This is a genomic window from Rhodocista pekingensis, from assembly GCF_042665545.1.
Classification (GTDB): Bacteria; Pseudomonadota; Alphaproteobacteria; order Azospirillales; family Azospirillaceae; genus Rhodocista; species Rhodocista pekingensis.
Genome location: NZ_JBHTCM010000015.1, coordinates 54,400 through 112,070, shown reverse-complemented (window position 1 = coordinate 112,070; position 57,671 = coordinate 54,400). Strand labels below are relative to the sequence as shown.

Here is a 57,671-nt window from a genome sequence, read left to right as displayed (position 1 = left end):
CCCCGGCGATCCTCCCCCGGCGGCAGACCGCCCAGCGGTCGGGCGCGACGCGGGGCCGGTCCGGCCAGGGCCGCCCGGTTGACGGTCCCTCTCCCCCGATCCAGAACAGAGTCCGTGCGCGCCACGTCGCACGCCGCCGGCCCCGTCGCCGGGGCGGCGGACCGAACGGAACGGGGAGGTCTGCCATGGATCTGTCGCTCAGCGACGAACAGCGCCTGCTGCGGGACAGCGTCGAACGCTTCGTCCGCGACGCCTACGGTTTCGAACAGCGCAAGGCGGTGGTGGCGGAGGCCGGCGGCTTCTCCCGCCGGCACTGGGCCACCTTCGCAGAGCTGGGCTGGCTGGCCCTGCCCTTCGCCGAGGCCGACGGTGGCCTGGGCGGCGGCGGGCCCGAGGTGGCGATCCTGATGGAAGCGTTCGGCCGCGGCCTGGTGGTGGAGCCCTATGTCCCGACGGTCATCCTGTGCGGCGGCCTGGTCGCGGCGCTGGCGGAGGGCGGGCGCCGGTCGGCGCTGCTGGAACCCCTGCTGGAGGGCCGGCTCCAGCTCGCCCTTGCCCATGCCGAGCGGCAGGCCCGCTACGACCTGTTCGACATCGCCACGACGGCGCAGCGGCAGGAGGGCGGCGGCTATGTCCTGGACGGACGGAAGTCGGTGGTCCTGAACGCGCCAGCGGCGGACTGGCTGATCGTCGCCGCGCGCACCGCCGGCGACCGGCGCGACCGCAGCGGCATCAGCCTGTTCCTGGTGGATCGCGCGGCACCGGGCCTGGATCTGCGCGACTATCCCACGCTGGACGGGCAGCGCGCGGCGGAGGTGACACTGACCGGCGTCACCGTCCCGACGGACGCCCTGCTGGGGCCGGAGGGCAGCGCCCTGCCGGCCATCGAGGCGGCGACGGACCGCGCCATCGCCGCGCTCTGCGCCGAGGCCGTGGGCTGCATCGACCATCTGGTCGCGGCGACGGTGGAATATACCCGCACCCGGGTGCAGTTCGGCCAGCCCATCGCCCGCTTCCAGGTGCTGAAGCACCGGATGGCCGACATGGCCGTCTGCCTGGAGCAGGCCCGCAGCATGGCGGCCTATGCGGCCCGGCACTGGGACACGGCCGATGCGGCGGTCCGGAGCCGCGCCATGTCCGCCGCCAAGGCCAAGGTCGGGCAGGCCGCCCGCTTCGTGGCACAGCAGGCGGTGCAGCTACACGGCGCCATGGGCGTGACGGAGGAGCTGAATGTCGGCCACTACATGAAGCGCCTGATGGCGATCGAGGTGGCCTTCGGCAGCACAGACCACCATCTGCGCCGCTTCGGCAGCCTGGAGGACGCCGCCTGAACCGGCGGGGAGCCAGGGACGGGCGCCGGGCGGGACCTCCCCGCCCGGCTATTCCCGCTTCAGCACGCGGTCGATCAGGACATTCGCCCACCAGCGCGACATGAAGCGGGCCTTCAGCGCCGGCGGATCGTAGACCTGATCCACCCAGTCGTAGAAGTCGATCGGGCTCTCGGCGTTGCGGGCGGCGTATTCCTCGAAGAACTGGTCGAGGATGCCGGTCTTGGCGGCGCGCAGATGACCGTAGCGCCAGTTCAACTGGCGCACCGCCTCTTCCAGCGGGCGCTTCTCGTGCACCAGCATGTAGAGCGCGCTCATGAAGCCGACCCGGTCGGAGCCGGCCTTGCAGTGCATCAGCACGGGGTATTCAACGCCGGCCCAGAGGTCGCGCGCGGCGTGCAGGATGTGCTTGCGCGGGGCGTCACGGGAATTGACCGGGAAATCCACCAGGGTGATCCCGTGCTCCCGGCAGGCCCGCTCCTCCAGGAAATAGGAACCGCAGTCGTCGCGCCGGCCGCGCAGATTGATGATGGTGCGGATGCCCATCCGCTTGGCGGCGGCGATGTGCGCCGGGGTCGGCTGGCTCGACCGGTACATCCCCGGCGATATTCTGAACATGTTCTTGTAGGCCATGCGCAGGAAGGCATGGTCCTTGAACACCGAATTGATCCAGCGCCCGACAAGATGACGCCGATCCGCCAGCGTCGGATGGCGCTCGACGGTGCAGACGAGGTCGCCCTCGCTGCCGGCCCGGTCATGGAACATGGACGCCTCGCCCCAACTCCCCAGGCCAGCTAACCCGAGCTGCGACCGGCTGTCCACAACATAGATCGTGAATTTCCTCTGAATGTATGCGGACCCGTCAACCGGCCGCCGTGCCCTTGGCAAGGCGCCGCAGGGCGGACACCGGCGGGGGCGCTGCCGGCGTGGCGGGCGCGGACCGGGCAGGCACCGGGCGACGGGTCAGCGCCGCGTGCAGGTGGCCTTCCAGCTCCGCGGCCCGGTGGGCGGCCGTGTGCGCGGCCAGCGCCCGCGTCCGCGCCCGCCGGCCCAGCGCCGCGGCGGCCTCGGGCGTCATGCCGTTCAGCACTTCCAGCACCTCCGCCGCCGTGCGGGCGACGATGATCTCCCGCCCCGGCCGGAACAGGCTGTCCAGCCCCGGCCAGGGATCGCTGATGATCGGGGTGCCGCAGCAGGCCGCCTCGAACAGCCGCACGCTGGGCGACCAGCCGGCCTGCACCATGTCGGCGCGGGTCACGTTCAGGGTGAATCGCTGGGCACTGTAGAAGCCGGGATGGCGGGCCGGCTCCAGATGCGCGATCCGCGCCACGTTGTCCGGCCAGGCGATACCGTCCGGATACTGCGCCCCGGCCACGACGAAGCGCTCGCCCGGCAGGGCCCGGGCCGGCTCCAGCAGCAGCCGCTCCAGCACCGGCTGGCGGTCGGGACTGTAGGTGCCGAGATAGCCCAGCGCCCAGTCCGCCGCGACCTCCTGCGGCCGGTGCAGGGCCGGATCGGCCGAGCAGTAGAGCGCCCGCGCCATGGGGGCGCCGAACTCCCGCTCCAGCCGGCGCAGGGTCGGCCCGCCGGTGAAGGAGAGATAGAGGCGGTAGGCGGCGATCTGCCGGGCCGTCAGGTACTCCGTCCCGCCTTGCCCCGCCAGGGCCGCCAGCGTCACCGGCGTGTCGATGTCGTAGAAGGCGGTCAGGCCGCCGGCCGTCGCCAGCACCCAGTCCCCCACCGCCACCCCGTCCGGCACGTAGGAACCGACGATCACCGCGTCCGCGTCCCGCACCGCCGCGCCGAAGCGGTCGCGCAGCTCCTCCAGGGAGCCGTACAGCGCCGTCCGCACCCCGACAGGGTCCGGGCAGTCCCGCGCCGCGGCGTACCAGGGCACGTCGCGCTCCAGGAAGGTGACCCGGTGGCCGCGGGCGGCCAGCTCGCGCAGCAGGCCGCGGTAGGTGGTGGCATGCCCGTTGCCCCAGGATGAGGTGATGGACAGCCCCAGCACGACGATGTCCAGCGCCCCCGTCATGCCGGCATCCCCGCCGGGACCGGCTGCGCCCGCTCCTGCGCCAGCCGCCCGGTCAGCAGCCGTTCCACCAGCACCGCCCGGTGGGCGTAGGTGTGCTCCGCCAGCACCCGGTTCCGGGCCGCGGCGCCGATGGCGCGGGCGCGCTCCGGCGTCAGCCCGGCGACCAGCGCCGCCACCTCGGCGCCGTCGCGTGCGACCAGCACCTCCCGGCCCGGCTCCAGGAACAGGCCGATCCCCTCCCAGGCGTCGGTGATCAGGCAGGCCGCCGCCCCCGCCGCCTCGAACACCCGCGTGGCGGGGGAGAAGCCGGTGGCGGCCATGCTCTCGCGGCTGACGTTCAGCACGGCCAGCGGGGTGCAGTTGAAGGCGTTGTGGTCGGCGGTGAAGACATGGCCCAGATGTCGCACATTGCCCGGCAGCGGCTTGTCGTCCCAACCCGCCCCGCCCAGCAGGCAGGGCCGCCCCGGCAGCAGGGCGGCGGCGCGCAGGAAGAACTCCTCCACCCGCGCCTCGCGGTCGGGCAGCCGGTTGCCCAGGAAGGCCAGCGCCGCCGCGAAGCGCGGGTCGGGCGGCACCGGATGGTGGGTGGCGGGATCGACCGCGTTGTAGACCGGCACGCACTCCCGGGCGCCCAGCGCGCCATAGGCATCCACCACCGGCTGGCCGCCGCCGTAGGTCAGCACCGCATCATAGCGGCGCAGCGCGGCGTGGAAGGGATCGGCCGGATCGGCGTGCAGGCGCGCGAGCGTCGCCGGGGCGTCCACGTCCCAGAACACGGCCAGCCCGTCCGGGCGCCGGATCTCCGGCACCGCGGCCTCCAGCAGCGCATCGAAGACACCGACGCCGCTGGCCTTCACCACCACGTCGGCGCCGCGCCCCTGCTCCAGCGCCTGTGCCACGCCCGCTTCCGTCGCCTCGTAGACGACGACGCGGGCCCAGTCCGGATCGGGGATGTCGCGGTGCTTCTGCCGCTCATAGGCGTCGGGTTCGAAGAAGGTGACGCGGTGGCCGCGGGCCGCCAGTTCCTTGACGATGCCCCGGTAGTAGGTCGCGGCCCCGTTCCAGTAGGCGGAGACAAGGCTCGATCCGTAGAAGGCGATGCTCAGGCCGGTCATGGTTCAGGACACCTCCGCAAGCGCGGGAGAGGACCCGCGCACCCCCAGCTCGGCGCAGCAGGCCAGCAGCTCGTCCACCCGATGGGCGCAGGTATGACGGCTGCGGATCGTCTCGACGCCGTTGCGGGCCTGCGCCGCGGCGGCATCGGGATCGGACAGCAGCTCGCGCAGCGCCTTCGCCATCTCCGCGCCGGTGCGGACCATCCGGAAGTCGCGCCCGGCCCGGAACAGCCCCTCGCTGTCCGTCCAGGGGGCGGAAACCAGGGGGATGCCGCAGGCCAGCGCCTCGAACACCCGGATGGTCGGGATGCCGGGCAGCGCCTTCACATAGGGCCGGCGGGGCACATGCACGGTCACCCGGTGCGCCGCCAGCGCCGCCGGGGCGCGGTGGTTCGGCAGCCAGCCGCGGTAGGCGATGCCGGCCTCGGCCAGCGCCCGCCGCCCCTCCTCCGGATAGCGCACGCCGTGGACACGGGCGCGCAGGCCCAGCGTGCGCACCGGCTCCAGCAGGAACTCGTGCAGCTCCGCGGTGCGCTCGCCGTCGCCCCAGTTGCCGATCCAGATCAGGTCGCGCCGCGCCTCCGGCGTCGGCTGCGGCCGGAACAGGCGGGTGTCGGCGGCCTCGTGCCAGACCCGCGCCTGCCGGCCCCAGCCCCGGGCGCGGTAGCGCTCCGCCACCGCCTGGCCGAAGGCCAGCACCCCGTCATAGGCGGAGAGGTCGTAGCGCGCCATCTCCTCCGGGGCGGTGACGCTGCGGTGGTGGGTGTCGTGGAACAGCAGCCGGAAGCGCCCGCCCCGCGCCCGCCGCCGGCCCAGGGCGGCGACCAGGGCGGGGTCGTTCCATTCATGGACCAGCACCACGTCCGCCCCGTCCAGGGCCCCGTCCAGCGCCCGCTCCAGCACCGCCTCGCCGCCGGGGCCGGACAGGTCATGGTCGTGGGAGCGGAGATGCGGGAACGCGGCCCGGATCTCGGCCAGCGCCCCCTCCCCGTGCTGTGCCAGCAGGTTGGCGCGGCTCCAGCCGTCCGCCGGCTCCCAGACGGAGACCTCGTGCCGCCGCGCCAGCAGCTCCGTCACGACGCCGCGCAGGAAGTGCGCATTGCCATGGTTCCAGTCGGAGAAGAGGGAATGCACGAAGAAGACGAAGCGCATGACCGTCACCCCACGCCGTAGCGGCGCCGCGGCGCCCCGGTGAGCGCCGCATAGGCGCCGAGATAGGAGCGGGCCATGGTGTCGGCCCGGAAGCGGCGGGCGCGGATGCGCGCCCGTTCCGCCAGATCGCAGCGCCGCGCATGGTCGGAGACCAGCCGGTTCAGCGCCCGCGCCAGTCCGGCCGTGTCGTCGGGATCGACGAAGACCGCCGCGCCGTCCCAGTTCTCGCGCAGGCCGGGGCTGTTCCCCAGCACCAGGGCGCAGCCCGACAGCGCCGCTTCCAGCACGGCCAGCCCGAACGGCTCGTAGCGGGCGGGCAGGCAGAAGACGGCGGCGCGGGCGTACCAGTCGCGCAGCTCCGCCGATGGCAGACGGCCCAGCAGGGCGACGTTGCTCGGCGCCCGCTGCGAGCCGTCCGGGTGCCGCGCCTCCCCGGCCACGGCGACCGGGCTGCCCAGCAGGGGCGCGACGGCATCCAGGGCGGCGATGTTCTTGCCCTCGTCCCAGATGCGGCCGACGGACAGGATCAGGTCGTCCTTCGCCGCGGGGGCGAAGTCCTCCACCACGACGCCGTTGGGGATCACCACCGGCTCGACCGGCACGCCGTAGTGGAAGGCCAGTGCCGCCGCCATGGTCCGGCTGGGCGTCACCACCGTGCCGGCAGCGGCGAGGCCGGCCCGCACGCCCTCGGCATAGCGGTCGAAGTCGGACGGCGGCGGCGTCCCGCGCACGGCGGCGAACCAGGAGCGGACGCAGGAATGCCCCGCGCAGAGGACGGGCGCCCGGAACGGCAGGGCGGCATGGGCGTAGCCGTTGACATGCACCACGTCCGGCCGCAGCCGCTCCTCCAGGTCCAGCAGCCAGTCGCCGGAACGGGTCACGTCGGCGCCGGCGTCCGGCATCCATTCCAGGCGCCAGTCGCTTTCCTCCAGGTGCAGGCCGGGAACGGCGGCCGCGGCGTCCCGCTGGTCGGGCGCCAGCGGTCCGCCCAGCATGGCCAGCGTCGTGCGGGTGCCGGACCGGCCGAGCTGTCCCGCCAGGGTCAGCGCATGGTCCCAGATGCCGCCCAGGCAGTCGGCCGTCATCAGGACATGCAGGGGCTCTCCTGACCCGGAGATCCGCTCAGCCATGGGCCGCTTCCAGGTCGGCGAGCGGGCGCGGGCGCTCGTCCTGGAGGTCGCTGAAGCGGCCATGGACGGCAAGGTAATGGTCCAGCGCGCGCTCCCAGGCACGGTCGTCGGGCAGGCCCCAGAGCCTGCGGTAGTCGGGGGAGCCCGGATAGGGGAACAGCGGCACCGGGTCGTTGGCCCAGACGCCGTGCGCCCGCAGCCGGTCGCGCCAGGCCCGGACGGTGGCGGGATCGTCGTCGCCGGCGTCGATCAGGTTGGCCTGGACGAAGGCGACATGCCGCCGGGCCAGGATCAGCCGCTCCGTCAGCTCCTCCGTGGACAGGCGGCAGTCCTTGTCGAGCGCCTGCCGCCCCTCCGCCGTCAGGCTTTCCACCCCCGCCTCGATGGAGACGCAGCCGGCGCGGCCCAGCAGCGCGATCATCTCCGGCTTCCAGAGGTCGATCCGGGTCTGCACCCCGAAGCGCACCGGCCGCCCGGCCAGCGCCTCCAGCAGCGGCCGGTTGGGCAGGAAGATCTCGTCGATGAAGTAGACATACTCCACGCCCTGGGCGATCAGCCCGTCGATCTCCCGCATCACCACCTCCACCGGGCGGCGGCGGTAGCGGTCGCGGAAGTTCTCCTTGGCGCAGAAGGTGCAGGCGTAGGGGCAGCCGCGGCTGGCCTCCACCTCCGCCCCCGGACCCTCGGGCGGCGCATCGAAACGGTGATGGTGATGCCGGTGGCGGGCGATCCAGTCGTCCGGCCAGGACAGCGCCGGCAGGTCCGTGAAGGTCCCGGCATAGGGGCCGCCCTGCACCCGCACCTCCCCGTCGCGGCCATGGCAGAGGGAGGGGATGGAGCGCCAGTCCCGGCCCGACGCGAGCAGCGCGATCGGCTCCTCGCACTCGCCCTGCACCACCACGTCCACGCCCAGCTTCGCCAGCGCCGCCCGCGGCGTGGTGGAGGCGTGCGGGCCGACGCCGACCAGCGTACCCGCGACCGGCCGCAGCAGCCGCACCACGGCCTGCGGCACCCGCAGCTCCGGCGGGCAGCAGCGCCAGAACAGGTAGCTCGGCGCGGTGGTCACCACCGTCATGTCCGGCCGGAACTCCTGAACCCGCGCCAGCAGCGCCGCGTCGGACAGCTCCAGAAGCTGGGCGTCCAGGATCTCCGCCACATGGCCGTCGCGCTCCAGCAGGGCCTTGGCGTAGCCGAACTCCAGCGGCAGGTGCGGCTCGCGGCAGCCGAAATAGATCGAGCCCTCGAAGCTCCAGTTCGGGTTCACCAGCGCCACGCGCATGCTCTGTCCTCCGGTCGGCCCGGGCTTCGGGCGGTCGGGCATCAGGCGGTGCCCCGGTGGGCACCGGGCGGGGTCTACTGGGCGGCGGGCAGCGACCGCGCCACCACCTCGACCAGCGGCAGCCCGGGCCGCTCCCCGTGCAGCCAGCGGTGCAGCCGGGCGATCCCGTCGGCGGCCGCGATGCCGGGCGTCCAGCCGGTGGCCTGCCGGAAGCGGGAGGTATCGGCGACGTACCAGGGCTGGTCGCCGGTCCGCCACGGGCCGTACTCCACCGCCGGCAGCCGCCCGTCCAGCCCGGCGATCTGCTCCAGCACCTCGCGCAGGCTGACGGCGTTGGCTGGCCCCCCGCCGATGTTGAAGACGCGGCCGGCGACGGCATCGCGGTGGCCGAGCGCCAGCAGGAAGGCGTCCACCAGGTCCTCCGCATGCAGGATGTCGCGCACCTGCCGGCCGCTGCCGAACAGGGTGATGGTCCGGCCTTCCGCCGCGGCGATCAGGAAGTGCGCGACCCAGCCCTGGTCCTCCGTCCCGAACTGGTGGGGGCCGTAGATGCAGCTCATGCGGAAGACCGTGGCCGGCAGCCCGTAGCTGCGGGCGTAGTCCAGCACGTACTGGTCCGCCGCCCCCTTGGAGCAGCCATAGGGGCTGTGGAAGTCCAGCGGCCGGTCCTCGCGCACGCCGCCGGCCTGGCCGGGGTCCGCCGGGCGGCAGCGGTCCGCCTCCTCCACCAGTTCCAGGTCCGGCAGGGCGCCGTAGACCTTGTTGGTGGAGCTGAAGACGAGCGGCGGCGGCTCCGGCTGTGCCCGCACCGCCTCCAGCACGCGCAGGGTGCCGCCGGCATTGACCTCGAAATCGTGGACGGGGTCGCGCAGGCTGGTCGTCACCGCCACCTGGGCGGCGAGGTGGAAGACGGCGGCGCTGCGGGCGACGGCGCGGCCCAGCCGGTCGCCGTCGCGGATGTCGGTCAGCTCGGGGAGGATGCGGTCGCCATGCATGGCGCGCAGCCAGGCGAGGTTGCGCTCCACGCCCGGGCGGCTCAGATCGTCCAGCACGATAACGCGCCGTCCCTCCCGCGCCAGCCGGTCCGCCAGGTTGGTGCCGACGAAGCCGGCGCCGCCGGTGATGAGCACCGGCCGGTCGGGCGGACCGGGCAGCCGCGCCAGCGCCTCTCCCGCCGACAGGTCGGTTCCGGAGAGTCCGGCAGCCGTGCGGCAGCTCATACCGTCAGCCCCCGGGCGGCCAGCTCGCGGGCCGCCTGCTCCACCCGGTCCACGGCGATCTGGCCGGACAGCCAGTCCGCCAGTTCCGTCAGCCCCTCCTCCAGCCCGACCTGCGGTGCATAGCCCAGCACCGCACGGGCCTTGCCGATGTCGGCGAAGCAATGGCGGATGTCGCCGACGCGGCAGCGCCCGGTGATCTCCGGCACGAGGTCGGGCCGCCCGACGATCCCCGCCAGCCGGCCGGCCAGGTCGTCGATGGCGATGGCCCGGCCGGAGCCGATGTTCACCGCCTCCCCGGCCGCGGCCGGCCGCTCCAGCGCCAGCCGGCAGGCGCGGGCCACGTCGCGCACATGCACGAAGTCGCGCTTCTGCCGCCCGTCCTCGAAGATCATCGGCCGGTTGCCGTTCAGCAGGCGCGAGGCGAAGATCGCCAGCACCCCCGTATAGGGATTCGAGAGCGCCTGCCGGGTGCCGTAGACGTTGAAGAAGCGCAGCGCCACCGTGGCGATGCCGTAGGCCGCGCCGACCAGCAGGCACTGCCGCTCCTGCACATACTTGCCCAGCGCATAGACCGAGGCGAGCGAGGGGCGCTTGCCCTCCGGCGTCGGCACCGGCTGCAACGGCGCGCCGTCGGCGGCGCGCAGCTCCCACTCCCCGCGGGAGAGCTGGGCGCGCCCGCGCTCCTCCCCCTCCACCGTGCGGCCGTCGGGCGTGCGGTACAGCCCCTCGCCGTAGACGCTCATGGAGGAGGCGACGACCAGCCGCTCGACCGGCCGCTCGATCAGGGCCTGGAGCAGCACGGCGGTGCCGAGATCGTTCACGGAGGTGTAGTCCGCGACCTGGTACATGCTCTGGCCGACGCCGACCATGGCGGCGAAATGGTAGACGACATCGACCCCGGTCAGGGCGCGCGACACCGCGCCGGGGTCACGCACGTCGCCGCGCAGCAGGTCCACCCCGGGATCGAGATAGGCGGGCCGCTCGCCGTCGGCATGGACCTGCGGCGAGAGGGAATCCAGGACCCGCACCCGGTGGCCGGCGGCCAGCAGCTCGTCGGCCAGGTGCGAGCCGATGAAGCCGGCGCCGCCCGTGATCAGGATGGATTTCGCCATGGGGTCCTCGTCTTGGCGGACCCGCCCCGCCCGGCGCCGACCGGCCTCCGCCGGATGGCCGCTCCCGTTTCCGGCGGCAGAAGCGCCGCAGGTCGAAGGGGGCCTGGATGCCGGGACCGGCTGTCGGGACGGGGTATCGCCGCCGGAAACCTGTTCGCGGCCTTAACGAGAGATGGCCGCCGAGGTTCCGGAGGCTCTTCTTCTTCAATCCCGTCCGACCGGGCTGGGTAGCCCGGACGGACGGGCCGTCGCCGCGGGGCCGCGTCGCCGGTTCCGGCCCCCCTGCCATCCGCCCGACCGCGGGACCTACTCCGTTCGGCCGGGGTCGCGGACAGGGCGAGAAGGGCGTATGGTGCCACCCCCGCGCTTCCGCGCGGCCCCCTTCCGCGCACGATCCCCGGCTCCGCCTTGTCCGATTCAGTCTCCGATACGATGATCCTGGGAAATGCCCGCCTCGTGCTGGCCGATGCCGTCGTCCCCGGCAGCGTGGCCGTGGCCGGCGGCCGCATCGCCGCGATCGACGGGGACCGCCGCATACCGCCCGGCGCGCTCGACCTTGAGGGCGACCTGCTGCTGCCGGGGCTGGTGGAGATCCACACCGACAATCTGGAAAAGCACCTGACGCCGCGGCCCGGCGTCGTCTGGCCCGCCTTCTCCGCCGTGCTGGCGCATGACGCGCAGGTGGCCGCGGCGGGCATCACGACGGTGCTGGACGCGCTCTGCATCGGGGCGGGGCCCGGCCGCGACTGGGCCGGCATCGCCGCGGCCGCCATCCCCGGTCTTGCCGCCGCGCGGGAGGCCGGGCACCTGCGCGCGGACCACCTGCTGCATCTGCGCTGCGAGGTGACGGACCCCGACCTGCCGTCCCTGTTCGAGGCGCATGCCGGCGAGCCCGCGGTGCGGCTGGTTTCCGTCATGGACCACACGCCGGGCCAGCGCCAGTTCGCGGACCTGACGAAGTTCCGCCGCTACCAGGAAGCGTTCGGCGCCTCGGAGGCGGAGGTGGACGCGGCCATCGACCAGAGCCGCGAGCGGCAGGCGCGCCACGCCGCGCGCCACCGCGCCCTGCTGGCGGACGCCTGCCGCGCCCGCGGCATCCCCGTCGCCAGCCATGACGACGAGACGCCGGAGCATGTGGCGGAGGCGAAGGCCCTGGGCTTCGTCATCTCCGAATTCCCGACGACGGCCGCGGCAGCGACCGCGGCGCGGGAGCACGGGCTGCTGACCGTGCTGGGGGCGCCGAACGTCGTGCGCGGCCAGTCGCACTCGGGCAACGTCTCGGCCCTGGAGCTGGCGCGGTCCGGGCTGCTGGACATGCTGTCGTCCGACTACATGCCGGCCAGCCTGATGCAGGCCGTCTTCCGGCTGGCCGGGGACGCGGGCATCACCCTGCCGGCGGCCGTCGCCACGGTCAGCCGCACCCCGGCGCGGGTGCTGGGCCTGGACGACCGGGGCGAGATCGCGCCCGGCCTGCGCGCCGATCTGGTGCAGGTGCGGGAGACGGCGCACGGCCCCGTGGTGCGGCGCGTCTGGAGCCGTGGGCGGCGCGTGCTGTGACCGCCGGCAGCGCGGAGGATACCGGCCGCTGGGCGGTCTACTACGCGCCGCCGCGCGACACGCCGCACTGGCGCCTGGGCACGGCCTGGCTGGGCCGCGACCCGGAGACGGGGGAGACACCGCCCCGGCCCGATACCGGGATTTCGGCCGCGGACCTGGCCCGACTGACCGCCACCGCGGCCGGCTACGGCTTCCACGCCACCCTCAAGCCCCCCTTCGCCCTGGCCGCCGGCCGAACGGAAGCGGAGCTGCGCGCCGCCGTGGCGGAGCTTGCGGCCGGGCTGGCGCCGTTCGACGCGCCGCCACTGCGCCCGGCCCGGCTGGGGGACTTCCGCGCCCTGGTCCCGGCCGCGGACTGCCTGGACCTGGACCGGCTCGCCGCCGCCTGCGTGCGCGGACTGGACGGGTTCCGCGCCCCGCCGACGCCGGCGGAGCTGGCGCGCCGGCTGGCCGCGGGGCTGACGCCGGGGCAGCAGGCGATGCTGGACCGCTGGGGCTATCCCTACGTGCTGGGGGAGTTCCGCTTCCACATGACCCTGACCGACCCGGTGCCGCCCGATGCGACCGCGGCCGTGGACGCGGCGCTGGAGGCGGTCTTCGCGCCGCTGCGCCGGCTGCCGTTGCCGGTGCGCGAGCTCGCCCTCTTCCGGCAGACGCGGCGGGGGGAGCCGTTCCGGCTGGTGGAGCGCTTCCCGCTGGCGGCAGGGCCGGCGGCGCGCTAAACCGGACACCGTCCTTCCGGCATCCGCGAGACCGCCATGCGCCCCGACCCGATCCACCCCGACACGCTGCTGGCCCGGGCGCTGGGGGCGCACGACCCGGCGACGCACGGCGTCGTCCCGGCGGTGCATCCCGCCACCACCTTCCTGCGCGCGGGCGATCTCTCCTACCCCGGCGGGCACAGCTACGCCCGGCCCTTCAACCCGACCTTCGACGGGGCGGAAACGCTGCTGGCGACTCTGGAGGGCGCAGCGCAGGCGCTGCTGTTCTCCTCCGGCATGTCGGCGGCCACGGCCGTGTTCCAGGCGCTGGAGCCGGGCGATCATGTGATCGCGCCGCAGGTGATGTACTGGGGCCTGCGCAACTGGCTGAAGGGCTTCGCCGCGCAGTGGGGCCTCGGGCTCGACCTCGTGGACATGCGCGATCCGGCCGCCGTGGCGGCGGCGGTGCGGCCGGGCCGGACGAAGCTGATCTGGGCCGAAACCCCGGCCAACCCGACCTGGGAGGTGACGGACCTCGCCGCCTGCGCCGAGATCGCCCGCCGGGCCGGCGCCTGGCTGGCCGTGGACAACACGGTGCCGACGCCCTTGCTGACCCGGCCGGTCGAACACGGCGCCGACATCGTCATGCACTCGGCCACCAAGTACCTGAACGGCCACAGCGACGTGCTGGGCGGTGCCCTGGCGACGGCGCACGCCGACGGCTTCTGGGAGCGCATCGCCGCCATCCGCGCCACCCAGGGCGCCGTCCCCGGCCCGTTCGAGGCGTGGCTGCTGCTGCGCGGGATGCGGACCCTGGGTCTGCGGGTGGAGCGCGCCTGCGCCACGGCGCAGCGGTTGGCGGAGCATTTCGACGGCCACCCGAGGCTGGAGGCCGTGCTCTATCCCGGCCTGCCGTCGCATCCCGGCCACGCGGTGGCCGCGCGGCAGATGAACGGCGGCTTCGGCGGCATGCTGTCGGTGCGGGTGAAGGGCGGGTCGGCGGGGGCGGTGGCCGCGTCGGCGGCGCTGCGGGTCTGGACCCGGGCCACCTCGCTGGGCGGGGTGGAGAGCCTGGTGGAGCACCGCGGCTCCATCGAGGGGCCGGACAGCCCCTGCCCGCAGGACCTGCTGCGCCTGTCCTGCGGCATCGAACATGCCGACGACCTGATCGCGGACCTGGAACAGGCGCTGGACACGCTCCGGGCATAGCCCGCAGGGGGCATGGCCCGCAGGAGAACGGTGCCTGGATCGGCAGAGCGGCCGGAGAAGACGGGCTGGGGGGCTGTCCCGCCAGCCCGCCGCCGGGCTGGGATATCAGCGCGCGATCAACGCGGGATCAGGGCATCCAGCCGGTCGCGGAACGGGGCGATGGCCTTGCGGTCCTCTTCCGTGTCGCGGGCGAAGGCCGCCAGATCGTTGCGCATCTCCCGCGCCACGCTGCGCAGGGCGACCTGATCCGCGGCGGTGGCCGAGGCCTGCATGAAGGTCCCGTCGGTCCGGGCATCGGGGCGCTTGCGCACCGGCGCTGCGGCCGCGACCGCCATCGGACGCAGGATCAGCTCCGCCCGGTGCGCGGCCAGAACGCGGTTGCCCACCGAGCGCCAGCGCCGTTCGCTGAAGCCGTGCCGGGCGATGACCGGCTGGATCACCGCGGTGTCCGTCAGAAGCTGGGCGATCGGATGCTGGTTTGTCCCGTCGGAACCGACGGGAACAGCGGCGGCGATCTGTTCCGCCGCGGCGATGAACCGCCCGACCTCCTCCGGCGCCAGCGTCTCATCCGCCAGCATGGGCGCCGAGAGAAACAGCGTGAAAGCCAGAACAGCGACCAGACGCATCCGCCCCCTCCGAATGCTATGCGAACATTGTACCCCGGAATAAAGATGCTTTCCAGCCGTAATTATTCCGGTTCGATGGAAATCAGGACGCGAATTGCGCGCAATTTTCATCAATTGCGCTCCGGCCGCCCCCTGCCCGCCGGTACGACTAACGCCGGCTCCGACCGGTCCGGCCGGCCACTTATGCGCCGGCTCCGGAGAAGGCAGGGAGGGCAGGATGGCAATGGAGCCCTGTCCGCAATCAGTATTGACGGCGGTCTGTTAAGACCCTGTGAAGGCAGGACCGCCATAGCGGCCGGATCCGGCGGAAGACAACGTTCGGTCCGCATCGGTAACGAATGGTCTTGCCGGGCAGACTCGGCCAGAACGCCGACAGTCGGGGAACGGGCGGGGCAAGGCGGCCGAGTCCGCCCCGGCGCGGCGGAAACCGTCAGGAAGCGGCGGGAAAGAAGGCCCGCAACGGGGGGCGACCTGTCTGCCCGGAGCGGGCAGAAGCGGAAATGCGGCGACGGTGTGGCGCCGGAACGACGGCGTCGTGGCATTCGCCGGCAGACCCCCGCCAGCATGCCGGTTCCGCGCGGAGGCCCCTTGCGTGCAGGTTGGGCCTGCCCTAGGGTCCCTCGCGCCAGTGTCGAGAAGGGTCCTTCTTCCGTGGTTCCTCATGTTTCGCTGAAGCTCGCGCGCCTGCTCCTGGCCGGCGCCGCGCTCACCGTGGCCGGCAGCGCCGCCGCCCAGTCCACCCCGCAGACCGAGCAGCCGGGCTCCGGCGGCGGGTTGATCCTGCCGGGCACGGTGCAGTCGACGCCCTCGGGCTCGACCGCCGCGGGGACGATCACGCAACGTCCGCAGCAGGCTCCCGCGGCCCAGCAGCCGCGTCCGGCCGCACAGCCGCAGCAGCCGCGCCCGGCGCCGCAGGCCCAGGCCCCGCAGGGTCAGGCTCCCCAGGCCCAGGCGCAGCGCGCCCCGTCCAAGCCGCCGGAGAAGACCGGCGTGCCGCAGGGCACCTGGGACATCGCGCCGGACGTCTATTCCGACGGCAGCTTCAAGCTGTGCGCCGCGGAGAACCGGTTCGACAACAATCTGATCCTGATCATGCTTCAGGGTCCGAACAAGAAGACCAACCTGATGATCGGCGCGCCCGGGGCCCAGATGCCTCCCGGCGCCCGCTTCAAGGCACAGATCAAGATCGACTCCAAGCTGGACAAGGAGATCAACGGCGCCGTCGTCGCGCCCGAGCTGGTCGCCCTGAACACCGGCCAGGAAGAAGAGATCGCGCGCGGGATCGGCACCGGCAACGTGCTGACCGTGATGCTGCCCGGCCAGGGCGTGGCGTTCCAGCTCAAGGGCACCTCGAAGGCGCTCAGCGACCTGTCCGCCTGCGTGGACCAGGCCGCCGCCGGCACGCTCAAGCTCCCGCCGCCGCCGCCGGCGATGCCGCCGCAGCTCGCCAAGCTGCTGCTGGATGCCGGCCTGAAGGACGCGCGCGCCCTGCCGGTCGACAAGATGCCGCCGGAACAGCGCCCGGGCGACTTCGCCTGGCAGATCGGTCAGAAGGTGCTGGGCTCCATCCGCAACTTCCCGATCCGGGAAGAGGCGGGCGACCTCGCCAAGATCAGCCAGACCTACGTGGACAGCGTCTCCAAGACCTGCCAGGGCACCTTCACGCCGACCCTGGGGGCGGTGGAGACGGTGAAGCAGGTCACCTTCCGCACCGGCTCGGCCCTGTGCGAGATGAAGGAGGGCAAGGTCTTCGTCTCCCTGGTCATGTACCTGTCGGCCCAGCGCACCCTGGGGGTCTTCTCACATGAGGCCATGGAGAGCGAGAAGGCCACGGCCGAAGCCGCCTCCGCCGGCATCCTGAAGGCGCTCAAGGAAGCCGCCGCGAAGGAGCCGCCGGCCCAGCAGGGTCAGGCCGCCCCGCAGCAGCCGGCCCCGCAGCAGAAGAAGTGATCCGGGGGGCCGCCGCCCCCCCCCCGACCGCGACCGTTGATCGGAAACCGCCGCCCGGACAGTCCCGTCCGGGCGGCGGTTTGCTGTCGGGGGTCCGGGACCGCCCCCGGCCGGCGGGCCGTCAGCCCTTTCCGCCCAGCGCCTCCTGGGCCAGCCTGGCGAAGCCGGGGTCCAGCGGCGGCGGGTCGATCGGAACCCCCTCGGCCAGCGCGTCCGCCACGGTGCGCAGGATATCGACGCGGGCGCACCATTTGGAGTTCGCCGGGATCAGGGTCCAGGGCGCTGCCGGGGTGGAGGTGCGGACGAACATCTCCTGCGCCGCCTCCACATATTCGTCCCAGCGGGCGCGGGCGCGCAGGTCGTCCGGCGTCAGCTTCCAGCGCTTCCAGGGCTTCTCCAGCCGCTCGCGCAGACGCTTGGCCTGCTCCTCCGGGCTGATGCTGAGGAACAGCTTGATCACGCGGATGCCGTCGTCCGTCAGCATCTTCTCGAAGGCGTTGATCTCGTCATAGGCGCGGGTCCAGTCGGGTCGCTTCGCCAGCCCCTCGACCCGCTCCACCAGCACCCGGCCGTACCAGGAGCGGTCGAAGATGGCGACGCTGCCCGGCGTGGGCAGGCGTTGCCAGAAGCGCCAGAGATAGTGCCGGCCCTGCTCGTCGGCCGTCGGGGCGGCGATGGGCCAGACATGGAACCCACGCGGGTCCAGTTCCGCCGTCATGCGGCGGATCGCACCCCCCTTGCCCGCCGCGTCCCAGCCCTCGAAGACGATGACGGCACGCAGTTCCTGCCAGAAATAGGAGAACTGAATCCGGGCCATGCGCTGTTGCAGGGCCCTCTGCTTGTCCTCATAATCGGCCTTGTCGGCAAAGCGGGGCTGCCGTTCGGGCAGCCGGTCGAGACGGAACCGGTCGGGTATCTCCAAAGCCATCCGCATCTCCTTCCTGTCGTTCCCGACATTCCTCCGCCCCCGGTCAGTCTGACGCCGCCGCCGCCGGCAATCCAGCGGTTCCGCCCGGACGGGTCCGCTCAGACGGGCCCACCCGGCCGGGCTCGCCATGCGGCCAGCGGCCGCGGGAACCGCCCCGCCTCCTGGCGGGTTCTCTCGGTGGGGCGGTCCCCGCGCGGACCGCGGCGCCTGCCCGGCGCCAGCCACCACCGCCGCCGACGTCTTGCCTGCGACGTCCCCCTACGCCCGCCAGCCGGAGCAGAGGTCGCCGCCATGTCCCTGACCGCCCAGACCCGCCGGGGAACCCCCGGCACCACCCACCCGACTCCGGCGACGGCGCGGCGCCCCGCCGGTGCCGGTCCCCGCATCTACAACCTGTTCCCGCTGCTGGCGGGCACGGTGGAGGACTGGAAGCGCCACCTTCCCCGCATCGCCGCCATGGGGTTCGACTGGGTCTTCCTGAACCCGGTCCACTATCCCGGCTTCTCCGGCAGCCTCTATGCCGTGAAGGACCCCTACCGGCTGAACGACCTGTTCCGCGGCGATGCGGACGCCGACACGGACACGCTGCTGCGGGACTTCTTCACCGAGGCCCGCCGGCACGGGCTGAGGGTCATGCTGGATCTGGTGGTGAACCACACGGCCAAGGACGCCCTGCTGGCGGAGCAGCACCCCGACTGGTACGTGCGCAACCGGGACGGTTCCCTGCGCAGCCCCCGCGCGGCCAACCCGCAGGACCCGACGGATGTCACGGTCTGGGGCGATCTGGCGGAACTGGACTACGGCCGACAGGAATCCCGTGAAGGGCTGATCCGCTACTGGGCCGACTGGGTGCGCCACCAGGTCGGGCTGGGCGCCGCCGGCTTCCGCTGCGACGCCGCCTACCAGGTGCCGGCGGGCGTCTGGCGCGCCCTGATCGAAGCGGCGCGCAGCGTCGATGCGGAGGTGCCGTTCTTCGCCGAAACGCTGGGCTGCACGCCGGAGCAGGTGGCCTCGCTGGCGGATGCCGGCTTCGATTACCTGTTCAACAGCGCCAAATGGTGGGACTTCCGCTCCGACTGGTTCCTGGAGCAGTACGAACTGTATCGCTCCATCGCCCCCACGATCGCCTTCCCCGAGAGCCACGACACCGAGCGGCTGGCGGCTGAGACCGGCACCGGGGATGCCCGCCACCTCGCGGCGCTGACGAAGATGCGCTACCTGTTCTCGGCCGCGGTGTCCTCGGGCGTGATGCTGCCGGCCGGCTTCGAGTACGGCTTCACCCGCCGGCTCAACGTGGTGGAGACGCGACCGCAGGACTGGCAGGCCGAGGCGGCGGAGCCGCGGCTGGACCTGTCCGGCTTCATCGCCGACGTGAACGCCATGAAGGCGTCTGTCCCTGCCCTGAACAGGGAGGGACCGCTGCGCCGGATCACCGGCGCGCACGATCCGGTGGTGGCGCTGCTGCGCAGCGACCCGGCCAGCGGGGAGAGCGCGCTGCTGCTGCTGAACCCGGACACGGACGGCCCCCGCTCCCTGGACCCGGCGATCCTGCTGGCGGCGGGAGACGGCGGCAGCTTCGAGGACGTCACGCCGTCGAAGGCCCCGGCCGTGCTGCGGCCGGGCGCTCCCCTGGCGCTGGAACCGCTGGAACTGCGCATCTTCCGCGGCCGCCCGGCGAAGCCCGCGGTCGCGCCCGACCCCGGCGCCACCCTCGCGCGGCTGGCCGCCCTGGCGGAGGACCGGGTGGCCGTGGAAGACATCTACCCCTGCGTGGACGGCGGCCGCTTCGCGGTCAAGCGGGTGGTCGGCGATGTCATGGAGGTGTGGGCCGACATCTTCGCCGACGGGCACGACAGGATCGCGGCCGTCGTGCAGTACCGCGTGACCGGGGAGGCGGCGTGGGCGGAGGCGCCCATGGTCTTCGTCGACAACGACCGCTGGGCGGGCCGCATCCCGCTGACCCGCAACGCCCGCTACGAGTACCGCATCGAGGCGTGGCGCGACCTGTTCACCACCTGGCGCGCCGACTTCGTGAAAAAGCGCGATGCCGGCCGCGACGTGTCGCTGGAACTGGTGGAGGGGCGCGGGATTCTGGAAAAAGCGGTGGAGGCTGCCGAGGGCCGCGGCAAGGCCACGCTGGCGGCGCACCTGGAGCATCTGCGCGGCGTGCCCGACCAGGACAGGCCGCGGCTGGCCGAGCTGCTGCTGGGCGACAGTCTGGCCGCGGACATGGCGCGGTTCGGCGCCCGCATCAACCGCTCCCACTCGCAGACGCTGGAGGTGGTGGCGGACCGGCTCGCGGCCCGCTTCTCCTCCTGGTACGAGCTGTTCCCCCGCTCCATGTCGGACGATCCGACGCGGCACGGCACCTTCGACGACGTGATCGCCAAGCTGCCCTATGTCCGGGACATGGGGTTCGACGTGCTGTACTTCCCGCCGATCCACCCGATCGGCCGGAGCAACCGCAAGGGCCGCAACAACTCTCTGACCGCCGGGCCGGACGATCCCGGCAGCCCCTACGCCATCGGCTCGGAGGCCGGCGGGCATGACGCCATCCATCCCGAGCTGGGCACGCTGGACGATTTCCGCCGGCTGGTGCGGGCGGCCAAGGAGCACGGGCTGGAGATCGCGCTGGACTTCGCCATCCAATGCAGCCCGGACCATCCCTGGATCAAGGAGCATCCGGACTGGTTCGACTGGCGCCCCGACGGCAGCATCCGATACGCGGAGAACCCGCCCAAGAAGTACGAGGACATCGTCAACGTCCACTTCTACCGGCAGGCCCTGCCGGACCTCTGGTTCGCCCTGCGCGACGTGGTGCTGTTCTGGGTGGAGCAGGGGGTGAAGATCTTCCGGGTGGACAATCCCCACACCAAGCCCCTGCCCTTCTGGGAATGGATGATCCGCGAGGTGCAGGACCGCCACCCGGACACGATATTCCTGGCCGAGGCCTTCACCCGGCCGAAGATGATGAAGCGGCTGGCGAAGCTGGGCTTCACCCAGAGCTACACCTACTTCACCTGGCGGCGGCACAAGCAGGAGCTGACCGACTATCTGGTGGAGCTGACCCAAGGGCCGGCGAAGGAGTACTACCGGCCGAACTTCTTCGTGAACACGCCGGACATCAATCCGCCCTACCTGCATTCCGGCAACCCGGCGATGTTCAGGATCAGGGCCGTGCTGGCCACCATGCTGTCCAGCGTCTGGGGCATGTACAGCGGCTTCGAGCTGTGCGAGGGCACGCCGCTGCCGGGCAAGGAGGAGTATCTCGACAGCGAGAAGTACGAGATCCGCGCCTGGAACTGGGACGATCCCCGCAACATCCGGGAGTACATCCGGCACCTGAACCAGCTCCGCCGCGACGAGCCGGCCTTGCAGCACCTGACGAACCTGCGCTTCTACACGGCGCACCACGACGGGGTGCTGTATTTCGGCAAGGCGGACCCACGCGACAGCAGCTCGATGATCCTCTGCGCCGTCAGCCTGGACCCCGACCAGGGCGCCTATCAGGTCCCGTTCGAGGTGCCGTTGTGGGAGCTGGGACTGCCCGACGACGCCGCGGTGCAGGTGGAGGACCTGTTCAGCGGCGGGCGCTGGTTCTGGTACGGCAAATGGCAGAACCTGACCCTGGAGCCCTGGACCAACCCGGCCGCCCTCTGGCGCATCACCCGGCCGTCCTGACCCGTCGCGCGCCCGCGGCCGGAGCGACCTGGAGGCCGGACAAAAAAACCCCCCGCGGGCGACAGCCGGCGGGGGTGCAGTCTGGCTACGTCGGACCTGGCGGCGCGCGCCCTGCCCGACAGGACCAGCGTACCACCGACGGCGGTCCGCGTCGCCCCCCGATAAGTCGGGTCGGTGCAGTCCTTCCGGGTGTCTTCCGTTCGGACGCGGGAAACCCTATATCGTCTGGTGAAGGAACCGTAGCCGTATGATCGGCCAGACCGACCATGGGAAACGGGTCCGGACGGGCGGGCGCCCCGTTTCTCCAGCGGGAAACTGCATCCCTGGACAGGAAGCGCCATTCGGAGTCCGCGTCATGCGTGCCTGGGTCATGCGTGCCTGGATCGTCGCCGGTTCCCTTCTCGCCCTCCTGGCCGCGCAGCCGGCCCGGGCAGAGGGCGCGTCGGCCGCGAAACCGCAGGATGACGGCTTCTACCTGAAATCGACGACCGGCTGGGACCGCGGCCTGGGCACCGCGTCCGGCCTGCCGGCCAGCAGCGACCTCAATCTGGGCAGCGCCCTGACCCTGGGCACACCCCTGTCCGGCGGGATCGCTGCCGGCTGGCGTCCGATGGAGATGCTGCGGCTTGAGGTCGAGTACATGCACGGCCGGACCGACCGCGGCGCGGTGTCCGACCTGCCGGCCGGTGCCGACCGGCTGGACCGGCAGAGCGTCATGGCGAACGCCCTCGTCGATATCGACTTCAGCGGCTGGGTCACGCCCTATGTCGGCGTCGGCCTGGGCGTGACACGGCTGGAACTGGACACCGGGCGACTGGGCGGGGCGACCCTGGTCGGGCGCGACGACATCCTCTCCTATCAGGGCATCGTCGGTTTCTCGATGCCGTTCAGCGAACAGCTCTCCTTCTTCGCGGACGGCCGCTACACCGGCTTCAACGACATCGCCCTGGACCCCGGCCGCACCGATGCCGGCAACGATCTTCAGAGCTGGTCCGCCCTGGCCGGCCTGCGCTACCGCTTCGGCGGCCCCTGAACCCCCGTCAGGCGATTGCGGCCCGTCTCAGACAGGTTCCGGTTCGGCCGGAGCGCGGGCGGCGACCGCTGCGGCGACGGTCCCGGACGCGATGACAGAAGCGACCTCGGCCTGCCGCCGTTCCCACTCCGGATAGCGCAGCGTCAGTTCATGCGGCCGGTCCTCCAGGTCGAGGACGGGCAGCGTGCAGGCGGGATCGCGGCGCATCCGGTCGAGCCCGGCCAGATGCACGATGCCCAGCGGCCGGTGCGGCAGGAAGAACTCCACCAGCCTGTCCGCCGCCGGATCGAAGCGCCACGGTCCCATGTAGTTGCACCAGTCCGGCAGCAGCTCCAGCGGCAGCCCGTCGACATAGACGGCCAGCGCCATGGCGAGCTGGTCGGAGGTGAAGATGTGGCCCTTGTGGATCACCCGCTCCTGCCATTTCCGGAACGCCGCCCAGTGCGGCGCATCCGCCCGCAGCGCATAGGCCCCGGCGTTCAAGGTGGCCCTGACCGCGAGCGGCCGCAGGATGTCGGCGGGCAGCCCGGCGCGGCGGCCGTTCTTGTAGAGGATGGAGCGCACCCGGGCGATGCCGCCCAGCAGCCACTTCACCGTCAGCTCGCCCTGCCGGTAGCGGCCCGTCTGGGCGACGATGCCGAAGCGCCCCCGCCGGGCGGCGCGGATGTAGAGGTCCACCGCCTCCCAGTCCTGGACCCAGGCATCGCCGTCGATCCAGACCAGCACCTCGTGGCCGGGGAAATAGTCGGGCAGGAACAGCTTGGCGATGTTGGCGCGCAGATAGCCGCGGTCCCGGATGCGGCCGGCCGGGAAATCATAGTGCCATTCCGCCGTGACGACGGTGCAGCCGATGGCTTCGAGATGGGCGCGCTGCGCCGTCGTCAGGCCGGCATCCACGATGCCGAAGGGACAGTCGCGCCCCTGCGGGAAGCGCCGGACCGAGGCGACCAGTTCCAGCAGCATCGGATAGTAGGTGGCGTCACCGCCGCTGATCAGGATATGGGACCTGGACGGGGACATCGCGCACCTGACGGGCTTGCGGATCGTTGGGGGTAACCAGGAAGCGTATAGGCCGGCGGCACGGCGCCCGCAAGCCGCGGCCCGTCTGGCCTGTTCTACGCCGACGGCGGCCCCGCTCCCATCCACGCCCGCCGCGGCGAAGCGCAGCGGCTGCCCGCGAAAGGGTTACGATCCGGCCCGTCCGCCCCCACATGCCGTTGGATATCCGACGAACCCCGCGCCGCGACGGGGGTGGCGGGCAACCTATCACCCGCCGCTTCTGTTCAGTGGCAGTGTCCCGCCCGCAGACCACGGCTCCCGGCATGATCGATCGCAGCGACCGCTTCTGGTACAAGGACGCGGTCATCTACCAGACCCACGTCAAGGCCTTCCACGACGCCAACAACGACGGCATCGGCGACTTCGCCGGGCTGGCGCAGAAGCTGGACTATATCCAGGAACTCGGCGTCAATGCCCTCTGGCTGCTGCCGTTCTATCCGTCGCCGCTGAAGGATGACGGCTACGACATCGCGGACTACCGCGACGTCAATCCGCGCTACGGCACGCTGCGGGACTTCCGCAACTTCGTGCGCGAGTGCCATGCCCGCGGCATCCGGGTCATCACCGAGCTGGTGGTCAATCACACCTCGGACCAGCATCCCTGGTTCCAGCGCGCCCGCCGGGCGCCCAAGGGGCACCCGCATCGGAACTTCTACGTCTGGTCCGACACCGATCAGAAGTACCAGGGCACCCGCATCATCTTCCTGGACACCGAGAAGTCGAACTGGACCTGGGACGAGCAGGCCAAGGCCTATTTCTGGCACCGCTTCTACAGCCACCAGCCGGACCTGAACTTCGACAACCCCCGCGTCCTGCGGGAGGTGACCAATGTCATGCGCTACTGGCTGGACATGGGGGTGGACGGGCTGCGCCTGGACGCCGTGCCCTACCTGATCGAGCGCGAGGGCACCAACTGCGAGAACCTGCCCGAGACTCACGAGATCCTGCGCCGCATCCGGGCCGAGGTGGACAGCCACTACGGCGACCGCATGCTGCTGGCCGAGGCGAACCAGTGGCCGGAGGACGTGCTGCCCTATTTCGGCAATCCCGAGGTGGGCGGCGACGAATGCCACATGGCCTTCCACTTCCCGCTGATGCCGCGCATCTACATGGCGCTGGCGATGGAGGACCGGCACCCGGTCACCGACATCATGCGCCAGACGCCGGAGATCCCGGCCAACGCCCAGTGGGCCGTGTTCCTGCGCAACCATGACGAGCTGACGCTCGAAATGGTGACCGACAAGGAACGCGACTACATGTGGAACTTCTACGCCACCGACCGGCGCGCCCGCATCAATCTGGGCATCCGGCGGCGACTGGCGCCGCTGATGGACAATGACCGGCGCAAGATCGAACTGCTGAACAGCCTGCTGTTCTCCATGCCCGGAACGCCGGTGATCTATTACGGCGACGAGATCGGGATGGGCGACAACGTCTATCTGGGCGACCGCGACGGCGTGCGCACGCCGATGCAATGGTCGCCCGACCGCAACGGCGGCTTCTCCCGCGCCGATCCGGCGGGGCTGTACCTGCCGGCGATCCAGGACCCGGTCTACGGCTTCCAGGCCGTGAACGTGGAGGCGCAGGCCCGCTCCTCCACCTCTCTGCTGAACTGGATGCGCCGGCTCGTGGCCGTGCGCCAGCAGTACCGGGCCTTCGGTCGCGGCACCCTGCGCTTCCTCTATCCCGGCAACCGCAAGGTCCTGGCCTATCTGCGCGAGTACGAGGGCGAGGTGGTGCTCTGCGTCGCCAACCTGTCGCGCGCACCGCAGGCGGTGGAGCTGGACCTGCGCCAGCACCGCACCTGTGTGCCGGTGGAGATGATCGGCCGCAGCGCCTTTCCGCCGATCGGGGACCTGCCCTATCTGCTGACCCTGCCCGGCTACGGCTTCTACTGGTTCGTCCTGTCCAGCCAGGCCGCTCTGCCGACCTGGCACGAGCCCGTGCCGGAGCCGCTGCCCGACTTCGTGACCCTGGTCCTGCGCGACGGCTGGCGCGAGGTCGTCACCGGCCGCGGCATCCGCGACCTGGAGACGGAGGCGCTGCCCGCCTTCGTGCCGAAACAGCGCTGGTTCGGCGCCAAGGATGCCCGGGTCACCGGGGTGCGCGTCACCGGCACGGCGGAGCTGCCCGACCCGACCGGCGGCGGCGAAAGCTATCTGCTGACCCGCATCGACGTCTCCCACACCGCCTCCTCGGAGCCCGTGCCCTATTTCCTGCCGCTCGCCATGTCGTGGGAGGAGCAGGCGGGCACGCCGGGCTGGCCGCTGTTCCCGTTCACCGTGGCGCGCACCCGCCGGGGTGCCCGCCTGGGGGCGGCCTTCGACGCCATGCAGTCGTCGCGCTTCGCGCTGGCCCTGGTGGAGGCGGTGCGGAAGGGGCTGGAACGGCCGGCCACCCGCGGCAGCCTGCTGTTCCTGCCGACCGACCGGCTGACCGAGGTGCGCTTCTCCGTGACGGAGCCGCCGGAAGTGCGGACCCTGGGGGTGGAACAGTCCAACACCTCGGTCCTGCTGGGCGACCAGATCGTGCTGAAGATCTACCGCAGGCTGGAGCCCGGCACCCATCCGGAGCTGGAGATGGCCCGCTTCCTGACCGAGCGGGTGCCCTATGCCAACACCCCGCCGCTGCTGGGCACCATCGAGCACAGGCTGGACGGCGACGGCACGGCGCTGGCCGTGCTGACCGGCTTCGTGCGCAACCAGGGCAACGGCTGGACCTTCACGCTGGACTATCTGACCCGCGAGATGGAGGACGCCCGCCTGCGGCTGACCTCCGGCAGCGAGTCCGGCGCCCTGCCGCCCGTCCTGGCCGAGGTGGAGGGAGAGGATTTCGGCATCTACCTGACCCTCGCCCGCACGCTGGGCGAGCGCACGGCGCAGCTTCACTGCGCGCTGGCGACGGCGACCGGCGACCCCGCCTTCGATCCCGAGCCGGCCGCGGCGGAGGACATGGAGGAGTGGCGCGAAGCCGCGACGCGCCAGGTCGAGGTGGGACTCTACGCCCTGCGCAGCGCCCGCGACGGTCTGCCGGAGGAGGCGCGGGCCGCGGCCGACCTGCTGCTGGGCCGGGAGGAGGAAGTCTTCGAGCGGGTCCGCGCCCTCGCCCGCCCCGTCGAGGGGCTGACCAAGACCCGCATCCACGGCGATTACCATCTGGGTCAGGTGCTGCGTTCGGCCACCGACTGGTTCATCATCGACTTCGAGGGCGAACCGACCAAGACCCTGGCCGAGCGGCGGCGCAAGCACTCCCCCTTACGCGACGTGGCGGGGATGCTGCGCTCCTTCGACTATGCGGCCTGGGGCGCCATGTTCCGGCTGGCGGAGGTGCATGCCGACGCCATCGACCGGCTGGGCCCCCTGGCGCGGGAATGGAACCAGGCCGCCCGCACCGCCTTTCTGGAGGGCTATGACGGCGCCATCGGCGCCTGCACCGCCTATCCGCAGGACGGCAGTGCCGACCGGCTGCGTGCCCTGTTCGAGCTTGAGAAGGCCTTCTACGAGATCGCCTACGAGGCGGGCAACCGCCCGACCTGGCTGCCCATCCCGATCCGCGGCGCCCTGGCCGTGCTCGACCGCCCACTGGAGATGCCGCAATGAGCCCGGACCGCCATGACCGCCCGTCCCGGGACACGGCCGATCTGGTCGATGCCCCGTTCGAAGCCGCCATCCACGCCCTGGTCCATGCCGACCATGGCGACCCCTTCAGCGTGCTGGGCCCGCATGACGGGCCGGACGGCACCTGGCAGGTGCGCGGGCTGTTCCCCGACGCCCGCACGGTCGAGGTGGTGGACGCCGGAACCGGCGAAACGCTGGCCGAGGCGCGGCGGGTCCACCCGCATGGCTTCTGGCTGGCCGCGATCGACGGGGAGCAGCGGCCCTACCGGCTGCGCATCGATTTCGGCACCGGGCCGATGGAGTTCGAGGACGCCTACCGCTTCGGCCCCTGGCTGGGCGACCTGGACCGCCACCTCTTCGCCGAGGGCACGCATCTGCGTCTGTGGGAGCGGCTGGGCGCGCACCCGACGGAGATCGACGGCGTGGCCGGCACGGCCTTCGCCGTCTGGGCGCCGAACGCCCGTCGCGTCTCCGTCGTGGGCGATTTCTGCAACTGGGACGGCCGCCGGCTGCCGATGCGGCTGCACCATGGCATCGGCATCTGGGAGATCTTCGTGCCCCGTGCCGGGCGCGGTGACCTCTACAAGTTCGAGATCAAGGGTCCGGACGGCACGATGCAGCCGCTGAAGGCCGACCCGATGGCCTTCAGCGCGGAGCCGCCGCCGCGCACCGCCTCGGTCGTCCATGGCACGCCGCCCTGGACCTGGGCGGACGGAGACTGGCTGGAACGGCGTCCCGGCACCTCCGACCTGCGCGCTCCGATGGCCATCTACGAGGTGCATCTGGGCTCCTGGAAGCGCGGACCGGACAACCGCTATCTGACCTACCGCGAGCTGGCGGACGAGCTGATCCCCTATGTGGCCGGGATGGGCTTCACCCATATCGAGATGCTGCCCGTCACCGAGTATCCCTTCGACGGGTCCTGGGGCTACCAGCCGGTCGGACTGTTCGCGCCCACCAGCCGCTTCGGCACGCCGGAGGATTTCCGGCATTTCGTCGAGGCGGCGCACCGGGCCGGCATCGGGGTCCTGCTGGACTGGGTGCCCGGACACTTCCCCGCCGACCCGCACGGGCTGGGGCTGTTCGACGGCACCCACCTCTACGAGCACGCCGACCCGCGCCAGGGCTTCCACCAGGACTGGAACACCCTGATCTACAATTACGGGCGGCGCGAGGTGCAGAACTTCCTGCTGGCCAACGCCCTGTTCTGGCTGGATCGCTACCATCTGGACGGGCTGCGGGTGGATGCCGTCGCCTCCATGCTGTACCTGGACTACAGCCGCAAGGCGGGAGAATGGGTGCCCAACCGCTTCGGCGGGCGGGAGAACCTGGACGCCATCGAACTGCTGCGCCGGACCAACGAGCTGGCCTATGGCGAGCATCCGGGGGCGATCACGGTGGCCGAGGAATCCACCGCCTGGCCGGCGGTATCGCGGCCGACCTACCTGGGCGGGCTGGGCTTCGGCTACAAGTGGAACATGGGCTGGATGCACGACACGCTCAATTACATGAGCAAGGACCCCGTCCACCGGCGCTGGCACCACCACAACCTGACCTTCGGGCTGATCTACGCCTTTTCGGAGAATTTCGTCCTGCCGCTGAGCCATGACGAGGTGGTCCATGGCAAGGGCAGCCTGCTGAACAAGATGCCGGGCGACCGCTGGCGGAAATTCGCCAACCTGCGCGCCTACTTCGCCTTCATGTGGACCCATCCGGGCAAGAAGCTGCTGTTCATGGGCGGCGAGTTCGCGCAGGAGCGGGAGTGGAGCCACGACCGCGGCCTGGACTGGTTCCTCTTGAGCCTGCCCGACCATGAGGGCGTGCAACGCCTGATCCGCGACCTGAACCACCTGTACCGCGAGCTGCCGGCCCTGCACCGGCTGGACTGCGATCCGGCCGGTTTCGAATGGCTGGAGGCGAACGACAGCGAGACCTCGGTGCTGGCCTTCCTGCGCAAGGACGACGAAGGCCGGATGACGGCGACCGTCTGCAACTTCACGCCGCTGCCGCGCCATGGCTACCGCCTGGGCGTTCCGGCCGAAGGCTGGTGGGCGGAGCGGCTGAACACCGACGCGGAGCGCTATGGCGGCTCCAACGTCGGCAACGGCGGCGGCGTGCGGACGGAAGAGGTGCCGGCGCACGGACGGCCCTACAGTCTGTCGCTCACGCTTCCCCCGTTGGGGACGGTGGTGCTGGAGTTCCAGGCGGGGACGGCGTGATCCGTGCAGAATGCAGTGCGCGCAGCAGGTCCGGCCGATGCGCAATGCAGTAACCTATGCAGATTGCAACGGCTCCGCCACAATCCTAACGGGGAATTAACCTTGGCGCCGGGAAGACGCCGCGCCGGCGGGGCGGCGGCTGGCATCCGTGTTGCAAGAGATGCGGCAAGACCGGCGGGACATCCGCCGGTGCGACCGACCGGGCAAACCGGCGGTCGCCTGCCGCGAACCTGCGGCACGAACCGAGGATTGTCACGATGTCACCGCTCCACGCCCACCCTCCGCCTGCCCGCGCCCGGGCCGTCTCCGGCCTCCTGTCCGGGGCGCTGCTCGGCCTTGTCCTGGGCGCCTCCCCGTCGGCCGCGGCCGTCTCCCAGCGGGGCACCGTGCCCCTGCACGGCACCGTGGCCACAAGCTGCTATCTGGTGGTCACCGACCATGGCAGCGCGATCGACATGGAGAATGGCGCCTTCTTCCAGGCGGTGGGGTCCGTCGGCGAGTCCTGCAACAACGGCCAGGGCTATACCGTCACCATCGCGTCCGAGAACAACGGCCGCATGGTGAACGAGACGGGACAGGGCGTCGGCTATGCCATTTCCTACGGCGACCTGCTGCTGGACACGCTGCGGGCGCCGGTCGAGCTGACCCGCCGCTACGCCCAGCCGGAACTACGGACCCGGCAGTTCCGGGTGCTGGTGCCGATAGCCTTCCGCTCGCTGACCGCCGGCACCTACAGCGACACCATCACCCTGACCATCGCCGCCCGCTGAACCCGGCGGGGCGCGGGTCCCGCTTCAGGCGAACAGCGCCACCCCGGCGATGATCCCCACCAGCAGGCCCAGCACGGCCGCAAGGCCGCGACGGTCTTCGTTGATCGTTCCGTGGCTGCGCATGACGTCCTCCCTTCCCCTCGGGAACAGGCTGGCAGGGACTTCGTCCGGTTCCGCCCCTGGAAAAGACGGGCAGAAGAAAAGGCCGCGGCGGTAAGGCCGCCGCGGCCGAGTGGATTTCACGGGCAGGGAAACGACACGCGGCCGGGCGGAAACCGCCCGGCCGCGTGTCAGAACGGCGGGGCAGCAGGGCTGCCCGCCGGTGCGGCGGAGGGCGTCGCGCTCGGGGCGGACTCCTCCGCAACCTCGGTGCTCTTCAGGCTCTCGCCCAGGCGGCGCAGATGCTGGCGCAGCTCCGCCTTCATCTGGGCGGCGATTTCCGCGCGCGCCTCGTGCAGGCTGACCGTCACGGCCGGCCGCGTCGCAGGCACGGCGGCAGGTGCCGGGCCCGGCGGCAGCATGGCGGTCTGGGTCTCCATCGCCAGCGACGGGCCGGCGAGAACGGCGGCGCAGAGAGCCGCGGCAGCAGCGCAGATCAACGTGCGCATGGCGCACCTCCTCTTGCGATGACGGGCCGATCCTCTTTCCAGCCCGCCGACGACAAGGCGAAAGATAGTTACCAATCCTTTCCAATCAATTACTTGCGCAATGCTACCGGCGCAGTCGAGCCATGCCGGCACCCGCGCGGACGCAAAATTATCCCCGGCCCGTCCTTTATCGTTCCGGAAATTTCCCGGAACGACACCGTGACGTCAAAGAATTCGCAAGGGATGCCCATGACCAGAAAAAATGCCCGACAGGATGATTACACGGGCGCAATTGACGCACTTGAAGCAGCGCCGGCCACCGGCGGAGCCTCAGGCGATCTCCGCCATCAGTTTGGAGAGGAAGGCGGCGGCGAAGTCGTCCGCGCCGCCGGCCGTGCGGACGAAGGCCCCCTCCCCCGCGATGACATTCTCGGCGTAGTAGGCTTCCAGCCAGTCGAACTCGTCCAGGATCGCCAGCGCGTTCACCGTGATCCCGGCCGCCGCGGCATGGGCACGGGCGCTCAGCGGGTCGATCCCGGCATTGTTGAAACCGTTGGAAACCAGGTCGATCTTGCGCCGCGCGGCCGTCCAGGGCGCGCGCTCGATCAGGGCGACGGCGGCGACGATGGCGCTGCCCAGCGCGGTGCTGCCACCCATGGCGATGCCGGGGACCGCGTCGATCGCGTCGGCCATGGCGGCGCAGTCGGCCGCACCGGCCACCAGCCGCCAGGGGACCAGGGCCGTCAGGGTATCGGGGCCGGCGAACTGCACCAGGGTCACGGCGATGCGCCCATGGCCGCCGCGGGCGACGGCGGCGGCGACCCTGGGGTCGCGGAAGGCGGCGGCATGGCCGCGCAACTGGAAGTCCAGGGCATCGCGGCTGATGCTGGCGGAGGCGTCCACCGCCAGCACCAGCGCCAGATCCACCGGTGGACGCGCGGAACCCTCTGAGGCGTTCTCTGGAGCGCTCTCTGGGGCGCTCTCTGCCACCCCGGCCGCCGCCGCTGCCAGCGGGGACAGCAGCGGCAGCCCGGCCAGCCCCGCCAGCAGCGCCCTGCGCCCGACCCGGTCGCTTCCGTTCACCCGTCTGCTCCTTCGTCTCCGTCAGGTCCGGCCGCGGCCCCCGCCAGTGCGTGGCGCAGCACCTTGCGCATCACCGTCGGCAGCGCCTCCGCCTCCAGCCCGGCACGCGGCACCCAGACCGCACCCGGAACGGGCGGGGCCGGCTGTGGCACCCGGCCCGCCAGCACCTCCAGTTCCAGGTGGAAGTGGGTGAAAGTATGACGGACCGTTCCCGGCACCGGGCGCCAGTCGATCCCCGGCAGCGGTGCCACCGCCCGCACGGCGGCCGGACCCGGAACCGTTCCGGTCCAGTCGGTGGACGGCACCTCCATCATGCCGCCGAGCAGGCCCGTCTCCGGCCGCCGGCGCAGCAGCACCGCCCCGTCGCGGTCGCACAGCAGGAAGGCGGTGCCCCGCCGCGTCGGCTTCTCCGCCTTGGCCACCTTGCGCGGCAGGTCCTCCTGCACGCCGGCGGCGAAGGCGGCGCAGTCCGGCTGCCAGGGACAGAGGATGCAGCGCGGCCGGCGTGGGGTGCAGATCGTGGCGCCCAGATCGAACAGGGCCTGGGTGTGGTCGCCCGCCCGCGTCTCCGGCACCAGCGCCGCGGCCAGGGCGCGCAGCCGTGGCTTGGCCGCGGGCAGCGGTTCCTCCACCCGGAAGACGCGGGCCAGCACGCGCTCGACATTGCCGTCCACGGCCGCCGCCGGGCGGTCGAAGGCGATGGCGGCGACGGCCGCGGCCGTGTAGTCCCCGATGCCCGGAAGGTGCCGCAATTCCGCTTCACTGTCCGGAAAGCGCCCGCCATGGTCCCGCGCCACGGCGACGGCGCAGCGGTGCAGGTTGCGGGCACGGGCGTAATAGCCGAGGCCGGCCCAGGCCCGCAGCACATCGTCGAGGTCCGCCGCGGCAAGCGCCAGAACGGTCGGCCAGCGACGCAGGAACTCCTGGAAATAGGGGCCCACGGTGGCGACGGTCGTCTGTTGCAGCATGATCTCCGACAGCCAGACCCGGTACGGATCGGCCCGCTCCCCCGGGGCGGCGCGCCAGGGCAGGACCCGGCGGTGTCGGTCGTACCAGGAGAGCAGCCGCGCGCTGCGGTCGCGGCGACTTCCGGCATCGGGAAGCCCGCCTGGGCGCTGGTCAGGCCCGGCGGCTTCTGCTTTCTTACCGGCGCGGGACGAGGTGGAGGCAGGTGGCATGAGCGGACCCCAGAGGATCGGACGACAGGTCGCCACCATCGCAGGCAAGGCCCTGGGAAAGAACGGGCTGGCGTTCGGCGGCCTGCTGACCGAATGGGCCACCATCGTGGGTCCCAGACTGGCCGACCAGACCACGCCGCTCAAGCTGACCTTTCCCAAGGGACGCCGCGACGAGGCGGTGCTGCACCTCCGGGTCTCCAGCCCGGTGGCGCTGCTGCTCCAGCATGAGGAACCCCAGGTGCTGGAGCGGATCAACGCCTTCTTCGGCTGGCGCGCGGTGGTGCGCCTGAAACTGGTGCATGGCGGGCCGGCCCTCAAGCCGGCCGCGCCTGCGCGCCCGCTGCGCCGACTGTCGGCGGAGGAGGAGAAGGACATCGCCGGCCGCACGGCGGAGGTGCCCGACCCCGACCTGCGCGACGCCCTGGAACGGCTGGGCCGGGCCGTCCACGGCTCCGCCCCGCGCTGACCCTGCCGCTTGCGGCTCCGGAGAACCGGAGTCTATATTCCAACATCTTGTGTTCAGGAGGCGATAGTGCGCCAAAATCTTCGAAGCACTTGGACCCGCCGCGGGGTCCTCGGGGCGCTCGCCCTGGCCGCGGGCATCGTGGCCCTGCCGCTGCTGGCGGGTCCGTCGGCCCTGGCCCAGCAGGCGGCCCCCCTGCCCGGCTTCGATCTCGCCCGGGCGACCGAGGACAAGGTGATCGGCGATCCGAAGGCACCCATCACGATCATCGAGTACGCCTCGCTGACCTGCTCGCACTGCGCGCACATGCACACCGACATCCTGCCGCGCATCAAGGCGGAGTTCATCGACACCGGGCAGGCGAAGCTGATCTTCCGCGACTTCCCCATGGACCAGGTGGCGCTGACGGCTTCGATGTTCTCCCGCTGCGTCGCACCGGAGCGCTACTTCTCCATGCTGTCGGCCCTGTTCAAGTCGCAGAAGGCCTGGTTCGCGGCAAAGGACCCGCTGGCGGAGGTCGGCAAGACCGCGCGGATGGCCGGCCTGACCCCCGAGCAGCAGGAAGCCTGCCTGAGCAACAAGCAGCTTGAGACCCACATCCTCCAGACCCGGCTGGACGGCATCAAGAAGTACAACATCAGCGGCACCCCGACCCTGATCCTGAACGACGGCGCCGTCGTGATCGACGGCGCGCGGGAGGAGGAGCTGATCAACGCGCTGGTCAAGCTGGGCGCCAAGCGCAAGGCGGAGTGAGCGGACGGCGGGCGGCGGTGCCCTGCACCGCCCGCCCTGCCGGGCAAGGACGCGCGGCGTGCGGGTCGCAATGCGCGCCGCGTTAACCGGGCCGCGCTAGAAGGAACCGGACCCCGCGCGGGACCAGAGAGGCAGGGCAGAGACCACGGTGCAGTTCACCCGACTCCGCATCTCCGGCTTCAAGTCCTTCGTGGACGCGACCGAGCTTCAGATCGAGCCCGGCATGACGGGCATCGTCGGTCCGAACGGGTGCGGCAAGTCCAATCTGGTGGAGGCGCTGCGCTGGGTCATGGGCGAGACCTCGGCCAAGAAGATGCGCGGCGCCGACATGGACGACGTCATCTTCGGCGGCACGGCGACCCGGCCCGCGCGCAACATCTGCGAGGTCACCCTCTCGCTCGACAATGCCGGCCGCACCGCCCCGGCCCAGTTCAACGACTGGCCGGAGCTGGAGGTGACGCGCAAGCTGGAGCGTGCCTCGGGCTCCGACTACCGGATCAACGGCAAGGGCGTGCGCGCCCGCGACGTCCACATCCTGTTCGCGGACAACGCCTCCGGCGCCAACAGCCCGGCCCTGGTCAGCCAGGGCCGCGTCGGCGCCCTGATCAACGCCCGGCCCACCGACCGGCGCCAGTTGCTGGAGGATGCGGCCGGCATCTCCGGCCTGCACGCCCGCAAGCACGAGGCGGAGCTGCGCCTGCGCGCGGCGGAGACGAACCTGACCCGGCTGGACGACGTCCTGACCACCATGGACGGCCAGCTCCAGGGCCTGCGCCGGCAGGCCCGGCAGGCGGCCCGCTACCGCAATCTCCAGGACCATATCCGCCGGGCCGAAGCGGTGCTGCTGCACCTCAGATGGACCCGGGCGCAGGGCCAGCTCGACCGCGCGCTGGCCGGCTTCACCGAAGCGGAGAACGCCGTCCGCGCGCTGATGCTGGCAGCGACCCAGGCCACCACGCGCCGCACCGAGATGACCGCCGGGCTGCAACCGAAGCGGCAGGCCGAGGCCGCCGCGGCCGCGGCGTTGCAACGCCTGCTGCTGGCCCGGGAGCAGTTGGATGCGGAGGAGCGCCGGGCGCAGGAGGCGTTCGCCGCCCTGCAACGCCGGCTGGCCCAGATCGACGGCGACCTGACCCGCGAGCGGGCGCTCGCCGCCGACGCCCGGCAGGCCATCGACCGGCTGGCGGAGGAGCGCCACGCCCTGGCCGAGGCGCAGGCCGAGGAGGCCCTGCTGAACGAGGAGGCGCAGGCGGCGCTGATCGAGGCGAAGGACGGGGTCGAGGGGCTGGACCGGGACCTGTCGCGCGCCATGGAGGGGCTGGCGGCGGAGGAGGCGAAGCGGGCCGCCCTGGACCGGCAGGTGCGGGAGCTGGACGGCCGCGCCGAGACCCTGCGCCGCCGGCTGGAGGAACAGCAGGCCACCCGCGAGGCGCTGGCCCGCGACGATACCGCGGGCGGCGATGCGGCGGAGGCCGAGGCGGAGGTCGCCGAGGCCGAGACGCGGCTGGAGCTGGTGCGGGAGGAGGCGGAAACGGCGGAAGCGGCCAAGGCCGCGGCCGAGGCCCGCGCCGAGGCGCTGCGGACCGAGGCGCAGGCGGTGCAGTCCCGCGCGCGTGAGGCGGTGCAGCAGGCCGAATCCGTCCGCGCCAAGCTGAAGGCGGAGGCCGACGGGCTGGCCGCACTGCTGAAGGTCCGGTCGGGCGACCTGTTCCCGCCCGTGATCGACACGGTGACCGTCGCCCCCGGCTACGAGCAGGCGCTGGCCGCCGCACTGGGGGAGGATCTGACGGCGCCGCTGGACGAGGCCGCCCCGGTCCACTGGCGCACCCTGCCCGCCCTGCCCGACGCCGCCCCCCTGCCGCCCGGCGCCGAGCCGCTGGCCCGCCATGTCAAGGCGCCGCCCGCGCTCGCCCGCTGCCTCGCTCATGTCGGTGTCGTGGCCGATGCCGCCACCGGAGCCGCGGCGGCGGCCCGGCTGCGGCCCGGCCAGGTGCTGGTGACGCGGCAGGGCCATGCTTGGCGCTGGGACGGGCTGACCGTCACCGCCGGGGCGGAGACGGCGGCGGCACAGCGGCTGCGCCAGCGCAACCGGCTGGCCGAGCTGGAACTGGAACTGGAGAGCGCCGACGAGCGGCTGGAGGCCGCCCGGGAGGCGATGGCCGAGGCGGCGGAGACGGCCGAGCGCGCCCTGGCCGACGGACGCGCCGCGGTGGAGGCCGCCGCCGGCCGCGACCGGCAGGCGCGCGACGCGGTGCGCGCGGCCTTCGCCGCCCTGGGGCAGGCCCAGGCCCGCCACGCGAAGCTGGCGCAGGCCGCCGCCGCCCTGGCCTCCCGGCTACAGGCCCTGGCCGAGGCGGTCGAGCGGCTGGAGGCCGACCGGGCCGAGGTCGAGGAGGCCCGCGCGGAGGCCCGCGCCGCCCTGGCGGAACTGCCCGACCCGGCGGAGGCGCGCCACCGGCTGGCCGAACTGCGCGCCCGGCTGGCCGAGCGCCGGGCCATCCAGGCCGAGCGCCAGAACGCCCTGGACCGGCTGCTGCGCGAGGCGGAGGCGCGGCAGCGCCGCCTTGCCGCCATCGCCCAGGAGGAACGGTCCTGGCGGACCCGGCTGGACGGCACCGGTGGCCGGCTGGAGGAGCTTCAGGAGCGGGCCGAAGAGACCCGGGCCGAGCTGGAACGGCTGGCCGAGCGGCCGGCAACCATCGAGACGGAGCGCGGCGACCTGCTGGACCGCATCGCCGAGGCGGAACGGCTGCGCCGCCGCGCCGCCGACGAGTTGGTCGCGCTGGAGGTTCAGGTCGCCGACGTGGAGCGCGAGCTGAAGGCGGCGGAGACGCAGCTTGCCGACGCGCGCGAGGCCCGCGCCCATGCCGAAGCCGCCGTGGCCGCCGCGCGGCAGGCGATGCAGACCCTGCGCGAGCGGGTGCAGGAGCGGTTGGACTGCGAACCGGAGAAGGTGCTGGACGTCGCCGGCATCGACCCCGCGCAGGAGCAGCCCGACGCCGCCGCGGTCGAGGCGCGGCTGGACCGGCTGGTCGCCGAGCGGGAGAACATGGGCCCCGTCAATCTGCGCGCCGAGCAGGAGGTGGCGGAGCTGGAGGGCCAGATCGACGTGATGAAGGGCGAGCGGGAGGACCTGATCGCCGCCATCGCCCGGCTGCGCCAGGGCATCTCCAGCCTGAACCGGGAGGCGCGCGAGCGCCTGCTGGCCGCCTTCGAGCTGGTGGACGGCCACTTCCAGGACCTGTTCACCCGCCTGTTCGGCGGCGGCAAGGCGCACCTGAAGCTGACCGAGGCGGAGGACCCGCTGGATGCGGGGCTGGAGATCTACGCCAGCCCGCCGGGCAAGAAGCTTCAGGTGCTGTCGCTGCTGTCCGGCGGCGAGCAGGCGCTGACGGCGCTGGCCCTGCTGTTCGCCGTGTTCCTCTGCAACCCGGCGCCGATCTGCGTGCTGGACGAGGTGGACGCGCCCCTGGACGAAGCCAATGTCGGCCGCTTCTGCGACATGGTGGAGGAGATGGCGCGCGGCGGGCACACCCGCTTCCTCATCATCACCCACCACCGCCTCACCATGGCCCGCATGGACCGGCTGTTCGGCGTCACCATGGCCGAGCGCGGGGTCAGCCAGCTCGTCTCCGTCGATCTCAGCAGCGCCGAGGAGTTGACGGAAGCCGCCTGATCCCCCGGACGGGAAGGGGCGCCGCCGCGGGCTCGCGGCCTGCCCCGCTCTTCCGGATGATCTGGATCATGGCCCTTGTCATGCCGATATTCCATGAAACGTGTTGTGTGGTAGGGGGGCTCGGGCCTGGACCGGAACGGTGCCGGGCAGCGGTTCACAGGAGCGGTCACCATGCAGTCTGGTCATGCACACCCGATGAAGCCCGTGCGGCGCGCCCTGGCGACGGTGGCGCTGTGCGGGCTGGCCGCGGTCGGTCTCGCGGGCTGCGCCAACCCCCAGGCGGATCAGGCTCTCTATGCCCAGCAGGCCTTCGTCGGCATGCCGGTGCAGACCCTTCTCGCCTGCGCCGGCGTGCCGGAGGGCAGGGCCACGGTCGACAATGTCGACTACTTCACCTATTCCAGCGAGCGCATCACCACCCGGCCGGGGACGATGCACGGCTACAGCGCCTGGAATCCCTGGTACGGCTGGGGGCCCTACTGGGGCTATGGACCGGGCTGGGGCTGGAACGACTATCCCGAGATCGAGAGCCGGAGCTGCAAGGCCACCTTCACCCTGAAGAACGGCGTCGTGACCCAGGTGGTCTATGGCGGCGCCTCCTCCGGGTCGATGCGGCTGGGCCAGTGCTACCAGATCGTCGAGAACTGCCTGTCGCTGATCCCGCGCCAGACCGCACAGCAGAGCCTGCGCTGATCCGTTCCCCTTCCTGTGCAGGGCGCGCCCCGGTGGCGCGCCCTTTTTCTTCGTGCCGAGGGCGTTCACGGCACGACAGGGTTCCTGGAATTCCAGAGAAAAAGCTACGGGGATACGGTTCCACCGGGACCGCTGGCCTGTAACAGGTAAGTCCGCATCCCGCCCGCCCCAGGAAAAATCCCGTCCCCACCCCCTACCACCATCGCTTCCTTTCCGGCAGGACTGACGCGGCAGCGTCACAAAGCGCTTGCGCGTGCGCCGCAGCATAGCGTTCCCTGATTGCAACAGAGCACACCCGCCGCCGGAACAGGCCGGGAAACCCCCAGACCAGGGGACGACCAACGCGGTCCCAGGAGGCCGCGACCCAGAAGCGGGGCGAGACGCCCCCGGAAAAGGACGACGATCCGGAAGACAGGGACCGTCCCGAACGGCGGCGGTCCGGAACAGGGAAGGAAGGGGACGGCCCATGCATGTGTCCGCGATCCTGAGGACCAAGGGTTCCGCCATCATCACGACGCGCCCGACCGAAACGGTCGGCAGCGTCGTCCGCCTGCTGACGGTCAACCGCATCGGCGCCGTGCTGGCCATCGACGATGACGGGGCCATCGCCGGCATCATCTCCGAACGCGACATCGTGCGCGGCCTGGGCGAGCACGGGACTGCCGTCCTGGACCGGAAGGTATCGGACCTGATGACCCGGAAGGTCGTCGGCTGCGCCCCGTCCGACACGGTCGCCAGCGTCATGACCAAGATGACCGCCGGCCGCTTCCGCCATCTGCCGGTGATGGAAGGCGGCCGCCTGGTCGGCTTCATCAGCATCGGCGACGTGGTCAAGCACCGGCTGGAGGAGACCACCCAGGAGGTCGAGAGCCTGCGCCAGTACGTGGCCGGCAACATCTGACCCAGGGAGGACGCATGCTGATGATGCGCCCCGCGCCCGGCGCGCCGCAGGGACCGCCGCCGGCGTTTCCGCCCCTCTCCGCGGAGCTGGCCGGCAGGCTGCCGGCAACGCTGCCCGCGCCCCTGACCAGCGCCCTGCCGGCGGAAGCCGCCGGCGTGTCGGAGCGCTTCAAGTTCATGGTCTGCGTGGACGACAGCCCGCAGTCCCGCGCCGCCTTGCGCTTCGCCGCCCTGCGCGCCGCCAATGTCGGCGGGCTGCTGGCCCTGCTGCACGTCACGGAACCGGCGGAATTCCGCGAGTGGATGAGCATCGCCCAGGCGATGGAACAGGAGCGCCGGGACGAAGCCGAACGGCTGCTGCACCGGATGGCGGCGGAGGTGCATGGTCTGACGGGGCTGCTGCCGGAAGTGCAGATCCGCAGCGGTACCCTGGGGGCCGAGATCCTGGCCGCGATCCGGGAGGACGGCGATATCCATGCCCTGGTCGTCGGGGCCGCTCCGCCGTCCGTGCGCAAGGGGCAACTGATCTCCTGGCTGGCCGGGCAGTTGGCGGGAACGCTGGAGATTCCGCTGGTGGTCGTGCCGGGCAACCTGACGGACACGCAGATCGACCGGCTGGCCTGATCCCGCCGGCGCGGATGCCGGTCCGGGGGCCGGCAGCAGGGAATGGGAGCAGGGGACGGGAGCGGGAATGGGGCCGGAGCAAGGCGGACGATCCGTCCCGTCCCCTCTGAAATCTCACGCCTCCCTGGCGCAGGCGTCGCTTGCCGGGTCGGTCGCGTCTCCTATAGTGCGGGCATCGCTCCGTCGTCCGCGGACCCGCCCCCGCCATGGGTACTCTCGTCCCGATCCTGCTCGCCGTTTCCGGCCTGCTGGCCCTGGTCAGCCTGTTGCCGCCGCTCGCGCGGCGGCTGCGCCTGCCTTACACGGTGCTGCTGGCGGCGGTCGGCGTGGCGCTGGGGCTGAGCCGGCTGTGGATCACCGGCAGCACGGCCGACGAGCTGGGGCCGGCGGGAGACTTCCTGACCGCGCTGTCGGACCTGGAGCTCTCCTCCTCGGCCTTCCTCTACATCTTCCTGCCGGTGCTGCTGTTCGAGACGGCGCTGTCGGTGGATGTGCGGCGCCTGCTGGACGATCTCTGGCCGGTGATGATCCTGGCCGTGGTGGCGGTGGTGCTCTGCACCGTCATCGCCGGGCTGGGCATGGCCGGAGCCTGGTGGGTCTGGAAAGGCACCCTGGGCACCCATGCCATCATCGTCTGCCTGACCCTGGCCGCCATCGTCGCCACGACGGACCCGGCGGCGGTGGTCGGGATCTTCCGCGACCTGGGCGCGCCGCGGCGGCTGTCGATCCTGGTCGAGGGCGAGAGCCTGTTCAACGACGCCGCGGCGATCGCCCTGTTCACCCTGCTGCTGGGAATGCTGACGGCGCGCGGACCGGCCGGCAGCATGGCCGAAGCCGACTGGGCGGGAGCCGCGCTCAGCTTTCTCGTGAAGTTCTTCGGCGGCATCGCCGTCGGTGTGCTGATGGGCTGGCTGGTCGGGATCATCGTGACGCCGCTGCGCAACCTGCCGCAGAGCGAGATCAGCCTGACCGTCAGCCTTGCCTATCTGGCCTTCATCGTCGCGGAACGCTACCTGGAGGTTTCCGGCGTCGTGGCCGTGGTGACGGCCGGACTGGTCATCGCCTCGGAGGGGCGCACCCGGATCAGCCCGGAGAGCTGGGAGGGGCTGCGCAATGTCTGGGGCCAGTTGGGATTCTGGGCCAACTCCCTGATCTTCCTGCTGGCCTCCATGCTGATCCCGCCGACGCTGATGGAGGCGCAGTGGGGTCACATGCTGCTGCTGGCGGCCCTGGTCGTCTGCGCGCTGCTGGCCCGCGCCCTGGTGATCTACGGCATGCTGCCGGGCCTGACCGCCATCGGCGCCGCCGACCGGATCAGCGGCCCCTACAAGGCGGTGATGCTGTGGGGCGGGCTGCGCGGGGCCGTGTCGCTGGCCCTGGCGCTGGCGGTGACGGAGAACCGCCGGGTGCCCGAGCCGACGCAGGAGATGGTGGCCGTCGTCGCCACCGGCTTCGTGCTGTTCACCCTGTTCGTGCAGGGCACCACCCTGCGCCCGCTGATCCGGCTGGTCGGGCTGAACCGGCTGTCGCCGGTGGAGGAGGCCCTGCGCAACCGCGCGCTGGGCCTGTCGCTGGGCCGGGTCCGCCAGGACGTGGAGACGATCGCCCGCGACTTCCACATGAACCCGGCCCCGGCCGTGGCCCCGCTGCTGGAGCGCGGGGCGGAGCTGGCGCAGGAGCAGATCGACCTGGACGAGCGGCACGGCGGCCTGTCGCTGGACGACCGAGTCTATATCGGTCTCAGCACGCTGGCCCGGCGCGAGGAGGAGCTGTACCTGACCCTGTTCCGTGACGGCGTGATCTCACGCCGGACGGTGCAGTCGCTGGTCGCCAACGCCGGCCGGCTCCAGGACGGGGTCAAGGCCGCCCGGCGCGAGGGGTACGAGGGGGCGGCCCGCAAGGAGGTGAAGCTCTCCCGCGGGCTGCGCCGGGCGCTCTGGGTGCAGCGGCGGCTGGGGGCCGACCGCTATCTGGCGCTGAAGCTGTCGGAACGCTTCGCGCAGCTCGTCGTCGTCCGCATCGTGGTGGAGGGGCTCAAGCGCTTCACCGACGAGTTGCTGGCCCCCATGCTGGGCCGCGATGCCGCCACGACCCTGACGGAGGTGCTGAAGACCCGGCAGGCCGCCATACAGGAGGCGCTGGACGCCCTGCGCCTGCAATACCCGGCCTATGTCGAGGAGGTCCAGGTCCGCTACCTGACCCGCGCCGCCCTGCGCGTGGAGGAACGGACCATGCGCCGGCTGTTCGACGAGGCGATCATCAGCCGGGAGATCCTGGCCGACCTGGAGCGCGACCTGCGCCGACGGCGGGCCCAGGTGGAGGAACCGCCGCGGCTGGACCTGGGCCTGTCCACGACCGAGCTGATCGGCCGCGTCCCGCTGTTCGCCGGGCTGGCGCCCGACCGGCTGGGCCGGATCGAGCGGCTGCTGCGACCCAGCCTCGCCATGCCCGGCGAGGTGCTGGTGCGCCGCGGGGAGCGCGGCGACAGCATGTACTTCATCTCCTCCGGCGCCGTGGCGGTGACGCTGCCGGGGCTGGCCCAGCCGGTGCGGCTGGGGTCGGGCGACTTCTTCGGCGAACTGGCGCTGCTGGACGACCGGCCGCGCAACGCCGACGTGGTGGCGCTGGCCTACTGCCGGCTGCTGGTGCTGGACCGGCGCGACTTCCACAGCCTGCTGGACGAGGACGCCGACCTGCGCGGCCATGTCGAGGAGATCGCTGCCGCCCGCCGGATGCCGGCGGCGGGTTGAGCCTCAGGCGGCGGGCAGCCGGATGCGGATGCCGAAGCCGCCCTCCGGCCGGTTCTCCGCGTCCACCCGGCCGCCCACCGCCTCCACGTTGCGGCGGACGATCCAGAGGCCGATGCCGTAGTGGGGCATGCCGTCCGGCCGTGCGCCGGCCGGCTCCGCCAGAGCCGTGCCGGAAGCGCCGGGGCGCTGGCTGAAGTAGCGCTCGAAGATCCTCTCCATGTTGGCCGGATCGACGCCCGGCCCCTCATCGTCCACGGACAGCAGGATGCGCGCCCCCTCCCGCTTGCAGACGACGCGGATGCTCCCGCCGGCGGGCGAGAAGCTGAGGGCGTTGTCCACCACGTTCTCGATCACCGTCTCCAGCAGCTCCTCCCCCGCCCGCACGACGAGGCCGCCCTCGATCCGCGGCAGCAGCGTCACGCCCCGTTCCTCCAGCAGGTTGCGGTAGCCGAGCAGGACCCGCTCCAGCAGCGCGGACAGGTCCACGCGCTGACGCGGCGGTTCCAGCAGGTCGGCCGCCGTCTCGTCCATACGGCGGGCGAAGGAGACCAGCCCGTCCAGCCGCTCGACCGATCCCTCGATCATGTCGATGGCCCGGCGGCCGCGGACATCCTCGGGCGGGATGAGGCGCTTGAGCGGCTCCACGGCCTGACGGATCACGGCGATCGGCGTCTTGAAGGCATGGGCGTTGTCCTCCGCCGCGCGGCGCAGATTGACCGCGGAGCTGTGCAGGGTCGCCACCAGCCGGTCGAAATCCTCGGCCACCGGCTCCAGTTCGGGCACGGTGTTCTGGTCGGAGAAGCTGCTGGCCGGCCCGCGGTGCATGACGATGTCGCGCGCCAGCTCGCCGAAGCGGCGCAGGTTGCGCCAGACCTCCAGCAGCAGCACCAGCACCAGCGCCGCCATGGCGATGTAGACCAGGGCCGCGGCCTGTACCTCCGGCGTCCGCCAGTAGGGCTGGCCCATGCCGAGCCCGAGATAGGCGGCGGCGGCGTGGGAGGTGACCACGGCCCAGCAACCCATCTCCGTCTTGATCGGGGTGATGGAGGTCAGCAGTTCCACCCCGCCCTTCTCCGTCGGCACCGGGATGGCGAGCGCCTGGTCGCCGGCACAGGAGGCGGCCAGCCGGACCAGCACGCCCTGCTCGATCAGCCGCTCGCGCTCCAGGTCCAGCATGGCCGTCGGCACCGCCGGGGCCGAGGCGACATAGTAGAACCCGCGGCCGGTGCCGCCGCCCGGCGCATTGGGCCGCAGCAGCACGCGCACGCGGGTGTTCTCGTCGGCGAAGCGGGTCAGGGTCTGGCCCAGCCCGGCCAGCGACGGACCGTCCAGCCCGGCCAGCAGCGGTTCGACCGCGCGGGCGATGAGCTGGCCCTGCTGCTGTGCGCTGCGCAGCAGCAGGAGCTGTTTCTCCGCATCGGCGTTGCGGAACTGCTCGTAGATCAGCAGCGGCACCGCCAGGAAGACGACCGAAACCAGCACCAGCCGGCCGGCGAGCGAGCGCAGCAGCCAGCGGCCGACGCCGCGCCAGCCCCTGCCGGATCGGCTCATGCGCGGTCCCGGCCACCGGTGCCGCCGACATACTCGGCCGGGTGCCGGTCGGACCAGCGGTAACCGAAGCCGGGATAGTTCTCGATCTCGTCGAACCCGGCATCGACGGCGCGGAACTTGTGCCGGATACGCTTGATGAAGGCGCGGACATTGGCCCGGTAGCCGGCCGGGCCGTAGCCGGCGACGAAGTCCTTGCCATGCACCAGGTCGTAGAGGTCGCGGTAGGACACGTCCTCGCCGGCGCGGGTGGACATCAGCTTGACGATGTTGAACTCGGTCAGCGTCAGATCGATGCGGCTGCCCGCCCAGAAGGCGCGGGCCACCTCCAGCTTCAGCTCCAGCGGCCCGCGCCGGAACATCTGGCCGGCGGCGCTGGCGTCCGCGGCGGCGGACAGGGCCCCCGGCCCCTCCTCCCCCATCGGCTTGCGGCCCTGGATGATGAGCTGCATCCGCTTCAGCAGGATCGGCAGCGAGCGCGACTTCTCCACGAAGTCCACCGCACCGCCGGTCAGCGCCGTCTCCTCATAGATCTGATCGGACAGCACCGTGAGGAAGATCACCGGGATGTCGATGCTGCGGGCGCGGAGCTGGCGCAGGGTCTCGATCCCGTCCATCCGGGGCATGCGCCAGTCCAGCAGGATCAGGTCGGCGGTGCCGCCCCCCGCGAAATAGTCGAGCGCGGTGTGGCCGCGGTCGAACGGCACGACCTCGAACCCCTCGTCCGTGAGGTTCATGCCCAGGGATTCCCGGAACAGGTCGTCGTCGTCCACCAGGGCGACGCGGGCGATGGGGGCCGGCATGCGGTCAGGGGTGCCAGGCCTGGGCGACGAGTTCGGCAAAGCATTGCTGAGCGACATTGGGCTGGTCGTCCGTACTGGTCAGTTCATAGGAAAGGGTTCGGAAGTCGCGCGTCGTCATCTCCATGAAGAAGAACACGCGCAGGACGCACCGGTCGTTGGCGTAACGCCAGGTCTTGGCCGGCGGGATCTCCTCGGTCCAGGAGGGCTGCCCCAGAAGGCGCATCGTCTCCTGTTCGGTCAGGCCCACCAGGGTCTTCGGATCGAAGGACGCCTCCTGGAGGTGCGGCGGGGCTGCCGGCGGGCCCGGCAGGGCCGTCACGCCGGCAAGCTGCGCCACCGGCACCGGCGGTTTCGGCCGGGGCACGGGCGAGGTTGGAACCCGGGCGGGCGGTGCCGGGGGCGGCTCCGGAACCGTCAGCGCCACCGGGGGCGGCGCCGGGGGGCGGGCGCCGGGGTCGGCACAGCTCACCAGCAGCACCGCCGCTGCGAGCAGGCAGACGGCCCCGGTCAGCAGCCCGTCCGCGCCCCGGCCCGGAGCCAGGCGGGACGGACCGGGGCCGGCGGCAACGCCGGAACCGGCCCCGAGGACCCGCCCGATCGCCACCGTTCCGCTGAGGCCAGCCGCATGCGTCACTGGAGGGACTCCCCCGCTGAAGGATACCGGTCCGCCGTCCCGTCCTGACACCGGAGACCCGGCACAGGCCGGTCACCCGCCTGACCGACGGGGATCATACCCCATCAGGTAAGAGGAGCGTGACAGGAAGGCGCCCGCTTTGCAGTCTTTCTAGGGCCAAAATTGGCCTGGATGATGAACCGAGGATTAAGAAAACCGGCCACTACCCCTTCTTAGCCCCCGAACAGTTGGGTTGCCGCGCAACCGGAGTATGAAATCCGGTCACCGCCCCTGTATTTCGGAGTATGGGCAGAGCCGCATAGATAGAAAGATTTTGTATCTTCTTTGCGGGTTGTTTGCCGGGCGTCATTTGCCGGGCGTCAGGGGATGGCCGTATCCAGCGCGGGTTGCGGGATCTGCCGGCATGCCGGTGAAACGGCGAGGGCGGGAAGTGGAGCCACTTCCCGCCCTCACGCCGTTCAGGCTTCAGCCGGATGGGCTGGGATCGCTTTCAACCGCACATGGGCGGGGACCCTGCCGCTCTAAATCCAGCCGCGTTTCCGACGGTCTTGCGACCCGCCGGGTGGTGGCCTCAGGAAACCTCCGCTCCCCTCGGCACAGGCACAGCGTGCGCCCCGGAACCCCGGGGGTCAACCCGCACCGGCGCCGTGATGCACCGCAGCGGTCATCCGCCCGGGGCATGCCTCCCGAGCCGGGTCCCCGGCTCCGGAACGAAACCCCGGACATCCTGTTGTCGGGGCGATCCGTCGGCCGTCGGGGACCGTGCGGCGCCATCCGGCGCCTGTCCGGCGCGAGCCCGGCGGCCGACCACCGGAACGAGGAGGCCTGAAGATGGCGATGGGCGAAAGGACCGGCTCGACGCCCCAGGGCGGGTCGCAGGAGACGACCGACCGGACCCGCAGCGGGCAGACGGCCGCGGGCAAGGGGTCCGCTGGCAACGGGTCCGACATGAAGGGCGGAGCGACGGCGGGGGGCATGGCCCACGAGCTGTCGGAACGGGCCCGGGAGACGGGCGAACGGCTGACAGAGACAGCCCGAGCCAAGGTGCGCGGCCAGTACGAACGGCAGCAGACCTTCGCCGCCGATCAGATCAAGGGTATTGCCTCCGCCCTGCGGCAGACGGAGCAGCAGCTCCACGAGCAGGATCAGGGGTTCCCGGCCCGTTATGTCGGCATGGCCGCCGAGCGGATCGAGGATCTGGCCGAGCAGGTGAACCGGTACGGCTTCGAGGATCTGCTGTCGCGGACGGAGACCTTCGCCCGCCGCCAGCCGGAGATGTTCATCGGCGGTGCCATGCTGGCCGGGGTGGCGCTGGGCCGGTTCCTGCGCGCCTCGGGCGAGCGGCGCCGGGCGCGGATGTCCGGCCAGGGCTCGTCCCATGCCGGGGTGTCCTACGGCGCCGGCTCGGGTGGCTCGGGTGGATGGTCCGGTTCCAGCGGCCAGGGCGGCCTGCGGGGCCGCGCCTACAATCCCACCGCCGGCGATGACGTGGGCAACTACGGCGCCGGCGGCGGCATGGACGAGAGGACGCGCACCCTGCGCACCCGGTCGTCGCGCGCCGACGAGTATGCACACTATCCGGCCGCCGACGGCCTGCGCGGACGTAATGTCGAAAGCCCGGTCGGAGCGACCGCGCCCATGGACGCGGGCGCCGGCGGCCAGGGCACGGCTCCGGGCGGCACGGGTGCGGGCGGGCTGGGCGATACCGGCAGCAGCCGCGTCGGCACCGGCGCGTCGGAGACGACCGGCGGCACCGCGACGGCCAGTTCCGGCCGGGCGACGCCCTCCGGCGCGGGGACCGGCAGTTCCGCCAACCCGACCGGCACCGGTGGAAAGCGGGAAGCTGCCCAGAACGGACAGTCCTCGCAGAAGCCGACCACCTCGCAGGGGAGCAGCAAGCCATGAGCACGGAAAGCGCACACGGCGAGTCCGGAGCGCACGGGTTCGATCCTGCCGGCCGACCCGACGCGGGGCGCGATGAGCGTCCCCTGACCGCCCTGCTGACCGATCTGGCGCAGGAGACGGGCGATCTGGTCCGCAAGGAAGTGGAACTGGCCCGCGCCGAACTGGCTGAGAAGGCGACCCAGGCCACCCGCGGCGCCGTCAGTCTGGCGGTGGGCGGGGCGGTCTGCTTCCTCGGCCTGATCTTCCTGCTGCTGTCGGCGACACTGGCACTCGCCAACGTCGTACCGCCCTGGGCCGCGGCCCTGATCGTCGGCGGCGCCGTGCTGCTGATCGGTGGGATCATGGTGCTGTCCGGCCGCAGCAGGCTGTCGGCCGACAACCTGCAACCGCGGCGGACGGTGGAGACGCTGAAGGAGGACGGGCGCTGGGCCAAGGCCCAGATCGGCCGCTGACGGCCGCACCGGCCAAGGGAGGAGCGAGATGAGCTATGATTACCAGGGCGGTTACGCCCGGAGCTTCGGCGACAATGACCACAGACTGTACGGCCGCGACGACCACGGCTACGAGGCGCAGGCCCAGGGCGGGCTGCTCCAGGACAACACCGTGCCCCTTGCCCTGATCGGCATCGGGGTGGGCTGGATGCTGCTGTCCGGTGGCCTGCGGGCGACGGAGACGGGCCCTTACGGCCAGGGCGGGTCCGCCTTCGGTGGCGCCGGCCGCTGGGCCGGCGACCGCTCCCGCGGCATGCACGATCAGGACGGGGGCCGGATCGGCCAGGCCATGAGCAGCCTGCGCGAAGGCGCGGAGCATCTGCGCGAACGGGCCGGCGAGCGCTTCGAGCAGGCGCGGCACCGGGCCGAGGACGCGATGGGTCAGGCCCGCGACCGCTTCTCCGGCCGCTCAGGCCGGAACATCGACACGGGCACCGGCTACGACAGCATCGCCGACTATGATTCGCGCGACGAGGATCTGTACGGGGACGACCGCTACGGCCCCGGATCGAGTTATGCGAGCTACGGCGCCGGCCAGGGCGGCGACTTCCAGGGCGGCGACTCCTGGAGCCACCGCGCGAGCGGCCGCGCCCGCGGACTGATGCACGATGCCGGCCAGCGCGCCGGCTATGCCACCGAGTCCTTCTGGGACATGGTGGAGGAGCATCCGCTGGCCGCGGGACTGCTCAGCCTCGCCCTGGGGGCCGCGGTCGGGGCCACTCTGCCCTCCACCCGGACCGAGGATGAATGGCTGGGCCGCTACCGCGACAGCCTTGCCGACGATCTCTGGCAGCGCGGCGAGGGAACGGCCCGGGATGCGACGGACGTGGCCAGGCACGCGCTCCAGGCCGGTGTCGAGGCCGCCCGGGAGACCGCGGAGCGCGAAGCGGACGAGCGCGGCCTGACCGGCAGCCGGGCCGACGATACGACCCGGAGCAAAGATACGAGCCGGAGCAAAGAGGACGCCGGCAGCCGCTGACGGCCCCCTCCCCCGCATCGCTCCCGACCCATCGGGGCCCCGCCGGCAACGTCGGACGGGGCCCTTTCCTTGTCGGGGGATCGCGCTATCTTCGCGTCCGTCCGGGCGGGCGTCCCGCCCCCTCCGGGTGCAGGGCTCCCGCCGCGGGGATGCATGGGGGACCGGGCCCGGGACCTTGACTTCCGGTCCATATGGTCGCACTTAATGTGTACCAGTTTGGTCCGATTTCCGGAGCGCCCTTCCCGGGGCCTGCGGGAGCGGACCCGCCGGAACGGGAGGGCGGATGCTCAGGCTCAGCAAGCTGACGGATTACGCCGTGGTGGTTCTGACCGCCATGGCGCGCAGCGACGCGCCGGTGCATACCGCCGCCTCGGTGGCCGAGCGCACGGGCCTGCCGGTGCCGACGGTGCAGAAGCTGCTCAAGCAGCTTGCCCGCGGCGGCATCCTGGCCTCCCAGCGCGGGGCCGCGGGCGGCTACGCCCTGCTGCGCGATTCCGGGGAGGTCAACGTGGCGGAGATCATCGAGGCCATCGACGGCCCGATCGCGCTGACCGACTGCGTGGACGGGGCGGAGGGCGCCTGCGGGGTGCAGTCGCTCTGCCCCCGCCGAGGAAGCTGGGACAAGGTGAACGAAGCCGTGCGCCGCGCGCTCGAAGGGGTGACGCTGGCCGACATGGCACTACCGTCCATACCGGACTTCGGCATCGCCCCCACCCTGTCCAAGGATCCCCGGTCCGAGGACAAGGTGCGGCGCGCGGCACTGGCCGGCTGACGGAAACGAAGGGGTTCGGAGGAGAGACATGGCGGCCACGGATCAGACCCTGGACCAGGTGCGTAACCTGACCGAGACGAAGTACAAGTACGGCTTCTTCACCGACATCGAATCGGAGATGGCGCCGAAGGGGCTGAACGAGGACATCATCCGGTTCATCTCCGCCAAGAAGCAGGAGCCCGAGTGGCTGCTGGAATGGCGGCTGAAGGCGTACCGGCACTGGCTGACCATGACGGAGCCGGACTGGGCGATGCTGAAGTATCCGCCCATCGACTTCCAGGACTCCTACTACTACGCCGCGCCGAAGGTGACGGAGAAGCCGAAGTCCCTGGACGAGGTCGATCCCGAGCTGCTGCGCACCTACGAGAAGCTGGGCATCCCCCTGCGCGAGCAGGAGATCCTGGCCGGCGTGGAGGGCGCGGGCGACATCCCGGCCGTGGCCGTGGATGCCGTGTTCGACAGCGTCTCCGTCGCCACGACCTTCAAGAAGAAGCTGGAGGAGAAGGGCATCATCTTCTGCTCCATCTCCGAGGCGGTCCGGACCCACCCCGAACTGGTGCGCCAGTATCTGGGCTCGGTCGTGCCTTATTCGGACAATTTCTACGCCACGCTGAACAGCGCCGTCTTCACCGACGGCAGCTTCGTCTACATCCCGAAGGGCGTGCGCTGCCCGATGGAGCTGTCCACCTACTTCCGCATCAATGCGAAGAACACCGGCCAGTTCGAGCGCACCCTGATCATCGCGGACGCTGGCAGCTATGTCAGCTACCTGGAGGGCTGCACGGCGCCGCAGCGCGACGAGAACCAGCTCCACGCCGCGGTGGTCGAGCTGATCGCGCTGGACGACGCCCAGATCAAGTACAGCACCGTGCAGAACTGGTATCCGGGCGACGAGAACGGCAAGGGCGGCATCTACAACTTCGTCACCAAGCGCGGCGCCTGCCGCGGCCGCAACTCGAAAATCTCCTGGACGCAGGTGGAGACCGGATCGGCCATCACCTGGAAGTATCCGAGCTGCATCCTCCAGGGCGACAATTCGGTGGGCGAGTTCTATTCGGTCGCCATCACCAACAACATGCAGCAGGCCGACACCGGCACGAAGATGATCCACATCGGGAAGAACACCCGCTCGACGATCGTCTCCAAGGGCATCTCCGCCGGCCGCGCGCAGAACACCTACCGCGGTCTGGTGAAGATCCTGCCGAAGGCGGACGGGGCGCGGAACTACACCCAGTGCGACAGCCTGCTGATCGGCGACCGCTGCGGCGCCCATACGGTGCCCTACATCGAGAACCGCAACCGCAGCGCCCGCGTCGAGCATGAGGCGACCACCGCCAAGATCAGCGAGGACCAGCTTTTCTACTGCCGCTCCCGCGGGCTGGCGGAGGAGGACGCGGTCGGCCTGATCGTCAACGGCTTCTGCAAGGAGGTCCTGAAGGAGCTGCCGATGGAGTTCGCGGTGGAGGCCCAGAAGCTCGTCGCCATCAGCCTGGAAGGGAGCGTGGGCTGACCCGCCCGCCCCTTCCAACAAACCCATGAGGCCCGGCGTCGGTCCGGGCAACCGTCGAAGAAACGCTGCGGCCACCGGGCCGCGATCGGGGACCAGAGAAATGCCGCTGCTCGAAATCAAGAACCTGCACGCCACCGTGGACGGCAAGCCGATCCTCAAGGGCATCGACCTGACGATCGAGCCGGGCACCGTGCATGCCATCATGGGTCCCAACGGGTCGGGCAAGAGCACGCTCTCCTACGTGCTGGCTGGCCGCGAGGGCTATGAGGTGACCGAGGGCAGCGTGCTGCTGGATGGCGAGGACCTGCTGGCGAAGGAGGCGGAGGAACGCGCCGCCGCCGGCGTCTTCCTGGCCTTCCAGTACCCGGTGGAGATCCCCGGCGTCAGCAACACCACCTTCCTGAAGGAGGCGCTGAACGCCCTGCGCAAGTCGAAGGGCGAGAAGGAACTGGACGCCATGCAGTTCCTGAAGCTGATCCGGCAGAAGGCCGGCGCGCTGAACATGACGGACGAGATGATCCGGCGCGCCGTCAATGTCGGCTTCTCCGGCGGCGAGAAGAAGCGCAACGAGGTGCTTCAGATGGCGGTGCTGGAGCCGAAGCTGGCCATCCTGGACGAGACCGACAGCGGCCTGGACATCGACGCGCTGAAGATCGTCGCCGATGGCGTGAACAGCCTGCGCCGGCCCGACCGCTCCATGCTGGTCATCACCCACTACCAGCGCCTGTTGGACTACATCGTGCCGGACGTCGTGCATGTGCTGGCCCATGGCCGCATCCAGAAGACCGGCGGCAAGGAGCTGGCGCTGGAGCTGGAGCAGAAGGGCTATGCCGAGTTCGGCGTGAACGAGGCGGCCTGAGGACGCACCCGCCATGGCATCCGAAACCCCCGCCATCCAGAGCTACGTTGACCAGTTCAAGGCGCACGCGGCGACGCTTCCCGGTGCCGGCCTGCCCTGGCTGGACGAGCTGCGCGCCGCCGGCCTGGACCGCTTCGTCAAGACCGGCTTCCCCACCCCGCGGCAGGAATCCTGGAAGTTCACCAGCCTGCGCCCGCTGGAGCGGCAGAGCTTCGGCCTTGCCCCGGCGCTGACCGCCCCCGTCCCGGCCGCGTCCATCCCGACCGTGGCGCCGGGCGGCGGCAGCCACCGCATGGTCTTCCTGGGCGGCCGCTACCGGCCCGACCTGTCCGACACCGGCGGCCTGCCCCCCGGCGCCACGCTGGAGAGCCTGGGCGAGGCGCTGGTCCGCTCGCCCGACGGCGTGGCGGAGCATCTGGGCCGCACCGCGACCCTGGACGCGCACCCGCTGCTGGCGCTCAACCTCGCCTTCCTGACGGACGGCGTCGTGCTGCGGCTGGCCCGCGGCACGGTGGTGCCGCGTCCGGTGGAGCTGGTCTTCCTGAGCAATGACGACGGCCTGCCCGCCGCCTGGCACCCGCGCATCCTGGTCCTGGCCGAGGAGAACGCCGAGGCGACCCTCATCGAGCACCATGTCGGGCTGGGCAGCGCCGCCTGTTTCAGCAATGTCGTGGCGGAGATCGTGCTGGGCGCCGGCGCCCGGCTGCACCATTACAAGATCCAGCGGGAGAGCCTGTCCGCCATCCATCTGGCGACGACCACGGCCCATGTCGGCCGCGACGCCACCTACGACACCTTCATCCTGAACCTGGGGGCGGCGCTCTCCCGGCACGAGGGGCGCAGCGTGCTGGAGGGCACCGGCACCACCTGCCGCATCAGCGGCGCCTATGCCGTGCGCGGCACGCAGCACACCGACATCACCACCCTGATCGACCATGCCAAGCCGCGCGGCACCAGCCGCGAGGTGGTCAAGGGCGTGATCGACGGACAGGCCCGCGCCGTCTTCCAGGGCAAGATCATCGTCCGGCCGGACGCGCAGAAGACCGACGGCTACCAGTTGAACCGGGCCCTGCTGCTGTCCGACCAGGCGGAGATCGACAGCAAGCCGGAGCTGGAGATCTACGCCGACGACGTGAAGTGCAGCCACGGCGCCACCGCCGGCGAGCTGGACGACGCGCAGCTCTTCTACCTGCGCTCCCGCGGCCTGCCGCTGGAGCGCGCCCGCGCCCTGCTGATCGCCGCCTTCCTGGACGAGGCGCTGGAGGAGATCCCGGTGGAGGCGGTACGCGAGCACTTCAAGGCCGCCATCCACGGCTGGCTGGGGGAACGCTGACACCATGACGAGTGCCGCCGCCCATCATCGCACCACGGCCCCGCCCGCCCACGACCACAACGCGCCCTACGATGTGGCGCGGGTGCGGCAGGATTTCCCGATCCTGACCCGCCGCATCCACGAGAAGCCGGGCCGGCCGGGCAAGCCGCTGGTCTATCTGGACAACGCCGCCTCGGCCCAGAAGCCGCGCGCCGTGATCGAGGCGATGACCCGCTTCCTGGAGGAGGACTATGCCAACGTCCACCGCGGCGTCCATTTCCTCTCACAGCGGGCGACGGACCTCTACGAGGCGACGCGGGACCGGCTGGCCCGCTTCCTGAACGCGCCCTCGCGGGAGACCATCGTCTTCACCCGCAACGCCACGGAAGCCTTCAATCTGGTGGCCCAGAGCTGGGGCCGCGCCCACCTGAAGGCGGGCGACGTGGTGGTCCTGTCGGAGATGGAGCACCACGCCAACATCGTGCCCTGGCAGTTGCTCCAGGTGCAGACCGGCATCGCGCTGAAGGTCGTGCCCGTGCTGGACGACGGCAGCCTGGACCTGGACGCGCTGGAGGGCCTCCTGCGCGATCCGGCGGTCCGGCTGCTCGCCGTCACCCATGCCAGCAACGTGCTGGGCACCGTCAACCCGGCCCGCCAGATCGCCCGCATGGCGCATGAGCGGGGCGTGCCGGTGCTGTTCGACGGCAGCCAGGCGGCCGTCCACATGCCGGTGGACGTGCAGGCCATCGACGCCGACTTCTACGTCATGACCGGCCACAAGCTGTATGGCCCGACCGGCATCGGCGCCCTCTACGCCAAGCCGGAGCTGCTGGCGGCCATGCCGCCCTGGCAGGGCGGCGGCGACATGATCAGCGCCGTCAGCTTCGCCGGCACCAGCTTCCGCGAGCCGCCCTACCGTTTCGAGGCCGGCACCCCGCCGATCATCGAGGGGGTGGGACTGGGCGCCGCCATCGACTATGTGACGGCGCTGGGCATGGACGCCATCCTGGCGCACGAGCAGCGCCTGCTGGCCCACGCCATGGACCGGCTGTCGGGGATCGAGGGGTTGCGCGTCGTCGGCACCGCCCCCGGCAAGGCGGCCATCATCAGCTTCACCATCGACGGCATCCATCCGCACGATATCGGCACGCTGCTGGACCGGGCCGGCGTGGCGGTGCGGGTCGGCCAGCACTGCGCCGAGCCGCTGATGGACCGGTTCGGGGTGGGCGCCACGGCCCGCGCCTCCTTCGGGCTCTACAACACCGAGGCCGAGGCGGAGGCGCTGGCCGACGCGGTGCGGGCCTGCAAGGAGTTCTTCGGCTGATGTTCGACGATCTGCGCGATCTGTACCAGGAAGTGATCCTCGACCACGGCCGGCATCCCCGCAACTTCGGCCGGCCGGCCGCCTTCAACCGCACCGCGCGGGGCGACAACCCGATGTGCGGCGACAAGATCACCGTCTATCTGACGGTCAGCGACGACGGCGTCATCACGGACGCGGGCTTCGACGGGCGCGGCTGCGCCATCAGCCAGGCCAGCGCCAGCCTGATGACGGAGATCCTGAAGGGCAAACCGGTGGCGGAGGCCGAGGCGCTGTTCGGCCGCTTCCATGACATGTGCACCAAGGACGAGGACCAGTGGGGCACGCACGGCCCCGTGGACGAAGAGGCCCTGGACAAGTTGCAGGTGCTGTCGGGGGTGCGCGAATTCCCCATGCGGGTGAAGTGCGCGACCCTGGCCTGGCACACGATGCACGCGGCCCTTCAGGGCGACGGCAAGGCATCCAGCGAGAGCGCGGGTTTCTGAGAAGAAGGAAGGGATGGGACGATGATGAATTCCATGCGGCCGATCGCGCCCGGCCTGTCCATGGGCGACCCGGTGGAGATCCCGCCGGAGGAGCGGCTGCCGCCCGACGCGCCGCTGTACGACCGCGTCGTGGAGGCGCTGCGCACCGTCTACGACCCGGAAATCCCGGTTAACATCTACGAGATGGGCCTCGTCTACAAATGCGAGGTGGACGCCGACGGCGACGTCCGCATCGAGATGACCCTCACCGCCCCCGGCTGCCCCGTGGCGGAGGAGATGCCGGGCACGGTGGAGCGCGCCGTGGAGGCGGTGGCGGGCGTGCGCTCCGTGAGCGTGGACATCGTCTGGGAGCCGTCCTGGCACCCCGGGATGATGAGCGACGAGGCCCGGGTGGCCCTGGACATGTTCTGATCGTCAGGCGGACAGGAGGACGCAGGCCATGAGCACGACCCTGAAGGAACGCCCCAAGGCGCTGACGCTGACGGACGCGGCCGCCGAGCGCGTGCGGCTGCTGATGGCGCGCAGCAGCGAGCCGATCCTGGGCCTGCGCGTCGGCGTGAAGGCGCGCGGCTGCTCCGGCATGAGCTATTTCGTCGAATACGCCAAGGACCGGAAGAAGTTCGAGGAGGTGGTGGAGGACAAGGGCGTCACCATCCTGATCGACCCCGCCGCCACCATGTTCCTGCTCGGCTCCGAGATGGACTATGTGGAGGACCGCTTCCAGTCGGGCTTCACCTTCCGCAACCCCAACGAAAAGGCCCGCTGCGGCTGCGGGGAGAGCTTCACGGTGTGAGGCCCGCCGGACGATCCCCACGCCACCGGCCTCGTTGCGATGACGCCGATACTGCCGTACCGTAGAAGGCCAGACGGCGGTCCGGCCGATCGCTTGGGAGCGCTCCCCCCTTTCCGCTGGAGGCTCAGCGGTGCGCCTTCACGGCCGAGATAGAATGCATCGTTGGGCTGACCAGATGGCAAAGCGAGAGGGCAACAATACCAAGCGTCGGATTGCGGCACGGGGAACTGTGCCACCGACGGAGCTTGCCCGTGTTCTGGGGCAGGTTCGGTATGGTGGCAGTGCGCTGCATAAGAAACGCCCTGGCGATTACGGGTTCATTCCGCCCGTCAACCCACGACCCAGCAAAAGCATGTGCGATGATATCCGGCACGTGCTGAAGTCGGAGGCTCAAAGCCTTCTGACTAAAGGCATCGAGCACGGCATGGTCAGTAATTTTCCAGCGGGTGGTCTGCCAAAATATGTCTGGGCTGTGGATAGCGACCAGGAGCCGTATGAGGCGAAACTGGGCGAGGATGGGCAAACATATCACGGTTACCGCCTGAACAAGGCCAATGAGTCGATCATGCGCGACTATGTCCTGGCTGAATGGCGGCAACGCACATGACCCAGATTAGAATCCATCTGGCACCTGAGCACCTGACAGAAGGCACGCCGGAAGAGAAGGCAGCCTTTGGTCTGGTCACTTTCCTCGCCGATGGCCGTTCCCTGACGCAGGGCTATGATACTTTTATAGACGGACCGCGTGAGGGGCCGCTTGTCTCCGGCTATCATCTGGCGGAATGGCTGGCGTGGAACTGGTGGCGGTTGAAGTGCGAGCCGCGTCCCCCATCGCCGCCCGGCCATTCCTGGCAGTTTGCACACGCCCTCAACACGATCGGCGAAGGTTATGTCTGGCCCAATCTGACGATCCATTCCGACGGGTTCCGCGCCGTTCTGGAATCCCGGCGGTCGGTGAACGACCACACTGTTTTCCGCTATTTCGGGGCAATGCCGGTTCTGGCTCAATGGTCCGATGTTGAAGCCGCGATTGACCATTTTGTCGGTGTGGTCCTCTCGCGCCTGGACGGTGCCACGGTCAGAGCCAGCAATCTGCACACGGTCTGGGAGGAACTACGCGTTGAACGGGCGAACCCCGAACTGGCGCGGTATCGGGCGTTGGAGGCCAAGCTGGGTTATGATCCCGGCGAGGCGGACGAAGCGATCCTGAATGCCCGCCTTGCCGAAGCCCGTACCTTGGGGGATGAGGCGATGGGCGAGTTGGCCAGTCTGGCCGCCATGGGAGCACCCGATGCGGCACAATTGATGACGGCCGATGAACTGCGGGCGTTAGCGCGGCAGAAGGGGCAGTCCATGAATGCAAGGGACGGCGTGTCATTGGCACCCGCCGGTAGCCTGCCCTGGGGTACTTGCCCGGCCCATGAGATCGGTGTCGAACTGGCCCATTGGGTGCGGGCACAGACCGATGCCGGTGATGGACAGATCGGGGATCGGGAGCTGGTGGCGCTGGCTGGCGCGCAGCTATCCATCTTGACACCGGAACGGACACGGGGGCCGCTTTCCTTTGGCCTTCTGGATGAAGGCGGCATGGCCACCGCAATCCTCAGCGGTACCCGCACGGAAAACCGGCGGTTTGAGCTGGCGCGCCTGATCGGCGACCGCATCATGCGGCATGAAGGCAGCCTGTTTCCGGTCACGGACGCGCGTACCTACCGGCAAAAGGCGCAACGCGCCTTTGCGGCGGAACTGCTGGCCCCCATCGCCGCGGTCAAGGGCATGGCCGGCGGTGATTTCTCCGAGGATCGGCAGGAAGAAATCGCCGAGCATTTCC

47 protein-coding genes (1 of these 47 running past the window's edge) are annotated in these 57,671 nt (G+C 71.3%); 30 read left to right on the top strand and 17 right to left on the bottom strand.

Annotated features, from left to right (window positions below; genetic code table 11):
- Positions 1–185 precede the first annotated feature (185 nt).
- Positions 186–1,331 carry an acyl-CoA dehydrogenase family protein gene (locus tag ACFQPS_RS14540; protein WP_377359943.1) on the top strand — a complete coding sequence of 382 codons (1,146 nt, stop codon included), beginning with the start codon at positions 186–188 and terminating at the stop codon, positions 1,329–1,331.
- A gap of 48 nt (positions 1,332–1,379) precedes the next feature.
- On the opposite strand, the gene ACFQPS_RS14535 is transcribed toward ACFQPS_RS14540, so the two are convergent.
- From ACFQPS_RS14535 to ACFQPS_RS14500, 8 genes are all read right to left on the bottom strand, one after another.
- Entirely contained in the window at positions 1,380–2,093 is a 714-nt protein-coding gene (locus ACFQPS_RS14535) for a protein tyrosine phosphatase family protein (protein ID WP_377359942.1), read from the bottom strand.
- 97 nt (positions 2,094–2,190) lie between these two features.
- Positions 2,191–3,363: a CgeB family protein gene (locus ACFQPS_RS14530; protein ID WP_377359941.1), complete on the bottom strand. Its 1,173-nt coding sequence runs from the start codon at positions 3,361–3,363 to the stop codon at positions 2,191–2,193.
- Positions 3,360–4,478 (bottom strand): CgeB family protein, encoded by a 1,119-nt coding sequence (locus ACFQPS_RS14525; protein ID WP_377359940.1) that lies wholly within the window; start codon positions 4,476–4,478, stop codon positions 3,360–3,362. Before ACFQPS_RS14525 ends, ACFQPS_RS14530 begins: the two co-directional genes overlap by 4 nt.
- A 3-nt stretch (positions 4,479–4,481) precedes the next feature.
- Positions 4,482–5,630: a CgeB family protein gene (locus ACFQPS_RS14520; protein WP_377359939.1), complete on the bottom strand. Its 1,149-nt coding sequence runs from the start codon at positions 5,628–5,630 to the stop codon at positions 4,482–4,484.
- A 5-nt stretch (positions 5,631–5,635) separates the two neighbouring features.
- The gene (locus ACFQPS_RS14515; RefSeq protein WP_377359938.1) at positions 5,636–6,760 is read right to left on the bottom strand and encodes a glycosyltransferase family 4 protein; all 1,125 of its coding nucleotides are present in this window, start codon (positions 6,758–6,760) and stop codon (positions 5,636–5,638) included.
- Positions 6,753–8,039, bottom strand: a complete 1,287-nt coding sequence (locus ACFQPS_RS14510; RefSeq protein ID WP_377359937.1) for a TIGR04295 family B12-binding domain-containing radical SAM protein — start codon at positions 8,037–8,039, stop codon at positions 6,753–6,755. The genes ACFQPS_RS14515 and ACFQPS_RS14510 overlap by 8 nt, the downstream gene beginning before the upstream one ends.
- Before the next feature lie 74 nt (positions 8,040–8,113).
- Positions 8,114–9,259 carry an NAD-dependent epimerase/dehydratase family protein gene (locus ACFQPS_RS14505; RefSeq protein ID WP_377359936.1) on the bottom strand — a complete coding sequence of 382 codons (1,146 nt, stop codon included), beginning with the start codon at positions 9,257–9,259 and terminating at the stop codon, positions 8,114–8,116.
- Positions 9,256–10,371, bottom strand: a complete 1,116-nt coding sequence (locus ACFQPS_RS14500; RefSeq protein WP_377359935.1) for an NAD-dependent epimerase/dehydratase family protein — start codon at positions 10,369–10,371, stop codon at positions 9,256–9,258. The genes ACFQPS_RS14505 and ACFQPS_RS14500 overlap by 4 nt, the downstream gene beginning before the upstream one ends.
- 408 nt (positions 10,372–10,779) lie before the next feature.
- On the opposite strand from ACFQPS_RS14500, the gene ACFQPS_RS14495 reads away from it, so the two are divergent.
- From ACFQPS_RS14495 to ACFQPS_RS14485, 3 genes are read left to right on the top strand one after another with little or no spacing between them, the layout of a single operon-like run.
- The gene (locus tag ACFQPS_RS14495) at positions 10,780–11,928 is read left to right on the top strand and encodes an alpha-D-ribose 1-methylphosphonate 5-triphosphate diphosphatase (RefSeq protein ID WP_377359934.1); all 1,149 of its coding nucleotides are present in this window, start codon (positions 10,780–10,782) and stop codon (positions 11,926–11,928) included.
- Positions 11,925–12,650 (top strand): DUF1045 domain-containing protein, encoded by a 726-nt coding sequence (locus ACFQPS_RS14490; RefSeq protein ID WP_377359933.1) that lies wholly within the window; start codon positions 11,925–11,927, stop codon positions 12,648–12,650. Before ACFQPS_RS14495 ends, ACFQPS_RS14490 begins: the two co-directional genes overlap by 4 nt.
- A gap of 36 nt (positions 12,651–12,686) precedes the next feature.
- Positions 12,687–13,838, top strand: coding sequence for a trans-sulfuration enzyme family protein (locus ACFQPS_RS14485; protein WP_377359932.1), 1,152 nt, complete (start codon positions 12,687–12,689; stop codon positions 13,836–13,838).
- 116 nt (positions 13,839–13,954) lie between these two features.
- Here ACFQPS_RS14485 and ACFQPS_RS14480 read toward each other — a convergent pair whose 3' ends face one another.
- Positions 13,955–14,464, bottom strand: coding sequence for a hypothetical protein (locus ACFQPS_RS14480; protein ID WP_377359931.1), 510 nt, complete (start codon positions 14,462–14,464; stop codon positions 13,955–13,957).
- A 651-nt stretch (positions 14,465–15,115) separates the two neighbouring features.
- On the opposite strand from ACFQPS_RS14480, the gene ACFQPS_RS14475 reads away from it, so the two are divergent.
- Positions 15,116–16,414 (top strand): hypothetical protein, encoded by a 1,299-nt coding sequence (locus tag ACFQPS_RS14475; protein ID WP_377359930.1) that lies wholly within the window; start codon positions 15,116–15,118, stop codon positions 16,412–16,414.
- Between the two features lie 121 nt (positions 16,415–16,535).
- On the opposite strand, the gene ACFQPS_RS14470 is transcribed toward ACFQPS_RS14475, so the two are convergent.
- The gene (locus ACFQPS_RS14470; protein WP_377359929.1) at positions 16,536–17,342 is read right to left on the bottom strand and encodes a polyphosphate kinase 2 family protein; all 807 of its coding nucleotides are present in this window, start codon (positions 17,340–17,342) and stop codon (positions 16,536–16,538) included.
- A gap of 291 nt (positions 17,343–17,633) precedes the next feature.
- Here ACFQPS_RS14470 and ACFQPS_RS14465 point away from each other — a divergent pair, with 291 nt between their 5' ends.
- Complete coding sequence (locus ACFQPS_RS14465; protein ID WP_377359928.1) at positions 17,634–21,023, top strand: maltotransferase domain-containing protein; 3,390 nt, start codon at positions 17,634–17,636, stop codon at positions 21,021–21,023.
- 355 nt (positions 21,024–21,378) lie between these two features.
- On the top strand, positions 21,379–22,056 hold the full coding sequence (locus ACFQPS_RS14460; RefSeq protein ID WP_377359927.1) for an outer membrane protein: 678 nt from the start codon (positions 21,379–21,381) through the stop codon (positions 22,054–22,056).
- Positions 22,057–22,083: 27 nt separating this feature from the next.
- Here the strand turns inward: ACFQPS_RS14460 and ACFQPS_RS14455 are convergent, their stop codons facing one another.
- Complete coding sequence (locus ACFQPS_RS14455; protein ID WP_377359926.1) at positions 22,084–23,076, bottom strand: glycosyltransferase family protein; 993 nt, start codon at positions 23,074–23,076, stop codon at positions 22,084–22,086.
- Between the two features lie 302 nt (positions 23,077–23,378).
- On the opposite strand from ACFQPS_RS14455, the gene treS reads away from it, so the two are divergent.
- The 3 genes from treS to ACFQPS_RS14440 all read left to right on the top strand — a co-directional run bounded on the left by treS (position 23,379) and on the right by ACFQPS_RS14440 (position 29,721).
- Positions 23,379–26,714, top strand: coding sequence for a maltose alpha-D-glucosyltransferase (gene treS / locus ACFQPS_RS14450; protein ID WP_377359925.1), 3,336 nt, complete (start codon positions 23,379–23,381; stop codon positions 26,712–26,714).
- A gap of 41 nt (positions 26,715–26,755) precedes the next feature.
- On the top strand, positions 26,756–28,951 hold the full coding sequence (glgB, locus tag ACFQPS_RS14445) for a 1,4-alpha-glucan branching protein GlgB (RefSeq protein WP_465269621.1): 2,196 nt from the start codon (positions 26,756–26,758) through the stop codon (positions 28,949–28,951).
- A 257-nt stretch (positions 28,952–29,208) separates the two neighbouring features.
- Positions 29,209–29,721 (top strand): Csu type fimbrial protein, encoded by a 513-nt coding sequence (locus tag ACFQPS_RS14440; protein ID WP_377359923.1) that lies wholly within the window; start codon positions 29,209–29,211, stop codon positions 29,719–29,721.
- A gap of 290 nt (positions 29,722–30,011) precedes the next feature.
- On the opposite strand, the gene ACFQPS_RS14435 is transcribed toward ACFQPS_RS14440, so the two are convergent.
- The 3 genes from ACFQPS_RS14435 to mutY all read right to left on the bottom strand — a co-directional run bounded on the left by ACFQPS_RS14435 (position 30,012) and on the right by mutY (position 32,569).
- Positions 30,012–30,329, bottom strand: coding sequence for a hypothetical protein (locus ACFQPS_RS14435; RefSeq protein WP_377359922.1), 318 nt, complete (start codon positions 30,327–30,329; stop codon positions 30,012–30,014).
- 309 nt (positions 30,330–30,638) lie between these two features.
- Positions 30,639–31,391, bottom strand: coding sequence for a DUF1194 domain-containing protein (locus ACFQPS_RS14430; RefSeq protein WP_377359921.1), 753 nt, complete (start codon positions 31,389–31,391; stop codon positions 30,639–30,641).
- Positions 31,388–32,569 (bottom strand): A/G-specific adenine glycosylase, encoded by a 1,182-nt coding sequence (mutY, locus tag ACFQPS_RS14425; RefSeq protein ID WP_377359920.1) that lies wholly within the window; start codon positions 32,567–32,569, stop codon positions 31,388–31,390. Before mutY ends, ACFQPS_RS14430 begins: the two co-directional genes overlap by 4 nt.
- On the opposite strand from mutY, the gene ACFQPS_RS14420 reads away from it, so the two are divergent.
- The 7 genes from ACFQPS_RS14420 (at position 32,568) to ACFQPS_RS14390 (ending at position 42,428) form a co-directional block, all read left to right on the top strand.
- On the top strand, positions 32,568–33,035 hold the full coding sequence (locus ACFQPS_RS14420) for a DUF721 domain-containing protein (protein WP_377359919.1): 468 nt from the start codon (positions 32,568–32,570) through the stop codon (positions 33,033–33,035). The two genes, mutY and ACFQPS_RS14420, sit on opposite strands and share 2 nt — an antisense overlap.
- A gap of 66 nt (positions 33,036–33,101) precedes the next feature.
- Positions 33,102–33,785, top strand: coding sequence for a DsbA family protein (locus ACFQPS_RS14415; RefSeq protein WP_377359918.1), 684 nt, complete (start codon positions 33,102–33,104; stop codon positions 33,783–33,785).
- Between the two features lie 148 nt (positions 33,786–33,933).
- A complete protein-coding gene (gene smc / locus ACFQPS_RS14410) occupies positions 33,934–37,461 on the top strand; it encodes a chromosome segregation protein SMC (protein ID WP_377359917.1) in 3,528 nt (1,175 codons plus the stop codon).
- Positions 37,462–37,632: 171 nt separating this feature from the next.
- Positions 37,633–38,154: a hypothetical protein gene (locus ACFQPS_RS14405; RefSeq protein WP_377359916.1), complete on the top strand. Its 522-nt coding sequence runs from the start codon at positions 37,633–37,635 to the stop codon at positions 38,152–38,154.
- Positions 38,155–38,620: 466 nt separating this feature from the next.
- Positions 38,621–39,055 carry a CBS domain-containing protein gene (locus ACFQPS_RS14400; protein WP_377359915.1) on the top strand — a complete coding sequence of 145 codons (435 nt, stop codon included), beginning with the start codon at positions 38,621–38,623 and terminating at the stop codon, positions 39,053–39,055.
- A gap of 14 nt (positions 39,056–39,069) precedes the next feature.
- Entirely contained in the window at positions 39,070–39,678 is a 609-nt protein-coding gene (locus ACFQPS_RS14395; protein ID WP_377359914.1) for a universal stress protein, read from the top strand.
- A gap of 206 nt (positions 39,679–39,884) precedes the next feature.
- Positions 39,885–42,428, top strand: a complete 2,544-nt coding sequence (locus tag ACFQPS_RS14390) for a cation:proton antiporter (RefSeq protein ID WP_377359913.1) — start codon at positions 39,885–39,887, stop codon at positions 42,426–42,428.
- Between the two features lie 3 nt (positions 42,429–42,431).
- On the opposite strand, the gene ACFQPS_RS14385 is transcribed toward ACFQPS_RS14390, so the two are convergent.
- Genes ACFQPS_RS14385 through ACFQPS_RS14375 form a run of 3 tightly spaced genes read right to left on the bottom strand, consistent with a single transcriptional unit; the run spans position 42,432 to position 45,413 of the window.
- Positions 42,432–43,979: a sensor histidine kinase gene (locus ACFQPS_RS14385; protein WP_377359912.1), complete on the bottom strand. Its 1,548-nt coding sequence runs from the start codon at positions 43,977–43,979 to the stop codon at positions 42,432–42,434.
- Positions 43,976–44,779: a response regulator transcription factor gene (locus ACFQPS_RS14380; protein ID WP_377359911.1), complete on the bottom strand. Its 804-nt coding sequence runs from the start codon at positions 44,777–44,779 to the stop codon at positions 43,976–43,978. Before ACFQPS_RS14380 ends, ACFQPS_RS14385 begins: the two co-directional genes overlap by 4 nt.
- 4 nt (positions 44,780–44,783) lie before the next feature.
- Positions 44,784–45,413, bottom strand: coding sequence for a hypothetical protein (locus ACFQPS_RS14375; protein ID WP_377359910.1), 630 nt, complete (start codon positions 45,411–45,413; stop codon positions 44,784–44,786).
- Between the two features lie 831 nt (positions 45,414–46,244).
- On the opposite strand from ACFQPS_RS14375, the gene ACFQPS_RS14370 reads away from it, so the two are divergent.
- The 13 genes from ACFQPS_RS14370 to ACFQPS_RS14310 form a co-directional block, all read left to right on the top strand.
- Entirely contained in the window at positions 46,245–47,318 is a 1,074-nt protein-coding gene (locus ACFQPS_RS14370; RefSeq protein WP_377359909.1) for a hypothetical protein, read from the top strand.
- Positions 47,315–47,770 (top strand): phage holin family protein, encoded by a 456-nt coding sequence (locus ACFQPS_RS14365; protein WP_377359908.1) that lies wholly within the window; start codon positions 47,315–47,317, stop codon positions 47,768–47,770. Before ACFQPS_RS14370 ends, ACFQPS_RS14365 begins: the two co-directional genes overlap by 4 nt.
- A 28-nt stretch (positions 47,771–47,798) precedes the next feature.
- On the top strand, positions 47,799–48,788 hold the full coding sequence (locus tag ACFQPS_RS14360; RefSeq protein ID WP_377359907.1) for a hypothetical protein: 990 nt from the start codon (positions 47,799–47,801) through the stop codon (positions 48,786–48,788).
- A 283-nt stretch (positions 48,789–49,071) separates the two neighbouring features.
- On the top strand, positions 49,072–49,560 hold the full coding sequence (locus ACFQPS_RS14355) for an SUF system Fe-S cluster assembly regulator (RefSeq protein ID WP_377359906.1): 489 nt from the start codon (positions 49,072–49,074) through the stop codon (positions 49,558–49,560).
- 28 nt (positions 49,561–49,588) lie between these two features.
- Complete coding sequence (gene sufB / locus ACFQPS_RS14350; RefSeq protein WP_377359905.1) at positions 49,589–51,070, top strand: Fe-S cluster assembly protein SufB; 1,482 nt, start codon at positions 49,589–49,591, stop codon at positions 51,068–51,070.
- Between the two features lie 100 nt (positions 51,071–51,170).
- On the top strand, positions 51,171–51,929 hold the full coding sequence (gene sufC / locus ACFQPS_RS14345) for a Fe-S cluster assembly ATPase SufC (protein WP_417715207.1): 759 nt from the start codon (positions 51,171–51,173) through the stop codon (positions 51,927–51,929).
- 13 nt (positions 51,930–51,942) lie between these two features.
- The gene (gene sufD, locus ACFQPS_RS14340; protein ID WP_377359904.1) at positions 51,943–53,262 is read left to right on the top strand and encodes a Fe-S cluster assembly protein SufD; all 1,320 of its coding nucleotides are present in this window, start codon (positions 51,943–51,945) and stop codon (positions 53,260–53,262) included.
- 4 nt (positions 53,263–53,266) lie between these two features.
- Complete coding sequence (locus tag ACFQPS_RS14335) at positions 53,267–54,565, top strand: cysteine desulfurase (RefSeq protein ID WP_377359903.1); 1,299 nt, start codon at positions 53,267–53,269, stop codon at positions 54,563–54,565.
- The gene (sufU, locus tag ACFQPS_RS14330) at positions 54,565–55,047 is read left to right on the top strand and encodes a Fe-S cluster assembly sulfur transfer protein SufU (RefSeq protein ID WP_377359902.1); all 483 of its coding nucleotides are present in this window, start codon (positions 54,565–54,567) and stop codon (positions 55,045–55,047) included. Before ACFQPS_RS14335 ends, sufU begins: the two co-directional genes overlap by 1 nt.
- Before the next feature lie 21 nt (positions 55,048–55,068).
- A complete protein-coding gene (locus tag ACFQPS_RS14325; protein WP_377359901.1) occupies positions 55,069–55,458 on the top strand; it encodes an SUF system Fe-S cluster assembly protein in 390 nt (129 codons plus the stop codon).
- Positions 55,459–55,486: 28 nt separating this feature from the next.
- On the top strand, positions 55,487–55,840 hold the full coding sequence (locus ACFQPS_RS14320) for a HesB/IscA family protein (protein ID WP_012565716.1): 354 nt from the start codon (positions 55,487–55,489) through the stop codon (positions 55,838–55,840).
- 175 nt (positions 55,841–56,015) lie between these two features.
- Positions 56,016–56,447 (top strand): hypothetical protein, encoded by a 432-nt coding sequence (locus tag ACFQPS_RS14315; protein WP_377359900.1) that lies wholly within the window; start codon positions 56,016–56,018, stop codon positions 56,445–56,447.
- On the top strand, positions 56,444–57,671 hold the 5' portion of the coding sequence (locus ACFQPS_RS14310) for an ImmA/IrrE family metallo-endopeptidase (protein ID WP_377359899.1). It continues 86 nt past the right edge of the window; 1,228 of the gene's 1,314 nt are visible here — the first part of the coding sequence; the start codon lies at positions 56,444–56,446; its stop codon lies beyond the right edge, outside the window. Before ACFQPS_RS14315 ends, ACFQPS_RS14310 begins: the two co-directional genes overlap by 4 nt.

Bases quoted from the DNA above. Each gene is read 5' to 3' on its own strand.
- ACFQPS_RS14385 (WP_377359912.1), bottom strand. From the start codon at position 43,979: ATGAGCCGATCCGGCAGGGGCTGGCGCGGCGTCGGCCGCTGGCTGCTG.
- sufD (WP_377359904.1), top strand. From the start codon at position 51,943: ATGGCATCCGAAACCCCCGCCATCCAGAGCTACGTTGACCAGTTCAAG.
- ACFQPS_RS14420 (WP_377359919.1), top strand. From the start codon at position 32,568: ATGAGCGGACCCCAGAGGATCGGACGACAGGTCGCCACCATCGCAGGC.
- mutY (WP_377359920.1), bottom strand. From the start codon at position 32,569: ATGCCACCTGCCTCCACCTCGTCCCGCGCCGGTAAGAAAGCAGAAGCC.
- ACFQPS_RS14470 (WP_377359929.1), bottom strand. From the start codon at position 17,342: ATGGCTTTGGAGATACCCGACCGGTTCCGTCTCGACCGGCTGCCCGAA.
- sufB (WP_377359905.1), top strand. From the start codon at position 49,589: ATGGCGGCCACGGATCAGACCCTGGACCAGGTGCGTAACCTGACCGAG.
- ACFQPS_RS14380 (WP_377359911.1), bottom strand. From the start codon at position 44,779: ATGCCGGCCCCCATCGCCCGCGTCGCCCTGGTGGACGACGACGACCTG.
- ACFQPS_RS14440 (WP_377359923.1), top strand. From the start codon at position 29,209: ATGTCACCGCTCCACGCCCACCCTCCGCCTGCCCGCGCCCGGGCCGTC.
- ACFQPS_RS14460 (WP_377359927.1), top strand. From the start codon at position 21,379: ATGCGTGCCTGGGTCATGCGTGCCTGGATCGTCGCCGGTTCCCTTCTC.
- ACFQPS_RS14525 (WP_377359940.1), bottom strand. From the start codon at position 4,478: ATGACCGGCCTGAGCATCGCCTTCTACGGATCGAGCCTTGTCTCCGCC.
- ACFQPS_RS14530 (WP_377359941.1), bottom strand. From the start codon at position 3,363: ATGACGGGGGCGCTGGACATCGTCGTGCTGGGGCTGTCCATCACCTCA.
- ACFQPS_RS14535 (WP_377359942.1), bottom strand. From the start codon at position 2,093: ATGTTCCATGACCGGGCCGGCAGCGAGGGCGACCTCGTCTGCACCGTC.
- ACFQPS_RS14325 (WP_377359901.1), top strand. From the start codon at position 55,069: ATGATGAATTCCATGCGGCCGATCGCGCCCGGCCTGTCCATGGGCGAC.
- treS (WP_377359925.1), top strand. From the start codon at position 23,379: ATGATCGATCGCAGCGACCGCTTCTGGTACAAGGACGCGGTCATCTAC.
- ACFQPS_RS14395 (WP_377359914.1), top strand. From the start codon at position 39,070: ATGCTGATGATGCGCCCCGCGCCCGGCGCGCCGCAGGGACCGCCGCCG.
- ACFQPS_RS14365 (WP_377359908.1), top strand. From the start codon at position 47,315: ATGAGCACGGAAAGCGCACACGGCGAGTCCGGAGCGCACGGGTTCGAT.
- ACFQPS_RS14335 (WP_377359903.1), top strand. From the start codon at position 53,267: ATGACGAGTGCCGCCGCCCATCATCGCACCACGGCCCCGCCCGCCCAC.
- sufU (WP_377359902.1), top strand. From the start codon at position 54,565: ATGTTCGACGATCTGCGCGATCTGTACCAGGAAGTGATCCTCGACCAC.
- ACFQPS_RS14480 (WP_377359931.1), bottom strand. From the start codon at position 14,464: ATGCGTCTGGTCGCTGTTCTGGCTTTCACGCTGTTTCTCTCGGCGCCC.
- ACFQPS_RS14540 (WP_377359943.1), top strand. From the start codon at position 186: ATGGATCTGTCGCTCAGCGACGAACAGCGCCTGCTGCGGGACAGCGTC.
- ACFQPS_RS14485 (WP_377359932.1), top strand. From the start codon at position 12,687: ATGCGCCCCGACCCGATCCACCCCGACACGCTGCTGGCCCGGGCGCTG.
- ACFQPS_RS14355 (WP_377359906.1), top strand. From the start codon at position 49,072: ATGCTCAGGCTCAGCAAGCTGACGGATTACGCCGTGGTGGTTCTGACC.
- sufC (WP_417715207.1), top strand. From the start codon at position 51,171: ATGCCGCTGCTCGAAATCAAGAACCTGCACGCCACCGTGGACGGCAAG.
- ACFQPS_RS14435 (WP_377359922.1), bottom strand. From the start codon at position 30,329: ATGCGCACGTTGATCTGCGCTGCTGCCGCGGCTCTCTGCGCCGCCGTT.
- ACFQPS_RS14320 (WP_012565716.1), top strand. From the start codon at position 55,487: ATGAGCACGACCCTGAAGGAACGCCCCAAGGCGCTGACGCTGACGGAC.
- ACFQPS_RS14405 (WP_377359916.1), top strand. From the start codon at position 37,633: ATGCAGTCTGGTCATGCACACCCGATGAAGCCCGTGCGGCGCGCCCTG.
- ACFQPS_RS14360 (WP_377359907.1), top strand. From the start codon at position 47,799: ATGAGCTATGATTACCAGGGCGGTTACGCCCGGAGCTTCGGCGACAAT.
- ACFQPS_RS14510 (WP_377359937.1), bottom strand. From the start codon at position 8,039: ATGCGCGTGGCGCTGGTGAACCCGAACTGGAGCTTCGAGGGCTCGATC.
- ACFQPS_RS14390 (WP_377359913.1), top strand. From the start codon at position 39,885: ATGGGTACTCTCGTCCCGATCCTGCTCGCCGTTTCCGGCCTGCTGGCC.
- ACFQPS_RS14465 (WP_377359928.1), top strand. From the start codon at position 17,634: ATGTCCCTGACCGCCCAGACCCGCCGGGGAACCCCCGGCACCACCCAC.
- ACFQPS_RS14315 (WP_377359900.1), top strand. From the start codon at position 56,016: ATGGCAAAGCGAGAGGGCAACAATACCAAGCGTCGGATTGCGGCACGG.
- ACFQPS_RS14455 (WP_377359926.1), bottom strand. From the start codon at position 23,076: ATGTCCCCGTCCAGGTCCCATATCCTGATCAGCGGCGGTGACGCCACC.
- ACFQPS_RS14400 (WP_377359915.1), top strand. From the start codon at position 38,621: ATGCATGTGTCCGCGATCCTGAGGACCAAGGGTTCCGCCATCATCACG.
- ACFQPS_RS14370 (WP_377359909.1), top strand. From the start codon at position 46,245: ATGGCGATGGGCGAAAGGACCGGCTCGACGCCCCAGGGCGGGTCGCAG.
- ACFQPS_RS14505 (WP_377359936.1), bottom strand. From the start codon at position 9,259: ATGAGCTGCCGCACGGCTGCCGGACTCTCCGGAACCGACCTGTCGGCG.
- ACFQPS_RS14500 (WP_377359935.1), bottom strand. From the start codon at position 10,371: ATGGCGAAATCCATCCTGATCACGGGCGGCGCCGGCTTCATCGGCTCG.
- ACFQPS_RS14520 (WP_377359939.1), bottom strand. From the start codon at position 5,630: ATGCGCTTCGTCTTCTTCGTGCATTCCCTCTTCTCCGACTGGAACCAT.
- ACFQPS_RS14515 (WP_377359938.1), bottom strand. From the start codon at position 6,760: ATGGCTGAGCGGATCTCCGGGTCAGGAGAGCCCCTGCATGTCCTGATG.